Origin of the sequence: Streptomyces liliifuscus, assembly GCF_016598615.1 — a bacterium.
Taxonomy (GTDB): Bacteria; Actinomycetota; Actinomycetes; order Streptomycetales; family Streptomycetaceae; genus Streptomyces; species Streptomyces liliifuscus.
Map to the genome: position 1 here is coordinate 3,566,326 of NZ_CP066831.1, position 57,020 is coordinate 3,623,345.

Below are 57,020 nucleotides of genomic sequence, written 5' to 3' on the forward strand. Positions count from 1 at the left end.
TGGATCGGGTCCGGAACGAGGATCATGATGACGTCGGCCTCGGCGGCGGCCTCCGACGGGGTCACCACGCGCAGGCCCTGCTCCTCGGCCTTCGCCTTGGACTTGGAGCCCTCGTGCAGACCGACCCGGACGTCGACACCCGAGTCACGGAGCGACAGCGCGTGGGCGTGGCCCTGGCTGCCGTAGCCGATGACCGCGACCTTGCGGCCCTGGATGATGGACAGGTCGGCGTCGTCGTCGTAGAACAGCTCGGCCACTGGGTTCTCTCCTATGTGTGCTGGGTGTTGCGTCCCACCGTACGGCGGGAGGGGGAAGGGAAGTCTCGGGGTCTCGGAATACGGGCGCGTACGACTTCACGTACGGGTCGCACGTGAAGTCGTACGAGGCCTACGCGGACCGGTCGAGGGCGCGCAGCGAGCGGTCGGTGATCGACCGGGCGCCGCGGCCGATGGCGATCGTGCCGGACTGGACGAGCTCCTTGATGCCGAACGGCTCCAGCATCTTGAGCATGGCCTCCAGCTTCTCGCTGCCGCCGGTGGCCTCGATGGTGACGGCCTCCGGGGAGACGTCCACGGTCTTGGCGCGGAACAGCTGGACGATCTCGACGATCTGGGAGCGCGTCTCGTTGTCGGCGCGCACCTTCACCAGAACGAGTTCGCGCTGAACGGCCGCGGACGGCTCCAGCTCGACGATCTTCAGGACGTTGACGAGCTTGTTGAGCTGCTTGGTGACCTGTTCGAGCGGCAGTTCCTCGATCACGTTCACCACGATCGTGATGCGCGAGATGTCGGGGTGCTCGGTGACGCCGACGGCGAGCGAGTCGATGTTGAAGCCGCGTCGGGAGAACAGGGCGGTGATCCGGGCGAGGACACCGGGCTTGTTCTCCACCAGGACGGAGAGCGTGTGCTTGGACATGGTCTGCTTCCTTTACCTACGGCTCTCAGTCGTCTTCGTTGTCGCCGAAGTCCGGGCGGACGTCCCGGGCGGCCAGGATCTCGTCGTTCGAGGTGCCGGCGGCGACCATCGGCCACACCATGGCGTCCTCGTGGACGATGAAGTCGATCACGACGGGACGGTCGTTGATCGAGTTCGCCTCTTCGATGACCTTGTCCAGGTCGTCCGCGGACTCGCAGCGGATCGCGTAGCAGCCCATGGCCTCCGACAGCTTGACGAAGTCGGGGACGCGGGTGCCGGCGCTCGGCTGCTTTCCGTCGGCGTCGGGGCCGGAGTGCAGCACGGTGTTGGAGTACCGCTGGTTGTAGAAGAGGGTCTGCCACTGGCGGACCATCCCGAGGGCGCCGTTGTTGATGATGGCGACCTTGATCGGGATGTTGTTCAGGGCGCAGGTGGTGAGCTCCTGATTGGTCATCTGGAAGCAGCCGTCGCCGTCGATCGCCCAGACCGTGCGGTCCGGGGCGCCGGCCTTGGCTCCCATCGCGGCCGGGACCGCGTAGCCCATCGTTCCGGCGCCGCCGGAGTTCAGCCAGGTCGCGGGCTTCTCGTACTGGATGTAGTGCGCGGCCCACATCTGGTGCTGGCCGACGCCCGCCGCGAAGATCGTGCCCTCGGGGGCGAGCTGTCCGACGCGCTCGATGACCTGCTGCGGGGAGAGCGAGCCGTTGTCGGGCTGCTCGTAACCGAGCGGGTAGGTCTCGCGCCAGCGGTTGAGGTCCTTCCACCACGCGGTGTAGTCGCCGGTCTGGCCCTCGCTGTGCTCCTTCTGCACGGCCTGGACCAGGTCGGCGATGACCTCGCGGGCGTCCCCGACGATCGGGACGTCGGCGGCGCGGTTCTTGCCGATCTCCGCCGGGTCGATGTCGGCGTGGACGATCTTTGCGTACGGGGCGAAGCTGGACAGCTTGCCGGTGACGCGGTCGTCGAAGCGGGCTCCGAGGGCGACGATCAGGTCGGCCTTCTGCAGCGCGGTGACGGCGGTGACCGCACCGTGCATGCCCGGCATTCCCACGTGCAGCGGGTGGCTGTCGGGGAATGCGCCGAGCGCCATCAGTGTGGTGGTGACGGGCGCTCCGGTGAGTTCTGCGAGGACCTTCAGCTCGGCGGTGGCCCCGGCCTTGATGACGCCGCCGCCGACGTACAGGACGGGCCGCTTGGCCTGGGTGATCAGCCGGGCGGCCTCGCGGATCTGCTTGGCGTGCGGCTTGGTCACCGGGCGGTAGCCGGGCAGGTCCTGGGCGGGCGGCCACTGGAAGGTGGTGCGCGCCTGGAGGGCGTCCTTGGCGATGTCGACCAGGACCGGGCCCGGGCGGCCGGTGGAGGCGATGTGGAAGGCCTCCGCGATCGTCCGCGGGATGTCCTCGGCCTTGGTGACGAGGAAGTTGTGCTTGGTGATCGGCATCGTGATGCCGACGATGTCCGCCTCCTGGAAGGCGTCCGTGCCGATCGCCTTGGACGCGACCTGGCCGGTGATCGCCACGAGCGGCACCGAGTCCATGTGCGCGTCGGCGATCGGGGTCACCAGGTTGGTGGCGCCGGGACCGCTGGTCGCCATGCAGACGCCGACCTTGCCGGTGGCCTGCGCGTAGCCGGTGGCCGCGTGGCCCGCGCCCTGCTCGTGGCGGACGAGCACGTGGCGCACCCGCCGGGAGTCCATCAGCGGGTCGTAGGCCGGAAGGATGGCACCGCCGGGAATGCCGAATACCGTCTCGGCCCCGACCTCCTCGAGAGAACGGATGAGGGACTGCGCTCCCGTCACCTGCTCGGGGGCGGACTGCTGTCCTCCGGAACGGGGCCGCGGCTGCGGGTGGTGGGCCCCGGTGGCCTGCTCGGTCATCGGCATTCTCTTCTCGATGCTGAGGGTTTTTGCGAGGTTTGTACGGTGTTCAGTTGCTGCTCGACAGGCACCTGTGCAACAAAAAACCCCTCGTGCCGTGAGGCAAGCGAGGGGAGCGCGCCGGGTGCGGTCGCTGGGAGTTCCGGGTCATCGATCCGGTGCTTCCCAGCTCAGCCGACGCGCTTTCCAAGTACGAGAATTCGGGTGCGCATGGCACAGACCCTCCCCCCGGCACGCAGTGCGTGTCAAGTGGGTGGGACGGGAGTCTCATCATGTGAGCGGAGGGCCGTACCGGTTCCGTACGCGGCCGACGACACTCCCGCCACGTACGCACTCGTACTCCCAGCTGCGTAGACACCGCTGCTGCCGCCTCCCACGAAGATCGGTTCGACGGGGCCGTGGGGCACGGGGTAGGCGCCGGCCGCGAGGGCGCGGCGCAGTCGGTACTCGTCCAGCGGTCCGGAGAACGCGTTGCCCTGTCCATGTGTGCAGCCCATCGAGCGCAGGGCGATGACCTGCTCGGGCAGGTCCACGCCGGCGGCCACGGTCTGCAGGCCCAGGTCGTTCGCGATACGCAGCAGCCCACTGGTGATCTTGTGGAGCCGGGCGGACTCCACGACACCCTCCACCAGACCGCGATCCAGTTTCAGTACGTCGACGGGGAGGCGGCGCAGTGCGGTGATCGTGGCGTAGCCGTTGCCGAAGCCGTCCAGGGCGATCCGGACGCCCAGCCGCCGGAGTGCGTTGAGACGGCGCTCCAGCTCGTCCAGGGAGATCTTGGGATCGGTTTCGGCCAGTTCGACGACGAGGCCACCGGACGGCAGGCCGTGCCGGGTCAGCAGGGCCTCGACGGATCCGAGGGGCATGGACCGGTCGAGGAGCCGGCGGGCGGTCATCCGGACGGCGACGGGCACGGCGAGCCCCGTGGCGGCACGCTCGGCGGCCTGCTCGACGGCCTCCTCCAGCATCCAGCGGCCCAGCTCGGCGGTGCGGTCGCTGTCCTCGGCGACGCGCAGGAACTCGGCGGGGGTGAACAGCACGCCCTGGGCCGAGCGCCAGCGCGCCTGGGCCGCGACCGCCGTGATCCGGCCGGTGTCGAGGGACACCACCGGCTGGTGCAGCAGGGCGAACTCGCCGTCGTGCAGGGCGGCCCGCAGCCGGGTGGCCAGCTGGGCCTTCCGTACGACGTCCTGCTGCATCTGTGGCGCGTACAGCTCGACGCGGCCCTTGCCCGCGGCCTTCGCGCGGTACATCGCGAGGTCCGCGTTGCGCAGCAGCTCGCCCGCGCCGAGACCCGGTTCGGAGAAGGCGACACCGATGGAGGCGGCGACCCGGACATCGTTGCCGTCGATGGTGTACGGCTGCGAAAGGGTCACGCGCAGCCGGTCCGCGAGTTCGAAGATCTGGTGCTCGCGCGCGGTGCGGTCGCGGCCGCCGTCGCCGACGATCAGGGCCGCGAACTCGTCACCGCCGAGCCGGGAGGCGGTGTCGCTCTGCCGGACGGCGTCCTGCAGTCTGCGGGCGGCCTGGACGAGCAGTTCGTCGCCGGCCTGGTGCCCGATGGTGTCGTTGACGGCCTTGAAGCCGTCGAGGTCGATGAAGAGGACCGCGGTGCCGCGGTCGGAGGACCGGCGGCCGGAAAGCGCCTGTCCGACGCGCTTGGTGAACAGGGCGCGGTTGGGCAGGTCGGTGAGCGGGTCGTGCTCGGCGTTGTGCTGCAACTGCGCCTGGAGGCGGACCCGCTCGGTCACGTCACGGCTGTTGAAGATGAGGCCGCCGTGGTGGCGGTTGACGGTCGACTCGACGTTGAGCCAGCCTCCCCCACCGCCGGACTTGAAGCGGCACTCGATGCGGGTGGTGGGTTCCTCGCCGGGGCTGGCGGCGAGGAAGCGGCGCACCTCGTGCACCACACAGCCCAGGTCCTCCGGATGGATCAGCGAGGCGAGTTCGGAGCCGACGAGTTCCTCGGCGGGCCGGCCGTAGACCCCGGCCGCGGCCGGGCTGACGTACCGGAGGATGCCGTTCGGAGCGGCGATCATGATGACGTCGCTCGAACCCTGCACCAGGGAGCGGAAGTGGTTCTCCTTCTGGGCCAGTTCCTGGGTGAGGGTGATGTTGTCGAGGAGCATGATGCCCTGGCGCACGACGAGGGCGAGGACGACCGTGCCGCCGGTGACGAGCACCACGCGGTCGACGCTGCGGCCGTTGAGCACGTTGTAGAGGATGCCCAGTGTGCAGACGGCGGCGGCCAGGTAGGGAGTGAGTGCCGCCAGTGAACTGCTGATGGGCCGGCTGGCCGGATACCGACTGTGACCTCCTTCCTGGAGGGGCACGTGTGCCGGTTGTCCCTGTTGGGGCCCGGGCACGTAGCCGTACACCACGCGCGTGTGCCCCTCTTCTTCCGTGTGTCCGTGTCGTTGCCCCACCCAGGGGGCGTACGCGAGCAGTAGTGAGCCGGCGAACCAGCCCGCGTCGAGCAGTTGCCCGGAGCGGTAGTCGTTGTGCATCAGGGGCGAGGTGAACAGGGCGTCGCACATGACCGTCAGGGCCAGGGCGCCGATCGCGGTGTTCACCGCCGAGCGGTTCACCGCCGAGCGCCTGAAGTGCAGTGCGAGCACCATGCTCACCAGGGCGATGTCCAGCAGCGGATACGCGAGCGACAGCGCGGTGTGCGGGACGCTCGGACCCTCCGCCTTCGCCGCCTGGGCGAGCGCGAGGCTCCAGGAGAGCGTGAGCAGCGAGCCGCCGATCAGCCAGGCGTCCAGGCCCAGACAGACCCAGCCGGCCTTGCTCACCGGCCGTTTGGCGAGGACGAGCAGTCCCACGATGGCCGGTGGCGCGAAGCACAGGAAGAACAGGTCGGCGTAGCTCGGGCTGGGCACCGGGGCTTCCAGTACGACCTCGTACCAGCCCCAGACGAGGTTGCCCGCCGCCGCCATGGCGGAGGAGAGCGCGAAGAGCAGCCATGCGGGTCGAAAGCGGCTGCGACGGGTGCGGGCGCAGAGGAAGCAGGACACGGCCGCGGTGGCGGCCGCCGCACTCAGCCCGAAGTCGCCCATGATCAGGGCCAGTCGTGGTGAGCCCCAGCCGAGCGCGGAACCGACGGCGTATCCCGCGCACACCAGGGCCAGCACGAGTTGCGGTACGACACCCACTCCGCCCCCGGGGACCGGACGACGGGTCAGCAGCGCCGCCGGGGAGCTCACTGTGTCTCTCCGGTCCGTGCCGCCCCCGAGTCCCTCTGGTCCCGGCGTGCCGGATGTGCGTGCCTCCTGCGACCGCCGGGCCTTCGGTGGTGATGGCCGCTGTGACCGCGTCTGTGCGTCGGTAGGCGCCAGGGTCGCCGTCGGCGGCCCCGCCGCGTCGGATCGTTGGTCCATAGACCGTGCATCGCCCGTCGCCCCCCTCGCTCTTGCTGTCTCTCGCTCCCCGGCGCCGAACGGTGCACGGCGCAGCCCCTGTCGGGACGATACACCAGTCTCGTCACTCAGGGACATAGTCTCTCTACGCTCCGTGACGACCAGCGGGAATACGGACACGTCCCGCATTCGGAGGACTGCGGAGGGTGCCCGTCGGGGTCCCCGCCCGGGCGCGGCCGAGAGTGGAGGAGGACTAGGAGCCCGTCGTAAGGACCACGTTCCGCAGCGGCTCCCGGTTCACAAAACGGTTCAACTGGTCGCCCAGGAGCCGCTTGGCGCGCGGGAAGAACGCGGAGGTCGGGCCGCCCACGTGGGGGCTGATGAGGACACCCGGCGCATGCCACAAGGGGTGCCCCGGGGGCAGCGGCTCGGGATCGGTGACATCAAGGGCGGCGGTGATCCGGCCGCTCTCCAGCTCGGCGAGGAGCGCCTTGGTGTCGACGACTCCGCCGCGGGCGACGTTCACGAGCAGGGCGCCGTCCTTCATCCGGGCCAGGAAGTCGGCCCCTGCCAGGCCTTTCGTCTGCTCGGTGAGGGGCGCGATGAGCACCACGACATCGGCCTCCGGGAGGAGTTCGGGCAAGGCGGTGATCGGATGCACGGGACCGCGCGCCGTCTCGCGTGCGGAGCGCGCGACGCGCGCCACCCGCGCGAGCTCGAAGGGAACGAGCCGGTCCTCGATGGCCGAACCGACCGCTCCGTAGCCCACGATCAGTACGGACTTGTCGGCGAGCGCGGGACGGAATCCGGACCGCCACTCCTCGCTGTCCTGCCCACGGACGAAGTCGGGGATGCCTCGCAGCGAGGAGAGGATCAGGGTGAGGGTGAGTTCGGCGGTGCTCGCGTCGTGCACCCCGCGCGCGTTGCACAACTGCACGCCCTCGGGAAGCAGTTGCAGGCCCGGTTGTACGTGGTCGATACCGGCGGACAGGGTCTGCACGACCTGGACGGACGTCATTTCGGCCAGGGGGCGCACCGAGATGTCGCTGCTCTTCATGTAGGGCACGACATAGAAGGCGCAGTCGGCGGGATCGGCTGGAAAGTCCTGCTCACCGTTCCAGAAGCGGTAGTTGGGGCCGTCGGGGAGGCCGTCGAGGTCGTCTGCGTGAAAGGGAAGCCACACTTCGTACGTCATGGTCAGGAGGCTATGCGAAGCGCCTGGGGACGCAGAGGTTAGTTTGGGGTGCCAGGAAAGGGAGGGCACGGCCAGGTGGAGCGCAGGACGATCGGGGCGGCGGCGCTCGAGGTGGGGGCTGTCGGCCTCGGGTGCATGCCGATGAGCTGGGCGTACTCGGGTTCGCGGCAGCGGGGCGACGAGTCGCTGCGGACCGTGCACACGGCCCTCGACCGGGGCGCGACGCTCCTGGACACCGCCGACATGTACGGACCGTTCACCAACGAGCTGCTGGTGGGACGGGCACTGAAGGAGCGGCGTTCCGAGGCTTTCGTGTCGACCAAGGTCGGCCTCCTGGTGGGCGAACAGCACATCGTGGCCAACGGCCGCCCCGGCTATGTGAGGCGGGCCTGCGACGCCTCGCTGCGCCGTCTCCAGACGGACGTCATCGACCTGTACCAACTGCACCGCGCCGACCCGGAGGTGCCGGTCGAGGAGACGTGGGGCGCGATGGCGGACCTCGTCTCGGCCGGCAAGGTGCGGGCGCTCGGGCTGTGCGCGGTGGGTGCGCGGTCCCATCGCCGTTCGGGAGCCCGGCTGCACGACGGAACGATCCGCCAGCTGGAGCGGGTGCAGCAGGTCTTCCCGGTGAGCACGGTGGAGGCCGAGCTGTCCGTGTGGTCGCCGGAGGCGCTGGAGGGTCTGCTGCCGTGGTGCGAGGCGCGGGGCGTCGGCTTCTTGGCGGCGATGCCGCTCGGTAACGGCTTCCTGACCGGGACGCTCACCCCCGGAGAGGGCTTCGAACCCGACGACGTACGGGCCCGGCACCCCCGCTTCACCGCCGAGATGATGGCCGCGAACCAGCCGATAGTCGCCGGTCTGCGGCGCATAGCCGCCCGGCACTCGGCGCAGGGGGCGGATGTCACTCCCGCGCAGGTGGCGCTCGCGTGGGTGCTCGCGCGAGGGCGTCACGTGGTGCCGGTGCCGGGGACCAAGCGGGAGTGCTGGGCCGCGGAGAACGCGGGGGCGGCCGGACTGCGCCTGACGACGGAGGATCTGGCAGAGGTGGCGGGACTGCCTTCGGCACGGGGATCCTGGGACTGAGCCGTACGGTTCAGGGGTCCGGCCCCGGTCGCGAAGACAGCTTGATCCGTCCAAGTGGGAACCTGCGGAGCACTCGCGGTGTATGAAAAGTAGAACCTGCCGCGTCGAAGGGATCCTGATCGTGCAACGTCGAGCTGTGACGGCCATGTTGGCCGCGGCCACGCTCCTGGTGACGGCCGGGTGTTCCTCGGGGGACGGGGAGGAGTCGGGCGGCGGCGGGAGCACGTCTCCGGCCAGCTCGGAGCCCGGCGCCTCGGCCCCGGCCTCCGGGCAGACGGCCGAGGAGACCCCGCCCGCCAAGGGCTCCGTGAAGGTCGTGCGGACCGTCACCGAGGGTCTGAAGACCCCCTGGGGCCTGGCGCCACTGCCCGAGGGCGGCCTCCTGGTGTCCTCGCGGGACGAGGGGACGATCACCCGGGTCGACGAGAAGACCGGCAGGAAGACCGAGCTGGGCTCCGTGCCCGGAGTCGCCCCCGCCGGCGAGGGCGGCCTGATGGGCCTGGCCCTCTCCCCTTCGTACGCGTCGGACCACATGGTCTACGCCTACTTCACCTCGGACTCGGACAACCGCATCGTGCGCATGCTGTACGACGCGAAGAAGCCGGCCGGTGAGCAGCTGGGCGCACCCGACACGGTGTTCAGGGGCATCCCGAAGGGCACCAACCACAACGGCGGCCGGATCGCCTTCGGCCCGGACAAGATGCTGTACGTGGGCACGGGCGAGACCTACGTCACCGAACTGGCCCAGGACAAGAAGTCCACCGGCGGCAAGATCCTCCGTCTGACCCCGGAGGGCGAGCCGGCCCCGGGCAACCCGTTCAACTCGCCGGTCTACTCGTACGGCCACCGCAATGTGCAGGGCCTCGCCTGGGACTCCAAGCAGCGCCTGTTCGCCTCCGAGTTCGGCCAGGACACCTGGGACGAGCTGAACCACATCAAGCCGGGCGACAACTACGGCTGGCCGGAGGCGGAGGGCCAGTCCGACGACTCCAAATACCACAACCCGATCGACCAGTGGAGCACCGACGAGGCCTCCCCCAGCGGCATCGCCTACGCGGAGGGCTCGATCTGGATGGCGGGGCTGCGCGGCAAGCGGCTGTGGCGCATCCCGCTCAACGGCACGGAGGAGTCGGCGGACCCCCAGGCCTTCCTGGAGGGCGACTACGGCCGTCTGCGCACGGTGGTCTCGGCGGGCGGCAACAAGCTGTGGCTGGTGACGAGCGAGACGGACGGCCGGGGCACTCCGGAGTCGGGTGACGACAAGATTCTGGAGCTGGAGGTCACATAGGACACCCGAGAGCGGGGGCGTCTATTCGGGAGCTTCCTCGGGGGCCGGGGCAGGGGTCGGCGCTGGGTCCGTAACTGTGGCCGGGGCCTGCTCCGGGGTCTCGGCCCGGTCCGGCCCGGTCTCGTCGCCGGCCTGTGTCGGCAGGCGGACGGTCACCTTGCCGGAGGCGAGGTCTATCGGGCCTCGTCCGGGGTCCCCGTCGTTCAGGTCCACGCGGGTCAGTTCCAGCCGCTTGCGTTCCTCGTCGGTGTGCTTGCGGCCTGGTGCGAAAAGCTCCTCGATCATGTTGAACACGGTGCCTCCCTCGCCCCGGGGTCTATTACAGCGTAGACCTCACGGCGTGGATCCCACTGGCCGGATCCGTCTGCGTACCCCTGTCCGCGTGGATCTCACCCGGCCGTCCGGGCGCCGGCCGGGTGGGGCGGGAACAGCCGCATCCGGTGCGCGAGCGCGGCCGCCTCGCCTCGGCCGGAGACGTTGAGCTTGCCGAGGATGTTGGAGACGTGGACGCTGGCCGTCTTCGGGGAGATGAAGAGCTCCTCGGCGATCTGGCGGTTGCTGCGGCCTGCGGCGACCAGCCGGAGGACGTCGCGTTCGCGGCTCGTCAGCCCGAGCGCCTCGGCCGGGTCCGTGGGAGCGGACCGCTCGGGAGCGCGGGCGAGGGTGAGGCGGGCGCGCTGGGCGAGCAGGGTGACCGCATCGGCGAGCGGGCGCGCGCCGAGGTGGTCGGCCACGGCGCGGGCCAGTCGCAGCAGTTCCGTGGCGCGATCCCGTTCCTCCTCACCGCCTCCGGAGGCCAGCAGGGACTCCGCGAGCCGGTGCCGCACCCGGGCGAGGTCGTACGGACGCTCAAGGGGTTCGAAGGCGGTGACCGCCTCGGACCAGTCGTCCGGGGTGTCCCGGCCCTCGGCGCGCAGCAGTTCGGCGCGCACCCAGTGCTCGTGGGCCTGCCAGACGGGCACGTTCGTGGCGAGGGACTTGGCGGCCTTGCGCAGGCGTTCCAGGACGCCCGGGCGGCCCTGTTCGGCGACAGGCAGTCCGCGGGCATCGGCCTCCGCGGTCGCGGCGGCGAGCAGCAGGGGCCAGGCGTAGCGCTGGGTGCCCGGCGGGAAGCCGGTGTTCAGGGCCTCGTCCAGTTCGGTACGGGCATCGAGGAGGCGGCCCTCGTCGGCGGCCGTGCCGATCGCGAGGGCGGTCAGCGGCAGCGCGTGCTGGGGCACGGTGTCGTGGGTGCCGAAGTGCTCCCGCGCGGCGGCCAGTTGGCGGCCGGCCTCGGGCAGGTCGCCCCGGGCGCGCGCGAGATGGGCGTGGAGGGTGGTGCGGAAGCCGCGGGGCTTGGCGCTCTGGCCGACGCGGTCCGAGTTGAACCCGGCCGCACCCGCCTCGTCCCAGCGGCCCAGGGAGAAGAGGGACTCGGCAAGATTGCCCCACACCCAGGCCTCGGTGTCCAACAGCCCGAACTTGCGGGCCAGTTCGACCCCTTCCTCAAGGATCGGGACGGCGTCCTGGGAGCGGCCGATGCCCTCCAGGTGGGAGGGCAGGTTCACATGGGCGCGGCCCACCACATAGGCGGCGCCGATCTCCCCGGCCCGCTCCTTGACCTCGTGCACCTCGGCGAGCCCCGCCTCGATGTCGCCCGACTCGACGAGGAGGCCGCCCAGGGTGAGCCGCGCGTTCAGCTCGATGTCGCGGGCGCCGACCATCCGGGCGTACTCCACGGCTCGCTCGGCGGCCTGGAGGGCTTCCGGTCCCGGCCTGTGCATCATCGACCAGTTGGCGACATGCGCGAGGACGTCGGCGTGCACCTCGGACGGTGGCAGTCCTCGCACCAGCTCCTGGGCGGTGGCGAGTTCCTTCCAGCCGTCGCCGCGGGCCACCGCCTCGATGAGACGGGAGCGCTGGATCCAGAACCAGGCCGCGCGCAGCGGATCGTCCTCGTCCTCCAGGAGATGCAGGGCCCGCTTGGTGATCTTCAGTGCGCGCTCGCGCTCCCCGCAGAACCGGCCCGCGACGGCGGCCTCGGCCATCAGGTCGAGGTAGCGCAGCGGTGTGGTGGCCGGGTCGCAGCCGCACGGCGGATAGACCTCGGTGTAGTCGACGGGCCGCAGTTCGGCGCGTACGGAGTCGGGGGACGTGTCCCAGAGCTCCATCGCCCGCTCCAGGAGCCGCAGTTGCTCCGAGTAGGCGTGCCGGCGGCGGGCCGCGACGGAGGCGTCGAGGACGGCGGGCAGGGCCTTCGCCGCGTCGTGCGCGTGGTACCAGTGGCTGGCCAGGCGGGCGGCGCGCTCGTCGGCCGGGACGAGCGTGGGGTCGGCCTCCAGCGCTTCCGCGTACCGGCGGTTGAGGCGGGAGCGCTCGCCGGGCAGCAGGTCGTCGCCGACGGCCTCGCGCACCAGGGAGTGGCGGAAGCGGTAGCCGTCCCCGTCGGGCGTCGCGAGCAGGATGTTGGCGCCGACGGCGGCCCGCAGCGCCTCGATGAGGTCGTCCTCGGAGAGCCGTGCCACGGCGGCGAGCAGCCGGTACTCCACGGTGGAGCCGCCCTCGGCGACGATCCTGGCGACCCGCTGGGAGCTCTCGGGCAGGCTCTCGACGCGTACGAGGAGCAGATCGCGCAGGGAGTCGGTGAGGCCGGTGCGGCAGCCGTCGTGCACGGCCACGGCCAGTTCCTCGACGAAGAACGCGTTCCCGTCGGAGCGCGTGAAGATCTCGTCGACCTGGGTCGGATCGGGTTCGGAGGCGATGATTCCGGCGATCTGGCGGCCGACCTCCGCGCGGCTGAAACGGCCGAGTTCGATACGGCGGACGGTGCGCAGCCGGTCGAGTTCGGCGAGCAGCGGGCGCAGGGGGTGGCGGCGGTGGATGTCGTCGGCGCGGTAGGTGGCGACGACGAGGAGGCGGCCGCTGCGGAGTGTGCGGAAGAGGTAGGCGAGGAGGTGGCGGGTCGAGGCGTCGGCCCAGTGCAGGTCCTCCAGGAGTACGACGACCGGGCGGTCGGCGGCGACGCGCTCCAGCAGCCGGACGGTGAGTTCGAAGAGGCGGGCCATGCCGTCCTCGTCGTGCCGCCCGCGTGAGGTGTCGCCCAGCTCGGGCAGCAGCCGGGCCAGTTCCTCCTCCTGGCCCGCGGCCGCGACGGCCAGTTCGTCGGGCAGATGGCGGCGCAGGGCGCGCAGCGCGGTGGAGAAGGGGGCGAAGGGCAGGCCGTCGGCGCCGATCTCGACGCAGCCGCCGAGCGCCACGACGGCTCCCTCGCGGCAGGCCGCGGTGGCGAACTCCTCGATGAGCCGGGTCTTTCCGACCCCGGCCTCACCGCCGAGCAGCAACGCCCGCGGCTCGCCCGCGGCGGCACGGGCGAGCGCGTCGTTCAGCACGCCCAGTTCGTCGACCCTGCCGACGAAGACCGGACTGACGGACCTGGTCTCCACAACGCCGAGCATCGCACAGGGCTCTGACACAACGGCACTGGTTATCCCGCCCGCCCCCGGGCCTCCGGACCTGCCCAGGCCCTCAGACTCACCCGCGCCCCTGAGCCTGCCGACGCCCCCGGTCCCGCCCACGACCTCGGCCCTCCCCCTGTCCACGAGCCCACGAACGACCTCGGCCCTGCCCACGGCAGCAGGCCTGCCCGCGATCCCGGTCCCGCCCACACCCTCGGCCCTGCCCACGGCCACGAGCCTGCCGGCAGCTCCGGTCCCGCCCACAGCCTCAGGCCTGTCTACGGCCCCGGTCCCGGCCCCGGTTCCGCCCACAGCCTCGGCCTTGCCCACGTCCACGAGCCTGCTGCTCACAACCTCGGGCTCACCCACCGCTTCAAGCCTGCCCATGCCCTCGGGCTCACCCGCCGCTTCAAGCCTGCCCATGCCCTCGGGCTCACCCGCCGCTTCGAGCCCGTGTGTGGCCGCGGACCCGCCCACAACCTCTGACGTGCGCACGGCCTCGGGCCCGCCCGCCGCTCGGTACCTGCCTATGCTCCCGGGCTTGCCCACAGCCTCAAGCTCACCCCCGGCCCCGGACCTACCCGCGGCCTCGGGCCCGCCCACAGCCTCAAGCTCACCCCGGACCTCGGGCCCGCCCCCAACCTCAGCCCCTCTCTCGGCCGCCCGCCCACGCCCCCCGGCGGCCCCCTTCAAGGCCTCGGGCCCGGCCGCGGTTGCGGGCGGGCCCGGGGGGTTGGAGGGGGTGGTCGTGATCGGGTGGGCGGTCGTTGTGGGGTTGTCGTGCTGAGGGCGGCCGACCCCCGTGCGGCCGCCCTCGCCCGTCCCGGTGCTCACGCGACGCGTGCGGACCGGGGTGTGCGGTGGCGCCGGCTATGCACCCGCCCCTCGCTGTCGTCGCGGCCGGATCGCGCGGCCTCGCGCCGGGCGGCACGGCGGCTGCGGACGGCCTCGCGGACCAGTCGGTAGTTGTCGGCCTCGCGGATCATCTCCGCGGTGCGGATCTGCTGGAGCTCGTACTCGAACATCTCGTACCCCTCGTGAAGTGTTGTTTCCGGCTTCGCTCTGTTGCGATGCCTCAACCTTCGTCTCCAAGGGGGGTGCGCCACATCGGGAGAGTTCCGCATCTTGGGCGCAGGAAGGGCCTTAGTCCCGCCGTAAGTGGCCTACGGCGGGACTAAGGCCCCTCAGACGTGCGGTTTTCAGCTCGTGGACGGCATGCCGAGCAGGATGTCGGAGTACTTGAGCGCGGCCAGCAGAAGGCCGACGACACCGAGCGCGACACCCGCCCAGGCGACCGACTTGACCCACGGGGCCTGGACCGGGATCCGGTCCGGGTTGCCGAACGCGGGCCGGACCAGCACCACGACGCCGACGATCAGCGCGGTCAGCGCGAAGAACCCGGCGACCAGCGCGTTGGCGTTCCAGGAGTCGGCGTAGACCTGCTTGATCTGCTCGGCCACACCGGCGCTCTGCGCGGTCTCCAGCTGGCCGTACAGCGAGTCGCGCGCCTGCGCGATGGTGCCGACCCAGCTGCCGGTCAGCGACACGACACCGAGTCCGGCGGACACGACGGCGGCGGCACCCAGGCCCACGCCGGAACCGCGCTCGGCCGCGACCACCAGCTCGTCGTCCTCGTCCTCGCCGAGGACCTCTGAGTCGGCCTGGTCGTCAGCCGCCTCGGCGGCCCCGGCCTCCTCGACCTCCCCGATCGCGGCCGTCCCGTCGCCCTTGCTGAGCTTCACGGCCTCCTCGTCGCGCTGTACCTCGGTGCCGGTCTTGGTTCCGGCTTCGTCCTCTGTCTTGGTTCCCATGCTCCGCACCGTACGGACGCTGTCTGAGAATTTCTTAAAGATCCCAAGATCCTCACGCGCCGGGCGGCTTTTCGCCTTACTCGACGCCCGTGCGCCATCGCCCCGAGCACGGTCGGGACGTCACTTCCAGGCACGCGCGCGTGCGGCACGCCACTCGGGCGCGAGCACCGACCACACTTCCAGGTTCTGGCGTACGCCCCGGTACGGGAAGCTCTCCCTGAGCACCCCGTCACGGTTCATGCCCAGCCGCCGCGCCACGTTGATGCTCGGTTCGTTGGCGGACGACGCCTGCCACTCCACGCGGTGGACGCCCCGCTCCTCGACCGCCCAGTCGATGAGGATCCGCATGGCGCGCGTGACCAGTCCGCGCCCCACACCGGCCGGCTCCAGCCAGCAGCCGACCTCGCAGGTGCCCCGCTCGGCGTCGAAGTGGAGGAACAGCACCCCGCCGACCAGCTTCCCCTCCAGCCACAGCCCGTGCAGGCTGCCGCTGTCGGTGGCCCGCTTGTCGGCGTACGCCTGAAGGAGTTCCCTCGCGGAGTCGACGTCGACGGCCTTGGTCCCGAACGGAATGTGCTGCCCGATGAACTCGCGCCCCCGGTCGAGGTGCGCCAGGAACTCCTCCGCGTGCCACGGCTCCAGGGGCCGCAGTTCGGCGCCGTCGTCACCCAGGGATATCGCGTACATCCTGCTGCTGCTCCTTCACGAGAACCTCCACGAGCGCGTCCTCGCGCGCCCCGGGGATCCTCGCACGGCCCTCCGCGTCGACGGTACGGGTTTCCGGCGGCTCGATGCTGATGCGCGGCAGGCGCCGGTCGAGCCAGCGGGGCAGCCACCAGTTGGCGCCGCCCAGCATGTGCATCAGGGCCGGCACCAGGAGCGTACGCAGCACGAAGGCGTCGAGGGCGACGGCCGCGGCGAGCGCTATGCCGAACATCGCGATGACGCGGTCGCCGCTGAGCACGAAGGCCAGGAAGACCGAGATCATGATGACGGCGGCGGAGTTGATCACCCGGCTGGTCTCGGCGAGGCCCACGCGCACGGCCCGCCGGTTGTCGCCGGTCTCCAGCCACTCCTCGTACATCCTGCTGACCAGGAACACCTGGTAGTCCATGGAGAGCCCGAAGAGCACGGAGACCATGATCACGGGCAGGAACGGTTCGATCGGGCCCGCGCGGCCGAGGCCGAGCAGTTCGCTGCCCCAGCCCCACTGGAAGATCGCGACGACGACTCCGAAGGAGGCGGCGACGGCCGCGATGTTCATCGCGGCGGCCTTCAGCGGGATGCCGATGGAGCGGAAGGCGAGCAGCAGCAGGACGCAGCCGAGGCCGATGACGACGCCCACGAAGAGGGGCAGTTTGCCGACGATGACATCGGCGAAGTCGTCGTACCCGGCGGTCATGCCGCCGACCTGCAGGTCGAGCGTGGTCCCGGTCTCGGCCCGCGGCAGCACCTCGTCGCGCAGCCGGTCGACGAGGTCGCTGGTCCGCTCGGACTGCGGCGAGGACGTCGGTACGACGCTGAGGTAGGCGGTGTCACCGGCGTTGTTGTACGTCACCGGGGTCGCCGTCCGGACACCCTCGGTCGCCCTGAGCGTGGCGTCGAGGTTGTCGAGGGCGACCCGGTCCTGGGCCCCGCCGACGTGTGTGACGAGGGTCAGCGGCCCGTTCAGTCCGGGTCCGAAGCCGTCGGCGAGCAGGTCGTACGCCTGTCGTGTGGTGGCCGTCTCCGGGTTGTTGCCCTGGTCGGAGGTGCCCAGGTGCAGGGAGAACGTCGGGAGCGCGAGCAGGGCCATGACGGCCAGGGCGACGCCGCCGAGGAGTTTGGGGTGCTTCTCGACGAAGGCGGACCAGCGTGCGGCGAGCCCGGTGGGGATCTCCGGCTGGGGGCCGTGTTCGTCCAGGCGGCGGCGCTCACGGCGGCTGAGGGCGCGCATGCCGATGAAGGAGAGCAGCGCGGGCAGCAGGGTCACGGAGGCCGCGACGGTGAGGACCACGGTGAGGGACGCGGCGATCGCGACGCCGTTGAGGAAGCCGAGCCGCAGTATGAGCATGCCGAGCAGGGCGATACAGACGGTGGCGCCGGCGAAGACGACCGCGCGCCCGGTGGTGGCGACCGCGTTCCGTGCGGCCTCCTCGACGGAGAGTCCGCGTTTCAGGCCGCGTCGGTGTCTGGTGACTATGAACAGCGCGTAGTCGATGCCGACGCCGAGTCCGATCAGCATGCCGAGCATCGGCGCGAAGTCGGCGACGGTCATGGCGTGCCCGAGGAGCGCGATCCCGGCGTACGCGGTGCCGACGCTGACCAGGGCCGTGGCGATGGGCAGCAGCGAGGCGGCCAGGGAGCCGAAGGCGAGGAAGAGGACGACGGCGGCGACGATCACGCCGACGACCTCGGCGATGTGGCCGCCCGACGACTCGGTGAGGGCGACGGCCTGGCCGCCCAGCTCCACCTGGAGTCCGTCCGTCCCGGCGGCCTTCGCGGTGTCGACGACGGCCGTGGCCTCGCCCTGGTCGATGTCCTCGGCCGGGTCGTCGAAGGTCACGGTGGCGTAGGCCGTACGTCCGTCGCCGCTGATCTGGTCCGCGCCGTGGCCCTTGTACGGGCTGGCGACCGCGGCCACTCCGGGCAGGTCGGCGATCTCGTCGAGGGTGTGGCTCATGGTCTGCTCGACGTCCGCGGCACGGACCGTGCCGGAGGTGGTGTGCCAGACAACGGTGTCGCTGTCGCCGCCGAGGCCGGGGAATCCGTCCTGGAGGAGCTGGCTGGCGCGGCCCGATTCGGTGCCCGGCGCCTCGTAGTCGTTCGAGTACGCGGTTCCGGTGACGGCGGCGGCGGCGGTGATCCCGCCGAAGGCAAGGAGCCAGAGCAGTACGGCGACGAGGCGGTGCTGGACACACCAACGTGCTAGAGCTGCCACGGACGAGCTCCCTGGGTGTTATGTGGATCTTTATCGGGAACTGCCCGCAAAGAACGCATGACCAATTCGTTATCACTCTTGCAGCCGAAAGTGATCGTTGGCCTCATTCGTGGGTTTACTCACAAGAGTGCGAGGCAGTTCACACGACAATCCAATGAACTCTGTAGCCCCGCACGACGTCCGCAGACACGCCAATGGGGGGTGCATCGGTCCCGATGCACCCCCCGATCGACCTACACGCGGTAGGAGTGAGCGGCCTCAAGGACTTGTACGCATGAGACCGCCACGGCGTTCAGGGCTCAGCCCTCGACGCCCAGCTTCTCCAGGATGAGCTCCTTCACGCGGGCCGCGTCGGCCTGCCCGCGCGTGGCCTTCATGACCGCGCCCACGAGGGCGCCCACGGCGGCGACCTTGCCTCCGCGGATCTTGTCCGCGATGGCCGCGTTGCCGGCGATGGCCTCCTCGACGGCCGTCGTCAGGGCGCCCTCGTCGGAGACGACCTTCAGACCGCGCTTCTCGACGACCTCGTCCGGGGTGCCCTCGCCCTTGAGGACGCCCTCGATGACCTGGCGGGCCAGCTTGTCGTTGAGGGAACCCTCGTTGACCAGGGCGGTCACCCGGGCGACCTGCTCGGGCGTGATGGCCAGCGCGTCCAGGGACACACCCGACTCGTTCGCCGTACGCGCCAGTTCGCCCATCCACCACTTGCGGGCGGAGGCCGCGTCGGCGCCCGCCGCGATGGTGGCGACGATGGAGTCGATGGCACCGGCGTTGAGGATCGACTGCATGTCGTGGGCGGTGATGCCCCACTCCTCGCGCAGCCGGTTGCGCCGGGCCAGCGGCTGCTCGGGCAGGCCCGCGCGCAGCTCCTCGACCCACTCGCGCGACGGGGCGATCGGCACGAGGTCCGGCTCGGGGAAGTAGCGGTAGTCCTCCGCCTCCTCCTTCACCCGGCCCGATGTCGTGGAGCCCGTGTCCTCGTGGAAGTGGCGGGTCTCCTGGACGATCGTTCCGCCGCTGTCGAGAACCGCGGCGTGCCGCTGGATCTCGAAACGGGCCGCGCGCTCGACGGACCGCAGCGAGTTGACGTTCTTCGTCTCGCTCCGGGTGCCGAACTTCTCGCGGCCGTGCGGGCGCAGCGAAAGGTTCACGTCGCAGCGCATCTGGCCCTGCTCCATGCGGGCCTCCGAGACGCCGAGCGCCTTGATGAGTTCGCGCAGCTCGGCGACGTACGCCTTGGCGACCTCGGGAGCGCGCTCGCCGGCGCCCTCGATCGGCTTGGTGACGATCTCGATGAGCGGGATGCCGGCGCGGTTGTAGTCGAGCAGCGAGTGCGAGGCGCCGTGGATACGGCCGGTCGCGCCGCCGACGTGCAGCGACTTGCCGGTGTCCTCCTCCATGTGGGCGCGCTCGATCTCCACGCGGAAGACCTCGCCGTCCTCCAGCTGGACGTCCAGATAGCCGTTGAAGGCGATCGGCTCGTCGTACTGGGAGGTCTGGAAGTTCTTCGGCATGTCCGGATAGAAGTAGTTCTTCCGGGCGAAGCGGCACCACTCGGCGATCTCGCAGTGCAGCGCGAGGCCGATCTTGATCGCGGACTCGACGCCGATCGCGTTGACGACCGGCAGCGCGCCGGGCATGCCGAGGCACGTCGGGCAGGCCTGCGAGTTGGGCTCGGCGCCCAGCTCGGTGGAGCAGCCGCAGAACATCTTGGTCTTGGTGCCGAGTTCGACATGGACTTCGAGGCCCATGACGGGGTCGTACGACGCCAGCGCGTCCTCGTACGACACCAGGTCAGTCGTGACAGTCACGGTGAAACTTTCCCTCTCAGCCCAGCAGGACGTCGTCGTCACCGAGGCGCTTGAGCTCCCGGTAGATGATCGCAAGGCCGGTGACGATGGCGGCGGCGGAAACGGCGGCGTCGATGAGCCTCAGGGTGTCCCCGTCGCTGCGGGCCAGCTTGGCCTGCTTGGCGACGCTGATCGCGCCGAACGCCGTACTGCCGAGCGACAGGTACAGCCCCTTCTTCGACTTCTTGAAGTTCTTTGCCTTGTTGGCCGTGGCACTCACAACGACGGAGCCTCCTCGATCAGCGGGTGCCCCCAGCGTTCCACGAACGCGGCCTCGACGGCGGCTCCCACCTTGTAAAGGCGGTCGTCCTGCATCGCGGGGGCGATGATCTGCAGGCCCACGGGCAGGTTGTCCTCCGGCGCGAGACCGCAGGGCAGCGACATCGCGGCGTTGCCCGCGAGGTTCGTCGGAATGGTGCACAGGTCCGCGAGGTACATCGCCATCGGGTCGTCGGCGCGCTCGCCGATCGGGAAGGCGGTGGTCGGCGTCGTGGGCGAGACGATCACGTCCACCTGCTCGAACGCCTTCTCGAAGTCGCGCGTGATGAGCGTACGGACCTTCTGGGCGCTGCCGTAGTACGCGTCGTAGTAGCCGGAGCTGAGCGCGTACGTGCCGAGCATGATGCGGCGCTTGACCTCGTCACCGAAGCCCGCCTCACGGGTGAGGGCGGTGACCTCCTCGGCGGAGTGCGTGCCGTCGTCGCCGGTGCGCAGGCCGTAGCGCAGGCCGTCGAAGCGGGCGAGGTTGCTCGAACACTCGGACGGGGCGATGAGGTAGTACGCCGAAAGGGCGAGGTCGAAGGACGGGCAGTCCAGCTCGACGATCTCGGCGCCCAGCTCCTTGAGGAGCGAGACGGACTCGTCGAAGCGCTGCACGACACCGGCCTGGTAGCCCTCGCCGCGGAACTGCTTGACGACACCGACGCGCATCCCGTCGACGCTGCCGTTGCGGGCGGCCTCGACCACGGCCGGGACGGGCGCGTCGATCGAGGTGGAGTCGAGGGGGTCGTGCCCGGCGATGACCTCGTGGAGGAGGGCGGCGTCGAGGACCGTACGGGCGCAGGGCCCGCCCTGGTCGAGGGAGGACGAGAACGCGACCATGCCGTACCGCGAGACGGCGCCGTACGTCGGCTTCACGCCGACCGTGCCGGTGACGGAGGCGGGCTGGCGGATGGAGCCGCCGGTGTCCGTGCCGATGGCGAGGGGCGCCTGGTAGGAGGCGAGCGCGGCGGACGAACCGCCGCCGGATCCGCCGGGGATGCGGGTGAGGTCCCACGGGTTCCCGGTCGGCCCGTACGCGCTGTTCTCGGTGCTGGACCCCATGGCGAACTCGTCCATGTTGGTCTTGCCGAGAATGACGACGTCGGCGGCCTTCAGCCGCTTGGTGAGCGTCGCGTCGTACGGCGGGATCCAGCCTTCGAGGATCTTCGAGCCGACGGTCGTCGGGATGCCCTCGGTGGTGAAGATGTCCTTGAGCGCGAGAGGCACACCGGCGAGCGGCCCGAGCTTCTCGCCGTTGGCGCGCTTCTCGTCGACGGCACGGGCCTGGGCGAGCGCCCCGTCCCGGTCGACGTGCAGGAAGGCGTGCACCTTCTCGTCGACGGCCTCGATGCGCGCGAGATGCGCCTCGGTGACCTCGACGGCGGTGAGCTCGCCCGCGGCGATCTTGGAGGCGATCTCCGCGGCGGTGAGCTTGATGATGTTGACGTTGCTGTCCGTCATGGTGGTTAGTCCTCCCCCAGGATCTGCGGCACCTTGAAACGCTGCTGCTCCTGGGCCGGGGCGCCGGAGAGCGCCTGCGCGGGGGTGAGCGACGGACGGACCTCGTCCGCGCGCATGACGTTCGTCAGCGGCAGCGGGTGGGAGGTCGGCGGTACGTCTTGGTCGGCGACCTCGCTGACGCGGGCGACCGCGCCGATGATGTCGTCGAGCTGGCCGGCGAAGTGGTCGAGCTCTTCGCCCTTCAGCTCCAGACGCGCCAGCCGGGCGAGGTGGGCGACCTCCTCGCGCGTGATGCCAGGCATGCAGCGATCCTCAGGGGTGAGTGTGTGTGGTTTGGCCCAATCCTATGGGTCACACGGAGATCCCCGTACATCGGTTTCCCGGGCGCCACCGCGGAGGCGGGGCGGAGGCTGGGCGGACGGCCGCCGACGGCGAGGAGCCCCACCGGAATCCTTGACCGGTCAGGTGCCCGTCACAGGTGGTGCGGGCGGGAAAGCAACAACCCACCGGCCCGCACCCGGGGAACTACTCCTCAGCCGCCGCGGGCAACGCCGCGGGCAGGGCGGCCTTCGGGCGCTGCCACCCCCGGGACCCCCGCGCGAGCAGCCACGCCGTGGCCTCCTCCGGAGGCATCGCCGCCGCCACGAGCCACCCCTGAACCGCGTCGCACCCGAGATCCCGGAGCCGCTCCCACGTCTCGTCGTCCTCCACGCCCTCGGCGACGACGAGCAGCCCGAGCGAGTGAGCGAGATCGATGGTGCACCGCACGATCTCGGCGTCCTCGGTGTCCACGGCGAGCCGCGCCACGAAGGACCGGTCGATCTTCAGCTCGCTCACGGGCAGCCGCCGCAGATGCACCAGCGACGAATACCCGGTCCCGAAGTCGTCGAGCGACATCTTCACGCCGTGCCCCGTCAGCCCCGCCAGGGTGTCCGCGGCCCGCTGCGGGTCCTCCAGCAGCACGTGTTCCGTTATCTCCAGCTGGAGCGCGCCCGCGGGAACCCCGTGCCGTGCGAGCCGGGCGGCGACCGCTCCGGCGAACCCGGGCGTGTGCACGTCCCGCGGTGACACATTGACGGCGACCGGCACCCGCAGCCCGCGGGCCCGCCACCGTGCCACCTGGGCGAGCGCCGTCTCCAGCACGTACTCGGTGAGATGCGGCATCAGCCCGGACGACTCGGCGATGGCTATGAACTCGTCCGGCGGTACCTTCCCGCGCTCGGGATGCACCCACCGCACGAGTGCTTCGAGTCCCGCCACCTGTCCGTCGAAGCGGACCTTGGGCTGGTAGTGCAGCTCGACGTCTCCCGCGTCGAGCGCCCGCCGCAGGTCCCCCAGCAGTCCGAGCCGGTCGGGGGTGTTGGAGTCCCGCTTGGACTCGTACACCTCCACGCCCGTGCGGTCGCGCTTCGCCTGGTACATCGCGACGTCCGCCCGCCGCAGCAGCCCCTCCGCGTCCAGCGCGTGATCGGGGAAGACGGCGAGCCCGGCGCTGGCCTCCAGGACGAGGGTGAGCCCGTCGAGGTCGAGCGGTGACCCGAGCGCGGCGACGAGATTGCGGGCGACCCGCGACGCGGACGTCGTCGAGTCGACGATGGGCAGTAACACGGCGAACTCGTCCCCGCCGAGCCGCGCGGCCTCCGCCCCGCGCGGCAGCGCCACCCGCAGCCGGTCCGCTATCTGCAACAGCAGCCGGTCTCCGGCGAGGTGGCCGAGGGTGTCATTCACGGCCCTGAAGCGGTCGAGATCGATCAGCATCAGAGCGGAACGTGCGCCGATTCGTTCGGCGTCGTCCAGCGCCCGCCAGGTCCGTTCGAGCAGCCACTGGCGGTTGGGCAGTCCGGTGAGGGGGTCACGCAGTTGCTCCTCGGCCCGCGCCCGCGCTATCCAGAGCGTCGAGTCGAGAGCGATGAGGGGAACCGAGAAGAGCGGCAGGAGCACGGGGAGGGCGATCGCGACGACGCAGATCAGCGGGGCGATGCCGAGCAGCGCGACGGCGACCAGCCCCTGTCTGACCAGGGCCGTACGGGCCACGGTCGGCAGTCCGGCCGTACGCGGCGCGTGGAGGTACCAGAGCAGCGCGCGGGAGACGACGAGATACGCCCCGGCCACCAACACCACCGAAGGAGCCGTGTAAACAGTCCAAGTCTCCGGTTTCCAGGGCGTCTCGACGGACGGCACCCGGCCGAACACGGCGAGCACCAGCGCCCCGGCACCGATGCCGAGGATGTCCACCGCGCCGTGCAGCACGCCCTGCCGCCAGCGATGACGACGGGCTATGCCGACGAGGACGACGACCGTGAGGCTGACCATCCCGGCGGGCACCCAGCCGTACAGCAGCAGGACGGCGAGGGTGAGGGCCGCGCCGGAGCCCGTACCGCCCCACCAGCGGGAGCGGCCGAGCGCGACCAGGTGGCCGACGATGATGCCGACCAGGACCGCGAGCGCCCAGCCGGTGGACCCGGACGGAAAGAGCGCGTGGTTCCCGGTGAACGCCCGGTAGAAGCCCGCGCCCAGGACGAAGGCCGCCGACGTGACGACCGCCGCGGGCAGCGCGGGCCAGGACGGCTGCTTCTCGGGCTCGTGACCCGGCATGTGGGACGGGGATCCGGGGACGGAGGTGAGGCGGCCCGTGCCGTGCCCGGCCGCCGCGCTGTACTGTCCGGCGGCGCGCACCTGCCCGCCCGGACGCCCCGTCGGCCGCGCGACCCTGAGGCCCGCTCCGAACTCCCGGCTTCGCTCCAGCAAGGGGTGCCCCCATCGCCGCACGCCGGTCACCCAGCGTGGGCGCAGCCGTGAGTCCGGGGCGGCGCTCTCGGTCGGTTCCATTCCCGTCCCTCTCACAGCCGGCGGTGCCCACGCCACGCGGCCCGATGCCCGACTAACCCTCAACGGCACCGCGTCTGATAACCCTTCCCCAGAGCTCCCGAAGAGCAGGGGATGCCCCAACCGCAGCTGGGCACGGCAGGCGCACACCTCAACAGTAGGCCGCAGAAGGCTTCCACGGGCAGCGGTCGTCGACGGTTGCCCGAATGCGACCCGGCCACCCGTATGCATCTGGTATGCGCCGAACGGGTGGTCTTCAACCGCTACTCCTCGATCGGAAGCGCGACTTCGGCCGCCGCCTCCGGTCCTTGTTCGAGCAGGACGGCGAAGCCCTCCTCGTTCAGAACCGGAACTTTGAGCTGCATTGCCTTGTCATACTTCGATCCAGGATTGTCACCCACGACAACAAAAGCTGTCTTCTTCGAAACAGAACCGGTCACTTTCGCTCCCCGGCTCTGGAGTGCCTCTTTCGCTCCGTCGCGGGTGTGATGTTCCAGGGTGCCGGTGACGACGACCGTGAGCCCTTCGAGCGGACGGGGCCCCTCGTCCTCGCCGGAGCTCTCCTCCTCCATGCGGACGCCCGCGGCCTTCCACTTGCGGAGGATCTCCTGGTGCCAGTCCACCGTGAACCACTGCTTCAGGGAGGCGGCGATGGTGGGCCCGACGCCCTCCACGGCGGCCAGCTCCTCCTCCGTGGCCTGCTGGATGCGCTCGATCGAGCGGAACTCACGGGCCAGGGCCTCGGCCGCGACCGGCCCCACGTGCCGGATGGACAGGCCGGTGATGATCCGGGCCAGCGGACGCTCCTTGGCGGCCGCGATGAAGTCCAGCATCGCGAGCGCGTTCTTCTTCGGAGCGCCCTCCTGGTTGGCGAAGACCGTGGCGATCTTCTCCTCGCCGGTCTTCGGATCCCGCTTGGGCAGACCGCTGTCCTGGTCGAGAACGTACGCCTTGATGGGCAGCAACTGCTCGATGGTGAGGTCGAAGAGGTCGCCCTCGTCCCTCAGGGGCGGCTCGGCGGGCTCAAGGGGCTTGGTGAGCGCGGCGGCGGCCACGTAACCGAAGTTCTCGATGTCCAGGGACTTGCGGCCGCCGAGGTAGAAGAGGCGCTCGCGCAACTGGGCTGGGCAGGTCCGGCCGTTCGGGCAGCGGAGGTCGATGTCGCCCTCCTTGGCGGGCGCCAGCGGTGTGCCGCACTCGGGGCACTCGGCGGGCATCACGAACTCCCGCTCGCTGCCGTCCCGCAGGTCGACGACCGGGCCGAGGATCTCCGGGATGACGTCTCCGGCCTTGCGGAGCACCACGGTGTCGCCGATGAGGACGCCCTTGGCCTTCACCACGTCCTGGTTGTGCAGCGTGGCGAACTCGACCTCGGAGCCGGCCACCGTGACGGGCTCCACCTGCGCGTACGGAGTGACGCGGCCCGTGCGGCCCACGCCCACGCGGATGTTGACCAGCTTGGTGTTGACCTCCTCCGGCGCGTACTTCCAGGCGATGGCCCAGCGGGGCGCTCGGGAGGTCGAGCCGAGGCGGCCCTGGAGGGGGATCTCGTCGAGCTTGACGACCACGCCGTCGATCTCGTGCTCCACGGAGTGGCGGTTCTCTCCGTAGTAGGCGATGAACTCCCGTACGCCGTCGAGGTCGTCGACCACCTTGCCGTAGCGGGTCGTCGGCAGGCCCCACGCGTGCAGCAGTTCGTACGCCTGTGAGAGGCGGCTCATGCCGTCGAAGCCCTCAAGGGCGCCGATGCCGTGGACGACCATGTGCAGCGGCCTGGTCGCGGTGATCCGGGGGTCCTTCTGGCGGAGTGAACCCGCCGCCGCGTTGCGCGGATTGGCGAAGGGCTTGTCACCCGCCTCCACCAGACGGGCGTTGAGCTCCTCGAACTTCTCCATCGGGAAGTAGACCTCGCCGCGGATCTCCACGAGGTCCGGAATGCGGTCGCCGTGCAGACGGTCGGGGATCTCCGTGATCGTACGGACGTTGGGCGTGATGTCCTCGCCCGTGCGGCCGTCACCCCGGGTCGCCGCGCGGGTGAGACGGCCGTGCTCGTACGTGAGGTTGACCGCGAGGCCGTCGACCTTCAGCTCGCACAGGAAGTGGTGGTCGGAGGTGCCGACCTCCTTGGCGACGCGGTCCGCCCAGCCGGCCAGCTCCTCGTCGTCGAAGGCGTTGTCCAGGGAGAGCATGCGCGAGCGGTGCTGGACTGCCGTGAACTCCGTCTCGTACGCCCCCGCGACCTTCTGGGTCGGTGAGTCGGGGGTGCGCAGCTCGGGATGCTCGTCCTCCAACGCCTCAAGGGCGCGCAGGAGTTTGTCGAAGTCGGCGTCGCTGACGACCGGCGCGTCCTTCACGTAGTACCGGAAGCGGTGCTCCTCGATCTGCTCAGCGAGCTGCGCGTGCTTCTCCCGAGCCTCGGCGGGCACGGGCCCCGCAGCCGAGGCCATCTGTGCGTCCTTGTCGCCGGCCACCGTGTCGTCCTCCCGTTACTCTGGGTTGTCCGCGAGGGATCTCGCCGCCCGGGCGCAGTGGGCGAGTGCCTGGCGCGCGTACTCGGGGGAAGCGCCCGCGAGTCCGCACGACGGGGTGAGTGTGACCGCGTCCGTGAGAAGCCCCGGATTCAGCCCCAACCTGCGCCACAGCGTCCTGACACCCATGACGCTACCGGCAGGGTCTGACAATGCGGCATCCGTCCCCGGGACGACACCGGCGAAGAGCTTGGCCCCCCCTTCCACCGCTTCCCCGATCGTGTCGTCGTCACGCTCGGTGAGGAGAGCGAAGTCGAAGGAGACGGCGGTCGCTCCTGCTCTGCGCAGCAGCGCGAACGGGACGTCGGGGGCGCACGAGTGCACGACGACCGGGCCGCCGGCCTGTACTCCGACGACGTCCCGCAGCGTGGCCTCGACGAGCTGCCGGTCGACGGCCCGGTGGGTGCGGTAGCCGCTCGCGGACCTCACCCGGCCGCTCAGTACGGCGAAGAGGGACGGTTCGTCGAGCTGCAGCACGACGTCGGCGCCGGGCACGCGACGGCGGACCTCGGCGAGGTGTTCGCGCAGTCCCTCGGCGAGCGATCCGGCGAGGTCCCGGCAGGCGCCGGGGTCGGAGAGCGCGACCTCGCCGTGGCGCAGTTCCAGGGCGGCGGCGAGCGTCCAGGGACCCACCGCCTGGACCTTCAGCGGGCCCTGGTAGCCCTGGGTGAACTCCTCCAGGGCGTCGAGGTCCTCGCCGAGCCAGGACCTGGCCCGCTTGGTGTCCCGCCCCGGGCGGTCCCCGAGCCGCCAGCCGCTGGGCTCCACGCGCGCGTACAGCTCGGCGAGCATCCCGGCGGTCCGCCCGATCATGTCGGCGCCGGGCCCGCGCGCGGGCAGTTCCGCCAGGAACGGCATGCCCGTCTCGGGGCCCTCGAAGGTCCCGGCCACGGTCTTGGCGGCCTCCCGGGCGTCCCCGCCCGGCATCGACCCGACACCGGTCGCGGGGCCGGGCCTGAACTCGCTGTTTTCGCTCACCCGGGCAGCCTACGGAATGCCCGCGGAACGGGACGCCACGGTCCGGATCCGGGTCCCGGCCCGAGGCCGGATGCGAGGCCGGGTCCGGGTCGGATGCGGGGCCGGGTCCGGTGCTGTGTCCGCGCCCGGATTCGGTGCCGTGTCCGTGCCCCGCGTCGGATCCCGGTCAGCGGCCGGGGCGTACCGTCAGGTCGTTGATCTCCGCGTCGCGGGGCAGGTCGAGGGCCATGAGGATGCTCGTCGCGACGGACTCGGGGTCGATCCACTTCGAGGCGTCGTACTCCTTGCCCTCCTGCTGGTGGACCTTGGCCTGCATGGGGCTCGCCGTGCGGCCGGGATAGACGGTCGTGACGCGGACGCCGTTCGCGTGCTCCTCGTTGCGCAGGGCGTCGGCAAGGGCCTTCAGGCCGTGCTTGGAGGCCGCGTACGCGGACCAGCCGGCGGAGGCGCTGAGGCCGGCGCCGGAGTTGACGAAGATCACATGCCCCTGGGTGACGCGGAGTTGGGGCAGGAAGTGGCGGGTCAGCTCGGCGGGCGCGATCAGGTTCACATCGAGCTGGTGACGCCATGTCCTGGGGGTCAGCTCGCCGACCGGGCCGAGGTCGACGACACCCGCGATGTGCATCAGCGAGTCGATCCGGTCGGGCAGCGTCTGGTGCGAGAACGCCCAGGAGAGCCGGTCCGGGTCCGCGAGGTCACCGACGAGGGTCCGGGCCCCGGGGAACTCCGCGGCCAGCTCCTTCGCGCGGCCCGCGTCGCGCGCGTGCAGGACGAGTTCGTCCCCGCGCGCGTGGAGGCGGCGGGCGACGGCCGCGCCGATGCCGGAACCGGCCCCGGTGATCAGATGAGTAGGCATGCCCGCCATGCTCGCACGCGCGTGTCCCTCCCCCGCCGGGCCCTACAACCGGTGCCCCCGGGCCCGCTGTGTGCCCCGGCGGCTCACTGCGTGCCCTGGCTCTCCTCCAGGTAGGCCAGCGCCCCGACGGGCTCCTCGGCGAAGAACACGAGCTCCGTGAGGGGCAGCGGCAGGAAGCCCTCGTCCTCCATACGGCGGAACTGCTCCTTCAGGCCGTCGTAGAAGCCCGCGGTGTTGAGCAGGACGACCGGCTTGTCGGTGTGCCCGTGCTTCTTCAGCTCCAGGATCTCCGTGGCCTCGTCGAGCGTGCCCGTGCCGCCGACCATGATCACGACGGCGTCGGCCTTCTCCAGGAGCAGCGCCTTGCGCTCCGCGAGGTCGCCCGCGATGACCATCTCGTCGGCGCCCGCGCGCGCCTTGGCCGCCAGGAACTCCACGGAGACGCCCAGCAGCCGCCCTCCGGCCTCCTGCACACCGTCGGCGACCACCTTCATGAGCCCGACGTCCGAACCGCCCCACACCAGCGTGTGCCCGCCCTTGCCGAGCAGTTCGGCGAACTCGCGGGCGGGGCGGGTGTAGCGCTCGTCGAGGTCGGCGGCCGAGAGGAAGACGCAGATATTCATGGCTCCACGCTACGACCCGGCACCGACATCACCAGCCGGATCCGGAATCACGGGCCCGGCTCCGACATCGCCGTCACCCTCATCCTCGACTGGCGGTGCGGCAGGGCCTCCCAGTCGTCCATGAAGCGGGCCGACAGGCCATGGGTCGCGGCGAGTGCGACGAGGGTCTCGGTGCGGTAGTAGAAGTCCTCGCGGAGGACCTGGTGTTCCCTGCCCTCGGTCCGGTCGAAGGTGAAGTCGAAGAAGCCGCCGGGCGCCAGAATCCGGCCGATGTGCGCGAAGCACTCCTCGATGACGTGCGGCGGCGAGTGCGAGAACACGCTGTGCGCGTGCACCACGTCGAAATACGCGTCCGGCAGGAACGCGAACGTCAGATCGTCGGTGAGCGTCAGATGCGGCAGCCGGTCCTGCAGACCCTCCCGTACGAGGGTGTCCTGGGCCGCGATGAGGATGTCCGGCGAGATGTCGATCCCGTAGTAGTGGCCGCTCTCCAGGTAGTCGATGAACAGCCTCCCGGCGCGCAGGTTCCCGCAGCCGATCTCCAGCATCCGGTGCCCCGGCTTCAGCCCGTGCCCCGTCAGGTAGTCGAACTGCATCCGGCCGATCTGGGTCCACCGGTCGCGTGACGGGTTGTGCCCCACCGCCGACTCGGCGCCGCGCGCGGTGTCCGAGGCCATCACGGCCCGGTAGTACGCGATGTGGTCATGGCCGTACCGCAGCCGCAGCCAGGCGTCACGCGTGGCCCTGCGCGCGTGCGCGGGGACCCTCTCGGGATACCTCAGGGCGTATCGGACCTGGTGGGCCAGGGTCTTGCGGTTGCGGGTCAGGCGCGTGGCTCCCATGAGGACCTCCGCCGGAGAGCAGCCAGGAAAGGAACGGAAAGAAACGGACGGAACAGGACAGCAGAGAGTAAGAAAAGTGGCCGGAAAGCCGGGGAAGAACACGACAGCAGCCTGCGCTGTAGAGGACGAGACCGCTACCCGAGGAGGCCGAAAAGCCGTGACCCAAGGCCACCGCATCACCATCGAGCAGGGCACCGATCACGTCCGTGTCGTGCACGGCGGACAGGTGCTCGCCGAGAGCACACGCCCGCTGCTGCTGCGCGAGACGGGCCTGCCCGTGCGCTACTACCTACCCGCGGAGGACGTACGCCTGGATCTGCTGACCCGGTCGGAGACCAGCACTCACTGCCCCTTCAAGGGCGACGCGTCCTACTGGTCGCTGCCGGACGCCCCCGACCTTGTCTGGACATACCCCGACCCGAAGCCGGAGGTCGCCGAGATCAAGGACCACCTGTGCTTCTACGAAGTGGAAGTCGTCTGACCCCGAGCAGATCCGTGTCCCACCGATGAGTTCCGGACCGCCCGGCAGTCCTCACAGGCATGGAGAAGAAGACGATCTCGCGCGACGGCACGCCTATCGCGTACGAAGTCAGTGGTGAGGGCCCGGCGGTCATCTTCGTGACCGGGGCCATGGCCACGGGCGCCTCGGACGCGCCCCTGGCCTCGCTCCTGTCGGACCGGTTCAGTGCGGTCGTGTACGACCGCAGGGGCCGCGGCGAGAGCGGTGACACGGAGCCCTTCGCGGTGGCCCGGGAAGTCGAGGACATCGCGGCTCTCATCGAGGCCACGGGCGACGGCAACGCGGCCCTGTACGGCATGTCGTCGGGCGCCGCGCTGGCCCTGGAGGCGGCGGCGAGCGGGCTGCCGATCGGCAAAGTGGCCGTCTACGAACCGCCGTTCGCCGTCTACGAAGGGGGCGAAAAACAGCGCGCGGAGTACACCGAGCGCCTCACCCAGCTGCTGGCGCAGGGCAGGCGCGGAGACGCGGTGGAGCTGTTCATCGCCCTGACCGGGGCGCCCCCCGAGGTCATCAGGGGCATGCGGCACTCCGCCGTGTGGCCGGCCCTGGAGGCGGTCGCCCCGACCCTCGCGTACGACAACGCCGTGATGGGCGACGGACTGGTGCCCCGCAAGCGCCTCGCCTCCGTCCCCGTGCCCGTGCTGGCCCTGGCGGGCGGCGCGAGCCCCGAGTGGATGCGCGAGTCCGCCCGGGCCACCGCGGAGGCGGCACCGGACGGGACGTACCGCGTGCTGGACGGTCAGACCCACATGGTGGATCCCGGGGTCCTGGCACCGGCGCTGGCGGAGTTCTTCGCCGGGTAGCCGTACAACCGCTGTACAGCCCCCGTGCAGCGGTAGTAGCCGTGGAGGCCGGTGCCGGGCCGTGTCTCAGGCCAGTGCGGTCGCCGCGCGTGTGGTCGTCGCGATCGTCGCCGAGCCGACCACGCGGGTGTCGTCGTAGAGGACGATCGCCTGGCCGGGGGCGACGCCGCGGACGGGCTCGGTGAAGCGCACCCGGAGCTCGCCGTCGACGAGCTCGGCGGTGACTGTCGTCTCGCCGCCGTGGGCGCGGAGCTGGGCGGTGTACGTGCCCGGGCCGGCCGGAGCGGCGCCGCACCAGCGGGGCTTGACGGCCGTGAGGGCCAAGACGTCCAGGGCGGCCGCCGGGCCGACCGTCACGGTGTTGTCCACGGGCGAGATGTCCAGGACGTACCGCGGCTTGCCGTCTGGGGCCGGGGTGCCGATGCGCAGGCCCTTGCGCTGGCCGATCGTGAAGCCGAACGCGCCCTCGTGGCTGCCGAGGACCGTGCCGGACTCGTCGACGATGTCGCCCTCCGCCTTGCCGAGGCGGTTCGCGAGGAAGCCCTGGGTGTCGCCGTCGGCGATGAAGCAGATGTCGTGCGAGTCCGGCTTCTTGGCGACGGCGAGGCCCCGGTGCTCGGCCTCCGCGCGGATCTCGTCCTTCGTGGTGAGCGTGTCGCCGAGCGGGAAGAGCGCGTGCGCGAGCTGACGGTCGTCCAGCACACCGAGGACGTACGACTGGTCCTTGGCCATGTCCGAGGCGCGGTGCAGTTCGCGCGTGCCGTCGTCGTTCACGATCACCTTGGCGTAGTGGCCCGTGCAGACCGCGTCGAAGCCGAGGGCGAGGGCCTTGTCGAGCAGGGCGGCGAACTTGATCTTCTCGTTGCAGCGCAGACAGGGGTTCGGCGTGCGGCCGGCCTCGTACTCCGCGACGAAGTCCTCGACCACGTCCTCGCGGAAGCGCTCGGCGAGGTCCCATACGTAGAACGGGATGCCGATGACGTCCGCGGCGCGGCGGGCGTCGCGCGAATCCTCGATGGTGCAACAGCCACGCGCACCCGTGCGGAACGATTGCGGGTTCGCCGAGAGGGCGAGGTGGACACCGGTCACGTCATGCCCTGCTTCCGCGGCACGGGCGGCGGCGACGGCGGAGTCCACACCACCGGACATGGCGGCCAGTACGCGAAGGGGGCGCTGCGAGGTCTCAGTCATAACCCTTCCAGGGTACGGGTCCGTGGGAACCGGAGCCCACGAGTATCCGTTCGACTAGACATGCACGATCAGGGTGGGGACACGGCCAAGGACACGGACCGGCACATCGGGCGCCGTGCGCTGCTCATCGGCGGGGCCGTGGCCGCCGTTGGCACGGCCGTGCTGGCCCAGGACGATCTCAGACGTATGTGGTGGCGGCTGCCGAGCGTGGAGAAGCCGCGCAAGGAGGGTGAGGTCGACTTCCGGGGCGCGCGCTGGGTGGCGGCGTCCTCGTCGAACTGGCGTATGGCCGACCGGCCGGACGACTTCGGCATAGACCGCGTGATCATCCATGTCACACAGGGCAGTTACGCGAGCGCGGTGAAGGTCTTCCAGAACCCGGCGCACGGCGCCGCCACGCACTACATCGTCCGGCAGGACGGCCGTGTCACTCAGATGATCCGCGAGCTGGACGTGGCCTTCCACGCGGGCAACCGCGATTTCAACGAGCGGAGCGTCGGAATCGAGCACGAGGGCTTCGTGGACCGCCCGAAGGACTTCACGGACGCGATGTACGAGGCCTCGGCCCGTCTGACGGCCCGTATCTGCGCCCGGTACGACATCCCGGTCGACCGGGAGCACATCATCGGCCATGTCGAGGTCCCGGGCACGGACCACACGGACCCGGGCCCGCACTGGGACTGGAAGCGGTACATACCCCTGGTGCGCGAGGCGGCCGAGCGGTCGGCCTCCCCGTCGGCAGAGCCGTCCACGCGCAGCGCGTAGGCGGACGCGGGCCCCGTCAGGGGCGCGGGGAACTGCGCGACCAGCCACGACCGGGCCCGCAGCCGAAGCACCACCCCTGCGGCGGAGCGTCTAGCTGAGCCCCGCCGTCCGGGCCCTCTCCACCGCCGGTCCGATCGCCTTCGCGACCGCCTCGACGTCCGTCTCCGTCGAGGTGTGGCCGAGGGAGAAGCGGAGCGTGCCACGGGCGAGGTCGGGGTCGGTGCCCGTGGCGAGGAGGACATGGCTCGGCTGGGCCACGCCCGCCGTGCACGCGGAGCCCGTGGAGCACTCGATGCCCTGCGCGTCGAGCAGCAGGAGCAGCGAGTCGCCCTCGCAGCCGGGGAACGTGAAGTGGGCGTTGGCCGGCAGGCGGCCCCCGCTCGACGGGTCCCCGCCGAGGATCGCGTCCGGCACGGCCTGGCGGACGGCGTCGACCAGGTCGTCGCGCAGCCCGCCGATCTCGCGCACGAACCACTCGCGCTGCTCGGCGGCGGTCCGCCCCGCCACGGCGAACGCGGCGACGGCGGGCACGTCCAGGGTGCCGGAGCGTACGTGCCGCTCCTGGCCCCCGCCGTGCAGGACCGGTACGGGGCTGTATTCACGGCCCAGCAGCAGCGCCCCGATGCCGTACGGGCCGCCGATCTTGTGGCCCGAGACGGTCATCGCGGCGAGGCCCGAGGCGCCGAAGTCGACGGGGACCTGACCGAAGGCCTGGACGGCGTCGGCGTGCAGCGGGATGTCGAACTCCCCTGCCACATCGGCCAGTTCGCGGACCGGCATGACCGTGCCGATCTCGTTGTTCGCCCACATGACGGTCGCGAGGGCGACGTCGTCGGGGTTGCGCGCGATGGCCTCGCGGAGGGCGTCGGGGTCGACGCGGCCGTATCGGTCGACCGGGAGGTACTCGACCGTGGCGCCCTCGTGCTCGCCGAGCCAGTGGACCGCGTCGAGGACCGCGTGGTGCTCCACCGGGCTCGCGAGGATCCGGGTGCGGGCCGGGTCTGCGTCGCGGCGGGACCAGTACAGGCCCTTCACGGCGAGGTTGTCGGCCTCGGTGCCGCCGGAGGTGAAGACCACCTCACTCGGGCGGGCGCCCAGGGCGTCCGCGAGGGTTTCGCGGCCTTCCTCGACCGTGCGGCGGGCGCGGCGGCCGGCGGCGTGCAGGGAGGATGCGTTGCCGGTGACGGAGAACTGCGCGGTCATTGCCTCGACCGCCTCCGGGAGCATCGGGGTGGTCGCGGCGTGGTCGAGGTATGCCATGGTAGGCCCGATTCTAGGGCCCGCTGTCTGGTGGGCCTGTCGGGCGGGGGCCGTTTGCGGGGCCTGAGCCGGGGTGCCCCACCGGGGCTCTTGCTCAGTCCCTCTTGACCAGGCACCCGGAGCTCAGCGCTCCGCTGGAAGTCCGGTACGTCGCCTGCGGGTGCGTTGTGGCTGGTCGCGCAGTTCCCCGCGCCCCTTTGGGGCGCGGTGGCCTCAGAAGCTCCACGACAGTGTGCTGTCCGCTGACATGAAGGCCAGCAGGACCAGGAGGTCGGCTATTCCCAGGGTGAGGCCGAGGAAGGCGCGGCCGCGGCGGGTGGTGCCGCGGTAGAGGGCCGCCGAGGCGAGGGCGATGGCGACGGGGCCCAGGAAGATGTTCAGGGCCAGCAGGCCGACGAGGCCGAGGATGAACGACGCGACGGCCATGCCGTCGGCGTCACGGACCGTGCTCCGGCGCCGCGGGGCGGCGGTGGTGAGTTCCATGTGTCTGCTCCCAACAGGCGGTCGAACAGGCAGGTGGGCGTGGGTGGTTGAGCGTGGGTGACTGTGGAGTTCGGGCGGTTCAGTTCGACGTCTCGCGGCGCCGGCCGTGGCGCTCGCGGACCGCGAAGACGGCCAGCCACACGCCGATGACGGCGGCGGCGACAAGGGTGAAGGACAGCGGGGCGTGGGCCACGGTGCCGAGCATGAGGCCCAGCAGCAGGAGCGCTGCGACGAGGAACAGCATGGGATGCCTCTCGTGGAAGTCCGGCGAGCCGCCGTGTCCGCTCCGCACAGCTCCGTACGGTCCGGATGCCCCCGGATGTTTCCGGGACCCGACAACTCGGTGAACGCTTGTGGTTACAGTTGTTCACTGACTCCACAGTCTAGCGCGCTGTACGACTTTCCCATTACAGAGAACAGTTGTTAACTACATGGCATGAGTCACACCCTCGGCATCCGGCAGGCCCAGAAGCAGAAGACCCGACAGGCGTTCCTGGACGCCGCGTTGGGCCTGCTGGAGGAGCAGAGCCTCAGCAGTCTGGGTCTGCGCGAGGTCACCCGTGCCGTCGGAGTCGCCCCGACCGCCTTCTACCGGCACTTCCACTCGACCGCGGATCTCGGAGTCGCCCTGGTCGAGGAGGCGTTGGGCAGCCTGCACCCGATGATCGCCGGCACGGTGTCGGCGTCCGGCGACAGCGACGCACGCATAGACGGTGCGGTCGCCCTGATCGCCCGTCACGTGCGCGAGCACCCCGCGCACATCCGGTTCATCGCCCGCGAGCGCAACGGCGGTGTACAGAAGGTCCGTTCCGCGATCGCGGAGCAGATGGCCCGGTTCACCGACGAGGTGAAGGCCGAACTGGCCAAGCAGCCCGAGTCCGCCGGCTGGAGCGACGACGACCTGCTGATGCTCGCCGGTCTGTACGTCGACCAGATGCTGATGACCGCCAGTACGTTCCTGGAGGCGGCCCCCGAGGAGCTGGACCAGGTGGCCCGGGTGGCCACCCGCCGGATGCGGCTGATCAGCATCGGCCGCCGCCACTGGCTGGGCTGACACCCCGCGCCACGACTCGGCCCGCACGCGCGAAGGGCGCGTACGACGCTGTCGTACGCGCCCTTCGCGCCCTGCACCACCGGACGCGAGCGGATCAGCCCTGGGCCTGCTGCCCCTGACCCTGCCCCTGCTGGCCACCGGTCCCGCAGCCTCCGCCCGGGCCGCCACCCTGCCCGCCACCGGGACCGCCACTGGGCGCTCCCGACGGCATCCCCGAGGGCGCGCCCGACGGGGCCTTCCCCGTGGCGGCACCGGACGGCGCCCCCGAGGGTGCTCCTGAAGGCGCCCCGGACGGTGCCCCGCCGGGCATTCCCGACGGAGCCCCGCTCGGCGCACCCGACGGCGCCTGGCAACTCCGCTGCCCCGAGGTGCCGTTGCCGTTGCCGTTGCCCGAGGACGAGGAGTCGTCCGAGCCGGATCCACAGGCCGTCAGGAGCAGCGGGGACAGCACCAACAGGGCGACGGCGGGGACATGGCGTACACGCTTCATGAGGACAACTCCCGGATTCTGAGCGGTTTCTGAGAGCTGCATGCAACCAACCGCCCATGTGCCTCGATTGGGTTCACGCTGTGCCCAGCCTGTGGCTCCGGCACAGCCCGGCTCAATCACCCCTACGAAGGCGCTCCGCCGGGTGCGTTGTTTCGTCTGCGGGTGCGTTGCGGCTGGGCGCGCGGTTCCCCGCGCCCCTTCGGGGCGCCGCCCGAACCGCATCTAACCGAGGCGCACCCTTGCCAGTTGCCGTGACTGGGCGACCAGGCGGTCCGTGCTGTCCCATACCTCCGCGTCCTCCTCCAGGAAGCCGCCGGCGAGGTTGCGGGTGGTGATGGAGACGCGGAGAGGGCCCGGGGCCGGGCGGCAGCGGACGTGCACGGTCAGCTCGACGGTCGGTACCCAGCCGGACAGGCCGAGTTCGAAGGCGGTCGGCGGCAGCGCGTCCACCGCGAGGAGCAGCGAGAGGGGGTCCGGGTCGCGGCCGTCGGCGAGGCCGAACCAGGCCCGCATCTCGCCCTTGCCCGACGGCGATCCGAGCGCCCAGCCCAGGGTGGCGGGGTCCAGCTTGAGCATCAGCCGGTCGGCGATGGCGGAGCTGCCGGAGACGGGGGCGGGTCCGTCCTCGGGTCCGAAGCACTGGTCCATGGGCGGAATCGCGGGCGGCCGGGCCGTCGTACGGACGTCGTCGGGCAGGCCGTCGAGGTCTCCGTACGAGGCGAGCACGCGGATCCGCTCGACCTCGCGGCCCTGGTCGTCGTACTGGTACAGGGACGCCTGGCCGGTGGAGAGGGTGCGACCGGTGCGTACGACGTCGGTGCGGACGACCGCCGGGCCCGGCTGGGACGCGGTGAGGTAGTGCGCGGAGATCGTGAACGGGTCGGCGTGCGGCAGGGCGTCCGCGAGCGCGCGGCCGAGGACCGCGAGCAGGTAGCCGCCGTTGACGGCACTGATGATCGTCCAACCGGCGGACAGGTCGATGTCGTAGACGCCGGGCGCGCGACGGGTGACCGCGGTGTCGCGGTCGAACTCGCTGTCGCCGATCCTGGCCCGTACCGCGTGCACGGAAGCTGCTTCTGACATGCCTGAACGGTACAACAGGTAATTACTAAGCAGTAGCTTTTTCTGTTTCGATCACGTGAAACGGCCCGTGGTCCGCCTCACTCCGGCTCGCTCCGGCACCTCGAATCACTCCGCCACCTCGACCGCCGTCGAGCGGCGGTGCCACGCGCGGGGCGCGCGCCAGTGGTACCGCATCGCGAGCAGCCGCAGTGTGAAGGCCGTGACTACGGCAAGCGCCGAGGTGAGGGTGTTCAGGGCGTCGTAGCGGATGCACAGGGCGACCATCGCGCTGCCGACGATGGCGGGCACGGCGTAGAGGTCGCGGTCCCAGCGCAGCAGCGAGGGAACCTCGTTGGCGAGGACGTCCCGCAGCACACCGCCGCCGACCGCGGTCGCGAGTCCGAGGGTCGCCGAGGCAGTGAGGCCGAGCCCGTACTCGTATGCCTTCGTCGTGCCCGCGACGCAGAAGAGGCCGAGTCCGGCCGCGTCGAAGATGTTCACCCCGAGCTGGATCCGCTCCACCTCGGGGTGGAGGAAGAAGACCAGCAGGGCGGCGAGCAGCGGGGTGAGGAAGTAGCCCAGATCCGTGAAGGCCGCGGGCGGCACGGCTCCGATGATCAGGTCCCGGAACAGCCCGCCGCCCAGCGCGGTGACCTCGGCGAGGACGGCGATGCCGAAGACGTCGAAGTTCTTGCGGACGGCCAGCAGGGCACCGGAGATCGCGAAGACGAAGATGCCGACCAGGTCGAGTGTGTGCTGGACGGACGGGGTGAAGAGTTCCTGAATCACCCGAACATTCTCGCCCAGCACTGAGCCCCTGCCTTCCATTGCAAGGCAGGGGCTCGGTGTTACTTACTTCTCCTTGGCGGGAGCGTCACCCTCGGAGGCTTCGGCGGCCTCGGGGGCGGCCTCTGCGGGAGCGTCCTTCACCGGAACTTCCTCGGAAGCCGGTGCCTCCTCGGAAGCCGGAGCATCCTTGGCAACCGCCGGGGACTCCTTGGCGACCGGCGTCTCCGTGGCTGCCGCCACCTCGGCCGCGACCGCCGCCGACGTCGCCGCGGACTCCGCGAGCACCTCGTCGGCCACCAGCTCAGCCGCCTCCTTCGCGGCGGTCAGCAGCACGGTGTCCTGCGGTGCCTGGTCCTCGAAGTTCTCCGGGTGGTGGCAGGCCACCTGCTGACCGGGCTTCAGCTCCAGGAGCGGCGGCTCGGTGGTCGTGCAGATCTGCGTGGCCTTCCAGCACCGCGTGTGGAAGCGGCACCCGCTCGGCGGCGAGATCGGCGAGGGCACATCGCCCTTGAGCAGGATGCGCTCGCTCTTGGCCGACTTGCGCCGGGGGTCCGGGATCGGCACGGCCGACATCAGCGCCTTGGTGTACGGGTGCATCGGCGCCTTGTAGAGCGACTCGCGGTCGGCCAGCTCGACGATCTTGCCGAGGTACATCACGGCGATACGGTCCGAGACATGGCGTACGACGGAGAGGTCGTGCGCGATGATCACGTACGTGAGGCCCAGCTCCTGCTGGAGGTCGTCCAGCAGGTTCACCACCTGTGCCTGGATCGACACGTCGAGCGCGGAGACCGGCTCGTCCGCCACGACCATCTTCGGGTTGAGCGCGAGCGCGCGGGCGATGCCGATGCGCTGGCGCTGGCCGCCGGAGAACTCGTGCGGGTAGCGGTTGTAGTGCTCGGGGTTGAGACCGACCACCGACAGCAGCCGCTGGACCTCCTTCTTGATGCCGCCCTCGGGCGAGACGCCCTGGAGCTTGAAGGGGGCGCTGATGATCGTGCCGATCGTGTGGCGCGGGTTCAGCGACGAGTACGGGTCCTGGAAGATCATCTGGACGTCACGGCGCATCGGGCGCATGCCCGCGACGCTGAGGTGCGTGATGTCCTTGCCCTCGAACTCGACCTTGCCCGCGGTCGGTTCGAGCAGCCGCGTGATCAGCCGGCCCATCGTCGACTTGCCGCAGCCCGACTCGCCCACGACACCGAGCGTCTCGCCGGACCTGACCTCGAAGTCGATGCCGTCGACCGCCCGTACCGCGCCGACCTGCCGCTGGAGCAGGCCCTTGCGGATCGGGAAGTGCTTCTGCAGGCCGGTCACCTTCAGGAGCGTCTCGCCGGGGGCGGCGTCCTTGGTGAGAGTCGCCGTGCCGTCGCTCTGCGCGGGGATGGCCACGGGTTTGTCCTCTGCTTTGTCACTCACAGCTTCGGCGCAATCTCTTCGGTCCAGATCCGTTCCCGCTGCTCGTGCGTCATGTGGCAGGCGGCCCAGTGCTGGCTGCCGACCTCGGTCAGCTCGGGGCGGACCGTGCGGGTGACGTTGTCCTTGGGGACGTCCGCGTACGAGCAGCGCGGGTTGAAGGCGCAGCCCGAGGGGATGTTGATCAGCGAGGGCGGGGAGCCCTTGACCGGGATCAGCCGCTCGGTCTGCTCACGGTCCAGGCGCGGCATGGAGCCGAGCAGGCCCCAGGTGTAGGGGTGCCTGGGCTCGTAGAAGACCTTCTCGGCCGGGCCCCGCTCGATGCAACGGCCGCCGTACATCACCAGGATGTCGTCGGAGAGCTCGGCGACGACGCCCAGGTCGTGGGTGATGATGATGACCGCGGAGCCGAACTCCTGCTGCAGGTCCCGGATCAGGTCGAGGATCTGCGCCTGGACGGTCACGTCCAGGGCGGTCGTCGGCTCGTCCGCGATCAGCAGCTCGGGGTTGTTGACCAGCGACATCGCGATCATCGCGCGCTGGCGCATACCGCCGGAGAACTCGTGCGGATAGCTGTCGACCCGCTTGTCCGGCTGGGGGATGCCGACCCGGTCGAGCATCTCGACGGCACGCCTGCGCGCCACCTTCTTGTCGACCTTGTGGTGGATCCGGTACGCCTCCACGATCTGCTGACCGATCGTGTAGTACGGGTGCAGCGCCGACAGCGGGTCCTGGAAGATCATCGCCATCTCGCGGCCACGCAGCTTGCGCACGTAGTCCGGGTCGGCGGAGAGCAGTTCCGTGCCGTCGAGCCAGATCTCGCCGGAGATCTGCGCCTTGCGCTTGCCGTACTGGCCCGCGGTGTGCAGGCCCATGATGCCGAGCGAGGTGACCGACTTGCCGGAGCCCGACTCGCCGACGATGCCGAGGGTCTTGCCCTTCTCCAGCGTGAAGCTGAGCCCGTCGACGGACTTGACCAGGCCGTCGTCGGTCGGGAAGTGCACCTTCAGGTCGCGGACTTCGAGGAAGGCGGAGGGGGCGGGCGAGTCCTTGACGGGCTCGCTCACCGCGGCTCCACTCTTGCTGAGTTCGGTCATGAGAGCCTCACTCGGGGGTCGATCACGGCGTACAGCAGGTCCACCAGGAGGTTCGCGATGATCACCGCGAGCGAGGTGATCAGCGTGACGCCCAGGATGACGGGCAGGTCCTTGTCGCTGATCGCCTTGAGAACCGCCTGCCCGAGGCCGGGAAGGCTGAACGTGGTCTCGGTGAGGATCGCGCCGCCGATCAGGGCGCCGAGGTCCATGCCGAGCATGGTGAGGATCGGCGTCATGGTGGAACGCATCGCGTGCTTGCCGATGACGACGGGTTCGCGCAGGCCCTTGGCTCGGGCCGTGCGGATGTAGTCCTCGCCCAGGACCTCCAGCATGGTGGCTCTGGTGATCCGGGCGTACATCGCCGCGTAGAGGAAGGCCAGCGTGACCCAGGGCAGGATCATGCCGCCGAACCAGCCGGTGAAGCTCTCCTCGATGGGCACGTACTGGGCGTCGATCCAGCCCAGTCCGTAGCTGAAGATCGCGAGCGACAGCAGGCCGGTGAAGTAGATGGGGAGCGAGACGCCGCCGAGGGCGACGATCATCGCGCCACGGTCCCAGAGGGAACCGCGCTTGAGCGCGGAGAGCACGCCCGCCGCGACACCGAAGATCAGCCACAGGATGGCGGCACCGAGCGCGAGAGCCAGGGTCACTGGGAAGCGGTCGGTGAGAACCGGCCAGATGGCCTGCTCGTTGCGGAAGGAGTAGCCGAAGCAGGGGGCTGCGCAGTTCGTGACGTCGCCGCCGGCCGCGTAGGTGCGCCCGACGAAGAGGCCTTTGAAGAACTCCCAGACCTGGGCGAAGATCGGGTCTGCCAGACCGAGCTTCTGCCGCACGGCCTCGATCGCCGCGGGGTCGGCCTGCTTGCCCACGAACATCGTGGCCGGGTCCACGCCCGCCCAGCGGGGGACGAGGAAGAAGATGCCGAAGACCACCAGAATGATGACCACCAGCATCACTGCGGCGGCGAAGAGCCGCCTGATGAGGTATGCGAGCACTGCTCTCGGCCCGGCGGCGGTGCCGCGGGCCACCGGAGGTCATCCGGTGGCCCGCGGGTCACGCCGCGCCGGCCTTCACCTGCCTTTCGTGCCGTATGGCGGGTGCGCCGGTCGGTGTTACTTCTTCAGGCCGAGGTTCACGAAGTCGTACTGACCGCTGTAGTTGTCGGTCGTGTAGACGTTCGCGAGACGGCTGGAGCGCCAGTTGATGAACTTCTCGAAGACGAAGGGCAGGTAGTACGCGCCCTCCGAGACCTTGTGGTTGATCTCCGTGGAGATCTCGACCTTCTTCGCCTCGTCGAGCTCCTTGACGTAGTCGTCGAAGAGACCGTCGATCGACTTGTCCTTGATCAGGGCGAAGTTGTTGTTGCCGCTCTCGAGGATGTACTTGCTGTCCCACAGCGGCATGCCGTAGCCCTGGACGGTCGGGAAGTCCGGACCCCAGCCCATGATGATGATGCCGTAGCCCTTCTTCTTCACGTTCTCGGGGCTACCGATGATGCCGGTGGTCTGGGCACCGTCGAACTGGTCGATGTCGACGGTGATGCCGACCTTCTTCAGCGAGGCCTGGAGGGACTCGGCCGTGGCGACCTCGACCGGCTTGTTGTTACGGACCGCGATGGTGGTCTTGAAGCCGTTCGGCTGACCGCAGGCCTTGAGCTCTTCCTTGGCCTTGGCGACGTTGCCGTTCTTGTTCGTCGTGGCCGACTCGTACGGGTCGTACTTCTGGCCCTCGGAACCGGGGACGGACGGCGGCAGCATGTTGGTGCCGATGTCGCCACCGGCGACCGGGCCACCGCGAGCGGTCTGCAGCGACTCGTGGTCGGCGCCGTAGATCACGGCCTTGCGGCAGTGGACGTTGTCGAACGGCTTGACGCTCTGCGGGAAGACCGCGTAGCGGATGTAGCCGGAGACCGGGTTGTCCAGGTTGGCCTTGTGCTGCTTCAGGGCGGTGGTGCGGCCCTGCGGGGACAGACCGGTCTGGCCGATGTCCAGGTCGTAGTCGCCGTTGATCAGACGCTGGTCCATGTCATTGGCGTTGGTGAACAGCGTCAGCGAGATCTTGTCCGGGTACGCCTTGCGGACCGGGTCCGAGGACTGCTTCCAGTTCTCGTTGCGGACCAGGACCAGCTTCTTGTTCGGCGTGTACGACTGGAACTTGTACGGGCCGGAGGAGAAGGGCTTCAGGCCGTACTTCGACTTGGTGTCCTTGTCCTGGCGGACCGGGGACGCCGAGGTCAGGCCGAGGATGTCCTCGAAGTCCGAGTTCGCCTCGGGAAGCTTGAAGATGATGGTCTTGTCGTCCGGCGTCTCGATCGCCTTCAGACCGAGCTTGTCCTTGGACTTGTCCTTGTACGGGCCCGGGTACTCACCCTTGGGGTCGAGCACGTCCTTCAGGTAGACCGGACCGCCGGACAGGACGTCCTGCGCCCAGACGCGCTCGATGCCGTACTTGACGTCCTTGGAGGTGATGGGCTTGCCATCCTCCCAGGTGACCCCGTCACGCAGCGTGTACGTGTAGGTCTTGCCGTCGTCGGAGATCTTCGCCGTGCTGGTGGCGAGGTCCGGGGTGACCTCGGCGCCCTTGGCTCCGGGCTCCGCCTTGCCGGTCACCAGCGTGCGGCTGTAGTACCGCATGAAGTTCCATGCGAAGCCGTAGTAGCCGCGCGTGGTGTCCCACGAGTCGGCGTCCTGGGCGCCCGCGAACTTCAGCTCGCCGCCCTTCTTGACGAGGGAGGCCTGCGCGACCTTGTTGTTGGCTGCGTTGAAGCCGGCCGCGCCGTTCTTCGAGCCGCCGTCGTCGTCGCTGCCGCCGCCGCCGCACGCCGCCGTGGACAGCAGCGCAGCGACCACGGCTGCGGCGGCCGCGGCCTGCTTGCGCCGCCCTGTGGTGCGTTGGGTACTCACTCGGATCCTCCGATATGTAGCGGCCCGTCGACAGATGACGGGGCCCTGGGGGTACGGCAGTTCAGCGGGAACCCTTCGGGTCGAGCGCATCGCGTACGCCGTCGCCGAAGAGGTTGAAGGAGAGCACGGTGATGAAGATCGCTACACCCGGGATCACCATGTACATGGGGTCCGAGTCGTAGTAGTCGATCGCGGAGGAGAGCATCTGTCCCCAGGAGGCGGTGGGCGGCTTGACGCCCACGCCCAGGAAGCTGAGCGCCGCCTCGGTGAGGATGTTGGTCGGGATCATCATCGTCGTGTACACGATGATCGGCGCGACGAGGTTGGGCAGCAGCTCCTTGAACAGGATGTAGAACCGCCCGGCCCCGAGGCTGCGCGCGGCCTCCACGTACTCGCGCTCACGCAGGGACAGCGTCTGACCGCGCACCACGCGTCCCACATAGGGCCAGCCGAAGAAGCCGATCACCAGGATCATGACGAACAGGCGCACGCCCGTACCCGTCAGACCCAGCATCTCGTTCGGCATGACCGAGACCAGCGCGATGATGAAGAGCAGCTGCGGGAAGGCCAGCAGGCCGTCCATCACGCGGCTGACGAGGGCGTCGACCCAGCCGCCGAAGTAGCCGGCGAGGACGCCGAGCACGGTGCCGAGCACCACTGCCACCAGGGCCGACAGGAAGCCGACGAGCAGCGAGATGCGGGCGCCGTAGACGATCCGGGCGAAGATGTCGCGGCCGCTGACCGGTTCGACGCCGAGAAGGTGGTCTCCGCTGATTCCACCGAAGGACCCGGTGGGGGTCGAGAAGAGCGGATCGATCAGGTCCTCGTGGTGGGACTCGGGGTCCTGCCCGACCAGGTTCGTGATCACGGGAGCGAGCAGCGCGATCGCGATCAGCACGAGGACGATGACGCCGCCCGTCAGGGCGAGCTTGTCCCGCTTCAGGCGCTCCCAGGCGATGCGGCCGAGGGAACGACCCTGTACCGCCTTCGCCTCGGCGGAGCCGGCTACGAGCGCCGCCTCCTCGGCCGCGCTCGGGGCGGCTTCGGCCGTCGGCTCGTGCAATGGTGCCGTCATCGTGGCAGGGACCCCTCTCAACCGGCGGTAGCCGGCCCACACTTGCCGCTGTAGCGGCGTGATCAGTCCGTCGTACACGGGGGCGAAACCCCCTGGACCGGGAGTCTTCAACGCCTCGGCGATCTGTTGCCAGACCTGACGGTGAATGGATGCGCAAACGTGATGCTGTCAGGAGGGTTCCGTTATCCGAACGCCGGGTAACGGGGGTCGGACGCGGGAGTTTTGGTACGAAAGGGGCCTCGCAGCCCATTTACCCGCGTAGATCGGGACATACCGCCCACGGGTGATGCGGGAGTGGGAGGCGGTGCTCCACGGGTTGGACTCAACAGGACCCGGATCGTCTCAGGTGCTTCGACCGGATCGTCTCAGACCCGGTGAATCATCTCAGCAGGCGCCCACGTCATCTCAGTAGGTGCCCGGGAATCCGTATCCGCCGGCCGCCGGCGCCTGGGCGGGCGCCGCGTGGGCCTCACGATCGTAGAACGGCCGCGCGTTGATCCGCAGCCACAGGGCCACCGGGTCGTACTCGTCGGACATCGCGACCGTCGACACCGGCAGTCCGTCCGGCACCGCGCCGATGGACTGCTGCATCATCGCCCGCACCGAGTCCACGGCGGGCGGGCTGGTGTCGTACACATCGAGGCCGATGGCCAGATAAGGCGCCCCGAGCGCGGGCTGCACCCAGGCTCGGCGCAGCGATCTGACGGCGGTGGTCCGGTGCGCGTTCTGCGTGAGCAGGGCGTAGAACTGCGGGATCTCGATGCCCGGTTCGGACAGCCTGAGCGGGCCCGCGGGCTGCCGCTCCAGGCCGGTCGAGATACGGCGCAGATCCAGCCAGGGGATGCCGACACCACCGCCCGGCGCGTGCGGGTTCAACCACAGGCCGTAGTGGTCGGGGTAGAGGGTGCGGGCGACGTCGAGTCCGTCGACCACCTCGTACGAACGGTTCCAGCCGCTCGCCGAGAGCTCCTGGGCGGAGGTCACACAGGGCGCGTAGCCGAAGCCCTCGACCTCCATGTTCCCGTACTGGGCGTCGGGCGAGCCCGCCTGGCCGTGCCAGAGCAGCATCCAGACCTGGCCGGACGACGGGGTCGCGAGGGCGCGCAGGAGCGCCTCGTAGGCGTCGTAACGCCCGGGCGTCACTTGGCGCAGCATGTGCTCGACCTGCCCGGCCGCGGCCGTGCCCGACGCGCTCACCTTCTACCGCCCCTTCGTGACATCCCTGACATACAGGTCCATTCGACGGGGCACCGTGCTCGCTTGAACATGGCACCACCCCGACCGAGCCATGAAACCAGCTTAAGTGGCGATCCCGACAGCACCGTTGCGCTCCGCCGGGTTTGGTGTTGAGAGCTCGGGACTTTCTGTTGTTCGCCGCCCGCGGGATGGGGGTGGCTGGGCGCGCCGTTCCCCGCGCCCCTTCGGGACGCGCCCCTGCCGGGCTACGAAAACTAGTGGGCCCAGGTGTAGAACGGGCGCACCTGTGTCCGTAGCCAGTCGCCCACCGGGTCCTGGGCCACGTCCAGGAAGACGAGGTTCACGGGGTGCCGCACGGGGACCCGGCCGAGGGCGCGGCCCACGGCGTCCAGGGGGAGGGTGCGGGCGTCGTCGTGCCAGTGGGCCAGCTCCACGCCGATGAACATCACGGGGTCGCCGCCCTCGATGCTCGCCAGACAGCGGCGGGCGCTCAGGACGACACCGGTCGCGGCGAACTCGGCGGAGGCGGCGGTCAGGAAGTCCACCGGGTCGTGCTGCCAGTCCGGCTGGAAGAGCCGCACCCGGCCGCCGCTGGCCGACCCGTCCAGTTCCGTACGCCCGGCCCGGCACAGCTCGGCCACGGCGGGCGGCGGCAGCGGCACCCCGACCGTGCCGTCCGGGTTCACCACGATGCCCACCTGGGGCGGCAGACCGCGCGCGAACTCGACGGCGGGCGCCACCGTGTACGACATGTGGTCGCCGACGACCTGGCGGAACTGCTGCTCCGAGGAGAAGACCGGCACGTACGCCTGTCCGCCGAACTCCAACGTGGGCAGGTCGAGCGGGCCGCTGTGCGGGCCGCCGCCCTCGGGCAGCGGCACCCACAGGAAGCTGCGGCCCATGACCTCCACGATCCGGGCGCCCGCGGAAGGCGACGCCGCACCGAGGGAGGCGGCCAGTACCGCCTCCAACTCGTTGCCGGGCCAGCCGACATGGGGGTGTGGGTGCGCTTGCACCGGAATGTCCTGTGCCGGGAAGTCCATCTCTCTACCGCCTGCTCGAACCGCCGTCTGCGGCTGTCGAGATTACGCGTACGCGCCCTCCCCCGCCGCAGTCCGTCCGGCGCACCGGGACCTCGGTCCGTCCGGTCACCGGGCCCTCAGTCGCCGAAGTCGACCCGCCGCAGCACGTCCGCCGCGGCACGGTCGATCAGCACCGCCGAACCGCAGCCGTCCGGCAGGTCGCCCTTCTCCACGGAACGCAGCAGCCGGCCGAACGCGCCGCGGTGCCGCGCGAACGCGTACCGCGAGACGCCGCGGCCCCTCTCGCGCTGGCCGTCCAGGGCCGTGCCGGGGTCCACGTCGAGCAGCAGCAGGTGCAGGGCGCCGCCGCGCCGCCGGGCGTCCCGGGCCAGCCAGCTGCGCACCCAGGCCTGTGTCCCGCAGTCGTGCACCACGACCCCCTCGCCGGACCGCAGGGCCCGGCGCAGGCCCGCGTAGTGCGCGGCGCGGACCAGGGGCCGGTAGACCGCGTACGGCAGGAAGCGGGCCAGCCTGCCGTCCCAGCGGTCGCGGGTGTCCTGGGAGTCGATGCGGCGGCCCGTCACCGCCCGGCGCATCAGGGTCGACTTGCCGCTGCCGGGCAGGCCCGTGACCACCACCAGATCGGACGTGCCGAAGCGGAGGCCGTGCGGGCTGTGTCCCGCGCGCTCCCGCAGATCGCGGACGACGGGCGCCGGAAGCGGGCCGCACGCCTCCCCGGCCGGGGCAGTGGGCTGCTTGGGCAGCGCGATGGCCGCGCTCGTGGCGTACGCCGTGGTCCTGTTCACCCTGATCGTCCTCCCCATGGGGTCGGGAGACCCATCCCCGTCGAGTGTAAAGAGAAGGTAATGCGCTGGTCCCCTCATTTCTGTTCTCGTCCTGCCACAGCCCCGTCACAGATCACTGTGGATGCCTGTGGACCCTGTGCGGACGCCGTGCGGCCGGGCCCGGCCGCCGCTCACCCGCCCCCTCGCGAAGAGTCCCCTGCCGCGCCGCTCCGATGCGTGCAATGATGTGCCCGCCAACTGCATACCGGCCGCTTGAATCCGCGCGGGAGAGTTCCGGACACGTCTTGTACGTGGTCCGGGCGCCGAAGGAGCAAGTCCCTCCCTTGAATCTCTCAGGCACCGTTACCGCGCGGGCGAGGCACATCTGAAAAGCGGGCCGTTCCCTGTCACCAGGGCTTCGGCTCCACCCAAGGTGCAAGTCAGTGACCCTCCGGTCGACCGGTGGTCACGGCGAACCTCTCAGGTTCCGATGACAGATGGGGAGGAACGACCTCGCCGTCATGCCTTGGGAGCCCCACCGTGAGCAGTAACGCCCCCGTTGACCCGCGCCATACCGCGCTCGACGCCCTGCATCGTTCGCTCGGCGCGACGATGACCGATTTCGCCGGCTGGGACATGCCCCTGCGCTATGGGTCCGAGCGCGACGAGCACCTCGCCGTACGGACGAAGGCCGGACTCTTCGACCTCTCCCACATGGGCGAGATCACCGTGACCGGACCCCAGGCGGCCGCGCTGCTCGACTTCGCGCTGGTCGGCAACATCGGGGGCGTGAAGGCCGGCCGGGCCCGCTACACCATGATCTGCCGGGCCGACGGCGGCATCCTCGACGACCTGATCGTCTACCGGCTCGCGGAGACCACGTACATGGTCGTCGCCAACGCCTCCAACGCCCAGACCGTTCTCGACGCGCTCGTGGAGAGGGCCGAGGGCTTCGACGCCGAGGTCCGCGACGACCGGGACGCCTACGCCCTGCTCGCGATCCAGGGACCCGAGTCCCCCGGCATCCTCAAGTCCCTCACCGACGCCGACCTGGACGGCCTGAAGTACTACGCCGGCCTGCCCGGCACGGTCGCGGGCGTCCCCGCGCTGATCGCGCGCACCGGCTACACCGGCGAGGACGGCTTCGAGCTGTTCGTGGCCCCGGCCGACGCCGAGAAGCTGTGGCAGGCGCTGACCGACGCGGGCACCCCGGTCGGGCTCGTGCCCTGCGGCCTCTCCTGCCGGGACACCCTGCGCCTGGAGGCGGGCATGCCGCTGTACGGGCATGAGCTGAGCACCGCGCTCACCCCCTTCGACGCCGGGCTCGGCCGGGTCGTGAAGTTCGAGAAGGACGGCGACTTCGTGGGGCGCGAGGCGCTGACCGAGGCCGCCGCCCGTGCCGAGTCGCAGCCCCCGCGCGTCCTCGTCGGCCTGATCGCCGAGGGCCGCCGTGTGCCGCGCGCCGGTTACCCGGTCGTCGCCGACGGCAAGGTCGTCGGCGAGGTCACCTCCGGCGCGCCCTCACCGACCCTGGGCAAGCCGATCGCGATGGCGTACGTGGACGCCGCGCACTCAGCACCCGGCGCGCCGGGTGTCGGCGTGGACATCCGGGGCAGCCACGAGCCGTACGAGGTCGTGGCGCTGCCGTTCTACAAGCGCCAGAAGTAGACCCTGGTACAGCGAGCGCCGGACAGTGAACCCTGGTCCGCGAGCGTCACGAAGTGACCCAGAGCACATCAGCCCAGGTCACCCCCAGTCCCCCTGCATCAGCACTCCCCCGCGTACAGGAGAATTCAGGCCATGAGCAACCCCCAGCAGCTGCGCTACAGCAAGGAGCACGAGTGGCTGTCGGGCGCCGAGGACGGCGTCTCGACGGTCGGCATCACCGAGCACGCGGCCAACGCGCTCGGCGATGTCGTGTACGTCCAGCTCCCGGAGGTGGGTTCCGCGGTGACCGCGGGCGAGACCTGCGGCGAGCTGGAGTCGACCAAGTCGGTGAGCGATCTGTACTCGCCCGTCTCCGGTGAGATCACCGAGATCAACCAGGACGTCGTGGACGACCCCGCGCTGGTGAACACCGCCCCGTTCGAGGGCGGCTGGCTGTTCAAGGTACGGGTCGCGGAGGAGCCGAAGGACCTGCTCTCCGCGGACGAGTACACCGAATTCTCCGGCAGCTAAGGACTCCTGACCGATGTCGCTTCTGAACCAGTCCCTCCACGAGCTCGACCCGGACGTCGCCGCCGCCGTCGACGCCGAGCTGAACCGCCAGCAGTCCACCCTCGAAATGATCGCCTCGGAGAACTTCGCCCCGGTCGCCGTCATGGAGGCCCAGGGCTCGGTCCTCACCAACAAGTACGCCGAGGGCTACCCTGGCCGCCGCTACTACGGCGGCTGCGAGCACGTCGACGTCGCCGAGCAGATCGCCATCGACCGGGTCAAGGAGCTGTTCGGCGCCGAGTACGCCAACGTCCAGCCGCACTCGGGCGCCTCCGCCAACCAGGCCGCGCTGTTCGCGCTGGCCCAGCCCGGCGACACCATCCTCGGCCTGGACCTGGCCCACGGCGGCCACCTGACCCACGGGATGCGGCTCAACTTCTCCGGCAAGCAGTTCAACGTGGTCGCGTACCACGTGGACGAGGCCGGCCTCGTCGACATGGCCGAGGTCGAGCGGCTCGCCAAGGAGCACCGCCCGAAGGTCATCATCGCCGGCTGGTCGGCGTACCCGCGGCAGCTGGACTTCGCCGAGTTCCGCCGCATCGCGGACGAGGTCGAGGCCTTCCTGTGGGTCGACATGGCGCACTTCGCGGGTCTGGTCGCGGCCGGCCTCCACCCGAACCCGGTGGAGCACGCGGACGTCGTCACCTCCACCACCCACAAGACGCTGGGCGGCCCCCGCGGCGGGATCATCCTCGCCAAGAAGGCCTTCGCGAAGAAGCTCAACTCGTCCGTCTTCCCGGGCTTCCAGGGCGGCCCCCTGGAGCACGTGATCGCCGCCAAGGCCGTCTCCTTCAAGGTCGCCGCCTCGGAGGACTTCAAGGAGCGCCAGCGCCGCACGGTCGAGGGCGCCCGGATCCTCGCCGAGCGGCTCACCGCGCCCGACACCCGCGCGGCCGGCGTGAACGTCCTCTCCGGCGGTACGGACGTCCATCTGATCCTGGTCGACCTGCGCGACTCCGAGCTGGACGGCCAGCAGGCCGAGGACCGTCTCCACGAGGTCGGCATCACGGTCAACCGCAACGCCGTCCCGAACGACCCTCGCCCGCCGATGGTCACCTCGGGCCTGCGGATCGGCACGCCCGCCCTCGCCACCCGCGGCTTCACCGCCGAGGACTTCGCCGAGGTCGCGGACGTCATCGCCGAGGCGCTGAAGGCCCCCGCGTCCTTCGGGGAGGCCGACGCGCAGGCGCTCAAGGCCCGGGTGACCGCACTGGCGGAGAAGCACCCGCTGTACCCCGGTCTGGGCCACTAGTCCCGTTTCACCGGGGCACCGCGCACACTGGAAGGTGTGCGCGGTGCCCCGCCCGCCCGACACCCACCACCGCCCTGGTCGCAGCGCTTCGCGCCTTTCGTTCTTCTGCACCACCCCCGCTTTGAGGAGTCCCCGTGGCCATCTCGGTCTTCGACCTGTTCTCGATCGGCATCGGCCCGTCCAGCTCCCACACGGTCGGCCCGATGCGTGCCGCGCGGATGTTCGCCCGCCGGCTGCGCACCGAGGACGTCCTGTCCTCGGTGACCTCGGTACGCGCCGAGCTGTACGGCTCACTGGGCGCGACCGGCCACGGCCACGGCACCCCCAAGGCGGTGCTGCTCGGCCTGGAGGGCGCCTCTCCGCGCACGGTGGACGTGGAGGGGGCCGACGACCGGGTCGAGGGCATCAAGTCCTCGGGGCGGATCAACCTGCTCGACGAGCACGAGATCGGCTTCTCCTTCGACAACGATCTGATCCTGCACCGCCGCAAGACGCTGCCGTACCACGCGAACGGCATGACGCTGTGGGCGTACGACGCCTCGGGTGCCGAGCTGCTGTCGAAGACGTACTACTCCGTGGGCGGCGGGTTCGTCGTCGACGAGGACGCGGTGGGCGCGGACCGCATCAAGCTGGACGACACGGTCCTCAAGTACCCCTTCCGCACGGGCGACGAACTGCTGCGCCTGACGAAGGAGACGGGCCTGTCGATCTCCGCCCTGATGCTGGAGAACGAGCGGGCCTGGCGCACCGAGGACGAGATCCGCGAGGGTCTGCTGGCCATCTGGCGGGTGATGCAGGCGTGCGTCTCGCGCGGCATGTCCCGCGAGGGCATCCTGCCGGGCGGCCTCAAGGTCCGCCGTCGCGCGGCCATGTCGGCCCGCCAACTGCGCGCCGAGGGCGACCCGTTGGCCCACGCGATGGAGTGGATCACGCTGTACGCGATGGCCGTGAACGAGGAGAACGCGGCGGGCGGCCGCGTCGTCACCGCGCCGACGAACGGCGCGGCCGGCATCATCCCGGCGGTCCTGCACTACTACATCAACTTCGTGCCCGGCGCGGACGAGGAGGGCGTCGTCCGCTTCATGCTCGCGGCCGGCGCGATCGGCATGCTCTTCAAGGAGAACGCCTCCATCTCCGGCGCCGAGGTCGGCTGCCAGGGCGAGGTCGGCTCGGCCTGCTCGATGGCGGCGGGCGCACTGGCCGAGGTGCTCGGCGGCTCTCCCGAACAGGTCGAGAACGCCGCGGAGATCGGCATGGAACACAACCTCGGCCTCACCTGCGACCCGGTCGGCGGCCTCGTCCAGATCCCCTGCATCGAACGCAACGGCATGGCCGCGGTCAAGGCCGTCACGGCGGCCAGGATGGCCATGCGTGGCGACGGCTCCCACAAGGTGTCCCTCGACAAGGTCATCAAGACGATGAAGGAAACGGGCGCGGACATGAGCGTCAAGTACAAGGAGACGGCGCGGGGCGGGCTGGCGGTGAACATCATCGAGTGCTGAGGGTGGGACGGGCGAAGTGGGGGAAGAGCAAAGGAAGTTGCCCCCCACAGGCACCACCAGCACCCGTCCCCCCACCGCACGGAGGAACCACCATGCTGCGCGGCATCGACGTAAGCGCCTACCAGTCGTCCTCGTACAGCACCGAAGGCGTTTCCTTCGTCTTCGTCAAGGCCACCGAAGGCCGCACATACGTCAACCCGAAGCTGAGCGCGCAGACGAAGCGGGCGCGTGACGCCGGCTGCGTGGTCGGCTTCTACCACTTCCTCTGGCCGGGCAACCTCACGGCCCAGGCCGAGTACTTCGTCGGCAAGGCCCCCGAAAAGGCCGGCGACATCCTCGCCGTCGACTGGGAGACAACAGGCGACGGCACCCACGCCTCGAACGCCGAAAAAGACCGCTTCATCCGCAAGGTGAAGGAACTCCGACCGAATCACCGGGTCGTGCTCTATTGCAATCGGAATTACTGGCTGAATGTCGACGACACCTCATATGCCGGTGACGGCCTCTGGATCGCCGACTACGTCACCGCGGGCAAACCACGGATCCAGGCCAAGTGGCGCTTCCACCAGTACACCGACGACCCGCTGGACAAGAACGTGGCGCGGTTCGACACCCTCGCCGACCTGCGGGAATGGGCGACCCCGTAGGCTGCCGCGCATGGGCGGGACAGTGGCTGCGGTCAGCAGCAGCGGTGAGTATTCGTTCTCCAAGCCGAATCGGGACGGCATCACGTTGCTTGCCGGGCTCGGGGTGGAGGGGGATGTGCATGCCGGGGTGACGGTGAAGCACCGGTTCCGGATGGAGAAGGATCCTTCTCAGGTGAATCTGCGGCAGGTGCACCTCATTCACGAGGAGTTGTTCGACGAGGTGCGGGAGGCCGGGTTCGAGGTCGCGGCCGGGCAGCTCGGGGAGAACGTCACCACCCGGGGTATCGATCTGCTGGGGCTGCCGACCGGGACGCTGCTGCGGGTCGGGGACGAGGCCGTGGTCGAGGTCACCGGGCTGCGGAATCCGTGTGCGCAGATCGACGGCTTCCAAAAAGGGCTGATGAAGCAGGTCGTCGGGCGGGACCAGGACGGGACCGTCCGGTTCCGGGCCGGGGTCATGAGTGTCGTCGTCACGGGTGGTGTGGTGCGGCCCGGTGACCCGGTCGAGGTCGAGTTGCCGGACGGGCCGCACCTGCCCCTGCAGATCGTCTGAGCGGGGCGCCGGAGCGCTGCCGCCGGAGCCCTACGCCCGGAAGTCCGCCGAGCGCTCCCGTGGGGCCTCCGCGAGGGCCTTTGTCACTGCGGTGACGCCTTCCTGGAGGCCGTAGACCGGGGTGCCGGGCTGTTGGCGCCAGGAGTCGTCGAGGGTGCCCGCGTCGACCGTGTCGAAGCCGAGTTCGTCGATGAGGTCGCGGACGACCTGCTTGGCGGACGCGTCGTCGGCGGCGACCGGGAGGGCGATGCGGTCCGGGGCTCCGGCCGGGCGGTGGCGGTCGAGGAGGTCCTGGGCGTACGTGCCGTTGAAGGCCTTGACGACCGTGTGGCCGAGCTGCCGGGCCGTCCAGCGGCTCTCCGTCAGGCCCTCGTCCTCGATCCCGGCGATCTTGCCGTCCCGCTGCCGCGGGTAGTAGTTGCCGGTGTCGACGACGACGGCTCCGTCGGCGGCCTCGTCGAAGAGCCCCGACGGCAGGCCCGGGACCGCCTTCAGGGGCACCGTGACAACGACGAGTTCGGCGCCGTGTGCCGCCTCCGCGACCGGGACGGGCGTCGCGCCGGTCTCCTCGGCCAGTGCGGTGAGGGTCTCCGGACCCCGGGAGTTGGCGACGGACACCTCGTGGCCGAGGGCGGTGAGCCGCCGGGTGAGGTTGCCGCCGATGTTGCCCGCTCCGATGATGCCGATCTTCATGGCTCGCGCGCCCTTCCGGGGGTCGATGACTCCGATGTGGAGCACCAACCTCCGGGGCAAGCGGGCTATTCCGGGCCATCACCCGAAAGGCCGCACAGCGTTTCCAGCGTCCGGAAACCGCCGTCCCGGCCGTCGGGTGGCCGGTCGCAGACCGCATGACGGGCGCGCACCGCATGCCAAAGGGCGCCCCCGCCCGTCCGGCGGGAGCGCCCCTCGCGTCGGGCTACTTGTTCAGGTGGGACCAGAACTCGTCGAACGACAGCAGCTTGTCGCCGTTGAGGTCCTGGGAGGCGATCACGGCCTCGGCCACCGACTCGGTGACGTTCCAGTCGCCGCCCTGGGCCAGGGCCTTCTTGAACTCGGCGGCGGTGACGTAGCCGTCCCCGTCCACGTCGATGCGCTCGAACGCCTTGCGTGCTTCCTCGATGTCCGCCACCGGACCCGCCCCTTCTGATGTGCCGTACTTGCCGAGGTCAGATTAACTGGCCGGTCGGGCACTCAGCGCGGCGACCACCCACGCGAACTCCTCCCGGTGAGTCGGCAGCGGCTCGGTCCCCCGTACGAGCGCGAGCAGTTCCCGGAAGCGGGCGAGTTCGGCCTGGCTCGCCGACACCATGCGTTCCAGTACGGCGGCCCTGTCGGCGTCGCCGAGCAGTTCGGCCAGGACCGTGTCGGCCTCCGGGGCGTCCGGCGCGAGGCCCCGCTCCCGTGCCTCGCCGGCCAGCTGCACCAGGCGGCTCATGAACCACAGGGACGTACCGGCCGGCACGTCCGGCCCCCGGTCCGCGGCGTTGAATTCGACCATCCTCCGCATCTGCGCGCGAAAACCCGTGTCCTGCATCAGTTCGGCGAGCTCCACCCAGGCGTCCACCTGCTCGGTCGTGGGATCGTCGGGCAGGTCGGGCACGCCGAAGCGCAGCCGGGTGCGGATGTCGGGGTCCGCGGTGTCGAGGCCGTCGAAGGTCTCCGCCATGAAGTCGTCGACGATGTGCTTGCGCTCGGCGGCCGACAGCCGCGCCAGTCTGTTCATCAGGGTCGTCTCCTCCGCGGTCGAACCGCGTCGCGCCACGGTCGACAGCACCGCCCGGGTCACCCTCAGCGACCTGATCTGCGCGTCCAGGGCCGCCACATGCGTGGCCGCCACCTCCGCGACCGTCGTCTCGCCGGCCACCACCCGGCGTACGTCGTCCAGGCCGAGGCCCAGCTCCCGCAGCGTACGGATGAGTTCGAGGCGGGCCACGGCCCCGGCGTCGTACAGCCGGTAGCCGCCCTCGGAGCGGGTCACGGGCGGCAGGGCGCCCGCGTCCGACCAGTAGCGGATGGTGCGCACCGGCAGTCCGGTGCTCCGGGAGAGCTGCCCGATGGTGAGCAGCCCGGTGCCGTCGTCGATCATGGGGTGGAGTCTGGGCCTTCCAGTGGGTGGAGACTCAAGTGACGGGCGAGGGAAGGGGCGGCGTGGTGGCCGGCACTCTGCGGGACATTCTCGACGCGGCGGCGCGCGGAGTCTTTCCGCCGCCCGACGGTGGTACGACGGTCGTGCCGCAGCACGCCCACCGGGACGCCGGGGTCATCGCCTTCACCGCGCACTCCGTCGTCTTCACCGACGAGGGGGAGGGCTGGGTTCGCGAAACGCTGGCCGGGGCCGACTGCGATCCGCTCGCAGCGACCATGAACCCGCGCTTCCTGGCGGCGTTCATGGAGCGTACGGGGCGTACGACGGACACCATCGACCTGCTGACGGTCGCCGCGCCGCTGTCCGGCCCGCCGCCGCTGAGGCTGACGGAACTCGACGATCCCGGCCATCCCCGGGTCGCCCGGGCCCGCAAGCGGCGGGACGACGTGCGGGTGTGGGCCGCCGACGGAGGCGTACTCGTCCTGGGGCGTGGGGTCGCGGGACGGCTGGAGGCCGCGATCGAGGTCGCCGAGGAGGTACGGCACCGGGGGCTGGGGCGCGCGCTCGCGGTGGCGGCGCGACATCTGGGCGGGGGCGAGCCGGTCTGGGCGCAGCAGGCCGCCGGGAACGCCCGCAGCGTACGGGCCTTCCAGGCGGCCGGGTTCCGCCCGGTCGGGGCGGAGGCACTGCTCGTCGCCCGCTAGGGCCTGTCTGACAATTCCCGTCGTCGCCCGGAGGGCGGCCT

General features: G+C 70.4%; 52 protein-coding genes and 2 riboswitches (1 of these 54 running past the window's edge). Of the genes, 13 read left to right on the top strand and 39 right to left on the bottom strand.

The window, feature by feature from the left end:
* The 5 genes from ilvC to JEQ17_RS14980 form a co-directional block, all read right to left on the bottom strand.
* Window positions 1-257 carry the 5' portion of a ketol-acid reductoisomerase gene (ilvC, locus tag JEQ17_RS14960; RefSeq protein WP_143640586.1) on the bottom strand. The gene continues 742 nt to the left of window position 1, outside the view, so the window shows 257 of its 999 coding nt (coding positions 1-257); its start codon is at window positions 255-257; its stop codon lies beyond the left edge, outside the window.
* A 130-nt stretch (window positions 258-387) separates the two neighbouring features.
* Entirely contained in the window at window positions 388-915 is a 528-nt protein-coding gene (ilvN, locus tag JEQ17_RS14965; protein ID WP_200395719.1) for an acetolactate synthase small subunit, read from the bottom strand.
* 25 nt (window positions 916-940) lie between these two features.
* On the bottom strand, window positions 941-2,797 hold the full coding sequence (locus tag JEQ17_RS14970) for an acetolactate synthase large subunit (protein ID WP_200395720.1): 1,857 nt from the start codon (window positions 2,795-2,797) through the stop codon (window positions 941-943).
* Window positions 2,798-3,036: 239 nt separating this feature from the next.
* A complete protein-coding gene (locus tag JEQ17_RS14975; protein WP_200395721.1) occupies window positions 3,037-5,997 on the bottom strand; it encodes a putative bifunctional diguanylate cyclase/phosphodiesterase in 2,961 nt (986 codons plus the stop codon).
* Between the two features lie 406 nt (window positions 5,998-6,403).
* Window positions 6,404-7,345 carry a 2-hydroxyacid dehydrogenase gene (locus tag JEQ17_RS14980; RefSeq protein WP_200395722.1) on the bottom strand — a complete coding sequence of 314 codons (942 nt, stop codon included), beginning with the start codon at window positions 7,343-7,345 and terminating at the stop codon, window positions 6,404-6,406.
* 75 nt (window positions 7,346-7,420) lie between these two features.
* Here JEQ17_RS14980 and JEQ17_RS14985 point away from each other — a divergent pair, with 75 nt between their 5' ends.
* Together JEQ17_RS14985 and JEQ17_RS14990 are read left to right on the top strand one after the other, a co-directional pair.
* The gene (locus JEQ17_RS14985) at window positions 7,421-8,428 is read left to right on the top strand and encodes an aldo/keto reductase (RefSeq protein WP_200395723.1); all 1,008 of its coding nucleotides are present in this window, start codon (window positions 7,421-7,423) and stop codon (window positions 8,426-8,428) included.
* Between the two features lie 145 nt (window positions 8,429-8,573).
* A complete protein-coding gene (locus tag JEQ17_RS14990) occupies window positions 8,574-9,716 on the top strand; it encodes a PQQ-dependent sugar dehydrogenase (RefSeq protein ID WP_407700150.1) in 1,143 nt (380 codons plus the stop codon).
* A gap of 21 nt (window positions 9,717-9,737) precedes the next feature.
* On the opposite strand, the gene JEQ17_RS14995 is transcribed toward JEQ17_RS14990, so the two are convergent.
* The 16 genes from JEQ17_RS14995 to JEQ17_RS15070 form a co-directional block, all read right to left on the bottom strand.
* Window positions 9,738-10,001, bottom strand: coding sequence for a DUF6191 domain-containing protein (locus JEQ17_RS14995; protein WP_200402112.1), 264 nt, complete (start codon window positions 9,999-10,001; stop codon window positions 9,738-9,740).
* 104 nt (window positions 10,002-10,105) lie between these two features.
* Window positions 10,106-13,150 carry a helix-turn-helix transcriptional regulator gene (locus tag JEQ17_RS15000; RefSeq protein ID WP_200395725.1) on the bottom strand — a complete coding sequence of 1,015 codons (3,045 nt, stop codon included), beginning with the start codon at window positions 13,148-13,150 and terminating at the stop codon, window positions 10,106-10,108.
* An 830-nt stretch (window positions 13,151-13,980) separates the two neighbouring features.
* Window positions 13,981-14,175: a hypothetical protein gene (locus JEQ17_RS15005; protein ID WP_200395726.1), complete on the bottom strand. Its 195-nt coding sequence runs from the start codon at window positions 14,173-14,175 to the stop codon at window positions 13,981-13,983.
* A 174-nt stretch (window positions 14,176-14,349) separates the two neighbouring features.
* A complete protein-coding gene (locus JEQ17_RS15010) occupies window positions 14,350-14,961 on the bottom strand; it encodes a hypothetical protein (RefSeq protein WP_200395727.1) in 612 nt (203 codons plus the stop codon).
* A 120-nt stretch (window positions 14,962-15,081) separates the two neighbouring features.
* Entirely contained in the window at window positions 15,082-15,648 is a 567-nt protein-coding gene (locus tag JEQ17_RS15015; RefSeq protein WP_200395728.1) for a GNAT family N-acetyltransferase, read from the bottom strand.
* Entirely contained in the window at window positions 15,626-17,881 is a 2,256-nt protein-coding gene (locus JEQ17_RS15020; protein ID WP_200395729.1) for an MMPL family transporter, read from the bottom strand. The genes JEQ17_RS15015 and JEQ17_RS15020 overlap by 23 nt, the downstream gene beginning before the upstream one ends.
* A 299-nt stretch (window positions 17,882-18,180) precedes the next feature.
* Window positions 18,181-19,692 (bottom strand): Asp-tRNA(Asn)/Glu-tRNA(Gln) amidotransferase subunit GatB, encoded by a 1,512-nt coding sequence (gatB, locus tag JEQ17_RS15025; RefSeq protein WP_200395730.1) that lies wholly within the window; start codon window positions 19,690-19,692, stop codon window positions 18,181-18,183.
* Window positions 19,693-19,708: 16 nt separating this feature from the next.
* On the bottom strand, window positions 19,709-19,951 hold the full coding sequence (locus JEQ17_RS15030) for a hypothetical protein (protein ID WP_055614821.1): 243 nt from the start codon (window positions 19,949-19,951) through the stop codon (window positions 19,709-19,711).
* Window positions 19,948-21,453 carry an Asp-tRNA(Asn)/Glu-tRNA(Gln) amidotransferase subunit GatA gene (gene gatA / locus JEQ17_RS15035; protein WP_200395731.1) on the bottom strand — a complete coding sequence of 502 codons (1,506 nt, stop codon included), beginning with the start codon at window positions 21,451-21,453 and terminating at the stop codon, window positions 19,948-19,950. Before gatA ends, JEQ17_RS15030 begins: the two co-directional genes overlap by 4 nt.
* Before the next feature lie 5 nt (window positions 21,454-21,458).
* Window positions 21,459-21,755 (bottom strand): Asp-tRNA(Asn)/Glu-tRNA(Gln) amidotransferase subunit GatC, encoded by a 297-nt coding sequence (gatC, locus tag JEQ17_RS15040; protein WP_003966094.1) that lies wholly within the window; start codon window positions 21,753-21,755, stop codon window positions 21,459-21,461.
* Window positions 21,756-21,978: 223 nt separating this feature from the next.
* Complete coding sequence (locus JEQ17_RS15045) at window positions 21,979-24,282, bottom strand: putative bifunctional diguanylate cyclase/phosphodiesterase (RefSeq protein WP_200395732.1); 2,304 nt, start codon at window positions 24,280-24,282, stop codon at window positions 21,979-21,981.
* A gap of 260 nt (window positions 24,283-24,542) precedes the next feature.
* Window positions 24,543-26,750 carry an NAD-dependent DNA ligase LigA gene (gene ligA, locus JEQ17_RS15050; RefSeq protein ID WP_200395733.1) on the bottom strand — a complete coding sequence of 736 codons (2,208 nt, stop codon included), beginning with the start codon at window positions 26,748-26,750 and terminating at the stop codon, window positions 24,543-24,545.
* 15 nt (window positions 26,751-26,765) lie between these two features.
* Complete coding sequence (locus JEQ17_RS15055) at window positions 26,766-27,734, bottom strand: methionine synthase (RefSeq protein WP_407700151.1); 969 nt, start codon at window positions 27,732-27,734, stop codon at window positions 26,766-26,768.
* A gap of 217 nt (window positions 27,735-27,951) precedes the next feature.
* Window positions 27,952-28,650 carry an SDR family oxidoreductase gene (locus JEQ17_RS15060; protein WP_200395735.1) on the bottom strand — a complete coding sequence of 233 codons (699 nt, stop codon included), beginning with the start codon at window positions 28,648-28,650 and terminating at the stop codon, window positions 27,952-27,954.
* Between the two features lie 74 nt (window positions 28,651-28,724).
* Window positions 28,725-29,264, bottom strand: coding sequence for an LOG family protein (locus JEQ17_RS15065; RefSeq protein ID WP_200395736.1), 540 nt, complete (start codon window positions 29,262-29,264; stop codon window positions 28,725-28,727).
* A 47-nt stretch (window positions 29,265-29,311) separates the two neighbouring features.
* Window positions 29,312-30,106: a class I SAM-dependent DNA methyltransferase gene (locus tag JEQ17_RS15070; protein ID WP_200395737.1), complete on the bottom strand. Its 795-nt coding sequence runs from the start codon at window positions 30,104-30,106 to the stop codon at window positions 29,312-29,314.
* A 157-nt stretch (window positions 30,107-30,263) separates the two neighbouring features.
* On the opposite strand from JEQ17_RS15070, the gene JEQ17_RS15075 reads away from it, so the two are divergent.
* On the top strand, window positions 30,264-30,587 hold the full coding sequence (locus JEQ17_RS15075) for a DUF427 domain-containing protein (RefSeq protein WP_234048206.1): 324 nt from the start codon (window positions 30,264-30,266) through the stop codon (window positions 30,585-30,587).
* 59 nt (window positions 30,588-30,646) lie between these two features.
* Entirely contained in the window at window positions 30,647-31,429 is a 783-nt protein-coding gene (locus JEQ17_RS15080; protein ID WP_200395739.1) for an alpha/beta fold hydrolase, read from the top strand.
* A gap of 66 nt (window positions 31,430-31,495) precedes the next feature.
* Here JEQ17_RS15080 and mnmA read toward each other — a convergent pair whose 3' ends face one another.
* Window positions 31,496-32,620: a tRNA 2-thiouridine(34) synthase MnmA gene (gene mnmA, locus JEQ17_RS15085; RefSeq protein ID WP_200395740.1), complete on the bottom strand. Its 1,125-nt coding sequence runs from the start codon at window positions 32,618-32,620 to the stop codon at window positions 31,496-31,498.
* Window positions 32,621-32,680: 60 nt separating this feature from the next.
* Here mnmA and JEQ17_RS15090 point away from each other — a divergent pair, with 60 nt between their 5' ends.
* A complete protein-coding gene (locus JEQ17_RS15090) occupies window positions 32,681-33,385 on the top strand; it encodes an N-acetylmuramoyl-L-alanine amidase (RefSeq protein ID WP_200395741.1) in 705 nt (234 codons plus the stop codon).
* A gap of 90 nt (window positions 33,386-33,475) precedes the next feature.
* Here JEQ17_RS15090 and JEQ17_RS15095 read toward each other — a convergent pair whose 3' ends face one another.
* From JEQ17_RS15095 to JEQ17_RS15105, 3 genes are all read right to left on the bottom strand, one after another.
* Window positions 33,476-34,645, bottom strand: a complete 1,170-nt coding sequence (locus tag JEQ17_RS15095; RefSeq protein WP_200395742.1) for a cysteine desulfurase family protein — start codon at window positions 34,643-34,645, stop codon at window positions 33,476-33,478.
* Window positions 34,646-34,858: 213 nt separating this feature from the next.
* A complete protein-coding gene (locus tag JEQ17_RS15100; RefSeq protein WP_200395743.1) occupies window positions 34,859-35,128 on the bottom strand; it encodes a DUF4190 domain-containing protein in 270 nt (89 codons plus the stop codon).
* A gap of 79 nt (window positions 35,129-35,207) precedes the next feature.
* On the bottom strand, window positions 35,208-35,420 hold the full coding sequence (locus JEQ17_RS15105) for a hypothetical protein (protein WP_200402113.1): 213 nt from the start codon (window positions 35,418-35,420) through the stop codon (window positions 35,208-35,210).
* 144 nt (window positions 35,421-35,564) lie between these two features.
* Between JEQ17_RS15105 and JEQ17_RS15110 the strand changes: the two genes are divergently transcribed.
* A complete protein-coding gene (locus JEQ17_RS15110; protein WP_200395744.1) occupies window positions 35,565-36,182 on the top strand; it encodes a TetR family transcriptional regulator in 618 nt (205 codons plus the stop codon).
* A 94-nt stretch (window positions 36,183-36,276) separates the two neighbouring features.
* On the opposite strand, the gene JEQ17_RS15115 is transcribed toward JEQ17_RS15110, so the two are convergent.
* The 11 genes from JEQ17_RS15115 to JEQ17_RS15165 form a co-directional block, all read right to left on the bottom strand.
* Complete coding sequence (locus JEQ17_RS15115; RefSeq protein WP_200395745.1) at window positions 36,277-36,672, bottom strand: hypothetical protein; 396 nt, start codon at window positions 36,670-36,672, stop codon at window positions 36,277-36,279.
* A 222-nt stretch (window positions 36,673-36,894) separates the two neighbouring features.
* Complete coding sequence (locus tag JEQ17_RS15120) at window positions 36,895-37,755, bottom strand: thioesterase family protein (protein WP_200395746.1); 861 nt, start codon at window positions 37,753-37,755, stop codon at window positions 36,895-36,897.
* Between the two features lie 105 nt (window positions 37,756-37,860).
* The gene (locus JEQ17_RS15125) at window positions 37,861-38,562 is read right to left on the bottom strand and encodes a trimeric intracellular cation channel family protein (RefSeq protein WP_383397667.1); all 702 of its coding nucleotides are present in this window, start codon (window positions 38,560-38,562) and stop codon (window positions 37,861-37,863) included.
* A gap of 24 nt (window positions 38,563-38,586) precedes the next feature.
* Window positions 38,587-39,915: an ABC transporter ATP-binding protein gene (locus JEQ17_RS15130; RefSeq protein WP_234048207.1), complete on the bottom strand. Its 1,329-nt coding sequence runs from the start codon at window positions 39,913-39,915 to the stop codon at window positions 38,587-38,589.
* Window positions 39,916-39,938: 23 nt separating this feature from the next.
* Window positions 39,939-41,036, bottom strand: a complete 1,098-nt coding sequence (locus JEQ17_RS15135; protein ID WP_200395749.1) for an ABC transporter ATP-binding protein — start codon at window positions 41,034-41,036, stop codon at window positions 39,939-39,941.
* Window positions 41,033-42,031 (bottom strand): ABC transporter permease, encoded by a 999-nt coding sequence (locus JEQ17_RS15140; protein ID WP_200401494.1) that lies wholly within the window; start codon window positions 42,029-42,031, stop codon window positions 41,033-41,035. The genes JEQ17_RS15135 and JEQ17_RS15140 overlap by 4 nt, the downstream gene beginning before the upstream one ends.
* Window positions 42,032-42,148: 117 nt before the next feature.
* On the bottom strand, window positions 42,149-43,939 hold the full coding sequence (locus JEQ17_RS15145) for an ABC transporter substrate-binding protein (protein WP_200395750.1): 1,791 nt from the start codon (window positions 43,937-43,939) through the stop codon (window positions 42,149-42,151).
* Window positions 43,940-44,000: 61 nt separating this feature from the next.
* Window positions 44,001-45,014, bottom strand: a complete 1,014-nt coding sequence (locus JEQ17_RS15150) for an ABC transporter permease (RefSeq protein WP_200395751.1) — start codon at window positions 45,012-45,014, stop codon at window positions 44,001-44,003.
* A 405-nt stretch (window positions 45,015-45,419) separates the two neighbouring features.
* On the bottom strand, window positions 45,420-46,211 hold the full coding sequence (locus tag JEQ17_RS15155; RefSeq protein WP_200395752.1) for an enhanced serine sensitivity protein SseB C-terminal domain-containing protein: 792 nt from the start codon (window positions 46,209-46,211) through the stop codon (window positions 45,420-45,422).
* A gap of 254 nt (window positions 46,212-46,465) precedes the next feature.
* Window positions 46,466-47,254 (bottom strand): enhanced serine sensitivity protein SseB, encoded by a 789-nt coding sequence (locus tag JEQ17_RS15160; protein ID WP_200395753.1) that lies wholly within the window; start codon window positions 47,252-47,254, stop codon window positions 46,466-46,468.
* Window positions 47,255-47,370: 116 nt separating this feature from the next.
* Complete coding sequence (locus JEQ17_RS15165) at window positions 47,371-48,057, bottom strand: AAA family ATPase (RefSeq protein ID WP_200395754.1); 687 nt, start codon at window positions 48,055-48,057, stop codon at window positions 47,371-47,373.
* A 235-nt stretch (window positions 48,058-48,292) separates the two neighbouring features.
* A riboswitch (glycine riboswitch) is annotated at window positions 48,293-48,397 on the top strand.
* A riboswitch (glycine riboswitch) is annotated at window positions 48,398-48,525 on the top strand.
* A 33-nt stretch (window positions 48,526-48,558) separates the two neighbouring features.
* Here JEQ17_RS15165 and gcvT point away from each other — a divergent pair.
* From gcvT to JEQ17_RS15195, 6 genes are all read left to right on the top strand, one after another.
* Entirely contained in the window at window positions 48,559-49,686 is a 1,128-nt protein-coding gene (gcvT, locus tag JEQ17_RS15170; protein ID WP_200395755.1) for a glycine cleavage system aminomethyltransferase GcvT, read from the top strand.
* Between the two features lie 132 nt (window positions 49,687-49,818).
* Complete coding sequence (gene gcvH, locus JEQ17_RS15175; protein ID WP_200395756.1) at window positions 49,819-50,196, top strand: glycine cleavage system protein GcvH; 378 nt, start codon at window positions 49,819-49,821, stop codon at window positions 50,194-50,196.
* 13 nt (window positions 50,197-50,209) lie between these two features.
* Window positions 50,210-51,487, top strand: coding sequence for a serine hydroxymethyltransferase (gene glyA / locus JEQ17_RS15180; protein ID WP_234048208.1), 1,278 nt, complete (start codon window positions 50,210-50,212; stop codon window positions 51,485-51,487).
* A gap of 134 nt (window positions 51,488-51,621) precedes the next feature.
* Window positions 51,622-52,989, top strand: a complete 1,368-nt coding sequence (locus tag JEQ17_RS15185) for an L-serine ammonia-lyase (protein ID WP_200395757.1) — start codon at window positions 51,622-51,624, stop codon at window positions 52,987-52,989.
* A 92-nt stretch (window positions 52,990-53,081) separates the two neighbouring features.
* A complete protein-coding gene (locus JEQ17_RS15190; protein WP_200395758.1) occupies window positions 53,082-53,636 on the top strand; it encodes a glycoside hydrolase family 25 protein in 555 nt (184 codons plus the stop codon).
* 10 nt (window positions 53,637-53,646) lie between these two features.
* Complete coding sequence (locus JEQ17_RS15195) at window positions 53,647-54,189, top strand: MOSC domain-containing protein (RefSeq protein ID WP_200395759.1); 543 nt, start codon at window positions 53,647-53,649, stop codon at window positions 54,187-54,189.
* A 30-nt stretch (window positions 54,190-54,219) separates the two neighbouring features.
* Here JEQ17_RS15195 and JEQ17_RS15200 read toward each other — a convergent pair whose 3' ends face one another.
* From JEQ17_RS15200 to JEQ17_RS15210, 3 genes are all read right to left on the bottom strand, one after another.
* On the bottom strand, window positions 54,220-54,882 hold the full coding sequence (locus tag JEQ17_RS15200) for an NADPH-dependent F420 reductase (protein ID WP_200395760.1): 663 nt from the start codon (window positions 54,880-54,882) through the stop codon (window positions 54,220-54,222).
* A 223-nt stretch (window positions 54,883-55,105) separates the two neighbouring features.
* The gene (locus tag JEQ17_RS15205) at window positions 55,106-55,318 is read right to left on the bottom strand and encodes an EF-hand domain-containing protein (protein ID WP_189843688.1); all 213 of its coding nucleotides are present in this window, start codon (window positions 55,316-55,318) and stop codon (window positions 55,106-55,108) included.
* A 42-nt stretch (window positions 55,319-55,360) separates the two neighbouring features.
* Window positions 55,361-56,275 carry a helix-turn-helix domain-containing protein gene (locus JEQ17_RS15210; protein ID WP_200395761.1) on the bottom strand — a complete coding sequence of 305 codons (915 nt, stop codon included), beginning with the start codon at window positions 56,273-56,275 and terminating at the stop codon, window positions 55,361-55,363.
* A 65-nt stretch (window positions 56,276-56,340) separates the two neighbouring features.
* Here JEQ17_RS15210 and JEQ17_RS15215 point away from each other — a divergent pair, with 65 nt between their 5' ends.
* Window positions 56,341-56,979, top strand: coding sequence for a GNAT family N-acetyltransferase (locus tag JEQ17_RS15215; RefSeq protein WP_200401496.1), 639 nt, complete (start codon window positions 56,341-56,343; stop codon window positions 56,977-56,979).
* Window positions 56,980-57,020 lie beyond the last annotated feature (41 nt).

Coding starts and splice junctions, on each gene's coding strand:
- ilvN (WP_200395719.1), bottom strand. CDS start 915: ATGTCCAAGCACACGCTCTCCGTCCTGGTGGAGAACAAGCCCGGTGTC.
- JEQ17_RS14970 (WP_200395720.1), bottom strand. CDS start 2,797: ATGCCGATGACCGAGCAGGCCACCGGGGCCCACCACCCGCAGCCGCGG.
- JEQ17_RS14980 (WP_200395722.1), bottom strand. CDS start 7,345: ATGACGTACGAAGTGTGGCTTCCCTTTCACGCAGACGACCTCGACGGC.
- JEQ17_RS14990 (WP_407700150.1), top strand. CDS start 8,574: ATGTTGGCCGCGGCCACGCTCCTGGTGACGGCCGGGTGTTCCTCGGGG.
- JEQ17_RS14995 (WP_200402112.1), bottom strand. CDS start 10,001: ATGATCGAGGAGCTTTTCGCACCAGGCCGCAAGCACACCGACGAGGAA.
- JEQ17_RS15000 (WP_200395725.1), bottom strand. CDS start 13,150: ATGCTCGGCGTTGTGGAGACCAGGTCCGTCAGTCCGGTCTTCGTCGGC.
- JEQ17_RS15005 (WP_200395726.1), bottom strand. CDS start 14,175: ATGTTCGAGTACGAGCTCCAGCAGATCCGCACCGCGGAGATGATCCGC.
- JEQ17_RS15010 (WP_200395727.1), bottom strand. CDS start 14,961: ATGGGAACCAAGACAGAGGACGAAGCCGGAACCAAGACCGGCACCGAG.
- JEQ17_RS15015 (WP_200395728.1), bottom strand. CDS start 15,648: ATGTACGCGATATCCCTGGGTGACGACGGCGCCGAACTGCGGCCCCTG.
- gatA (WP_200395731.1), bottom strand. CDS start 21,453: ATGACGGACAGCAACGTCAACATCATCAAGCTCACCGCCGCGGAGATC.
- gatC (WP_003966094.1), bottom strand. CDS start 21,755: ATGCCTGGCATCACGCGCGAGGAGGTCGCCCACCTCGCCCGGCTGGCG.
- JEQ17_RS15045 (WP_200395732.1), bottom strand. CDS start 24,282: ATGGAACCGACCGAGAGCGCCGCCCCGGACTCACGGCTGCGCCCACGC.
- JEQ17_RS15055 (WP_407700151.1), bottom strand. CDS start 27,734: ATGCCGGGCGGGGACGCCCGGGAGGCCGCCAAGACCGTGGCCGGGACC.
- JEQ17_RS15060 (WP_200395735.1), bottom strand. CDS start 28,650: ATGGCGGGCATGCCTACTCATCTGATCACCGGGGCCGGTTCCGGCATC.
- JEQ17_RS15065 (WP_200395736.1), bottom strand. CDS start 29,264: ATGAATATCTGCGTCTTCCTCTCGGCCGCCGACCTCGACGAGCGCTAC.
- JEQ17_RS15070 (WP_200395737.1), bottom strand. CDS start 30,106: ATGGGAGCCACGCGCCTGACCCGCAACCGCAAGACCCTGGCCCACCAG.
- JEQ17_RS15080 (WP_200395739.1), top strand. CDS start 30,647: ATGGAGAAGAAGACGATCTCGCGCGACGGCACGCCTATCGCGTACGAA.
- mnmA (WP_200395740.1), bottom strand. CDS start 32,620: ATGACTGAGACCTCGCAGCGCCCCCTTCGCGTACTGGCCGCCATGTCC.
- JEQ17_RS15090 (WP_200395741.1), top strand. CDS start 32,681: ATGCACGATCAGGGTGGGGACACGGCCAAGGACACGGACCGGCACATC.
- JEQ17_RS15095 (WP_200395742.1), bottom strand. CDS start 34,645: ATGGCATACCTCGACCACGCCGCGACCACCCCGATGCTCCCGGAGGCG.
- JEQ17_RS15100 (WP_200395743.1), bottom strand. CDS start 35,128: ATGGAACTCACCACCGCCGCCCCGCGGCGCCGGAGCACGGTCCGTGAC.
- JEQ17_RS15110 (WP_200395744.1), top strand. CDS start 35,565: ATGAGTCACACCCTCGGCATCCGGCAGGCCCAGAAGCAGAAGACCCGA.
- JEQ17_RS15115 (WP_200395745.1), bottom strand. CDS start 36,672: ATGAAGCGTGTACGCCATGTCCCCGCCGTCGCCCTGTTGGTGCTGTCC.
- JEQ17_RS15120 (WP_200395746.1), bottom strand. CDS start 37,755: ATGTCAGAAGCAGCTTCCGTGCACGCGGTACGGGCCAGGATCGGCGAC.
- JEQ17_RS15125 (WP_383397667.1), bottom strand. CDS start 38,562: ATGGAAGGCAGGGGCTCAGTGCTGGGCGAGAATGTTCGGGTGATTCAG.
- JEQ17_RS15135 (WP_200395749.1), bottom strand. CDS start 41,036: ATGACCGAACTCAGCAAGAGTGGAGCCGCGGTGAGCGAGCCCGTCAAG.
- JEQ17_RS15150 (WP_200395751.1), bottom strand. CDS start 45,014: ATGACGGCACCATTGCACGAGCCGACGGCCGAAGCCGCCCCGAGCGCG.
- JEQ17_RS15160 (WP_200395753.1), bottom strand. CDS start 47,254: ATGGACTTCCCGGCACAGGACATTCCGGTGCAAGCGCACCCACACCCC.
- JEQ17_RS15165 (WP_200395754.1), bottom strand. CDS start 48,057: ATGGGGAGGACGATCAGGGTGAACAGGACCACGGCGTACGCCACGAGC.
- gcvH (WP_200395756.1), top strand. CDS start 49,819: ATGAGCAACCCCCAGCAGCTGCGCTACAGCAAGGAGCACGAGTGGCTG.
- glyA (WP_234048208.1), top strand. CDS start 50,210: ATGTCGCTTCTGAACCAGTCCCTCCACGAGCTCGACCCGGACGTCGCC.
- JEQ17_RS15190 (WP_200395758.1), top strand. CDS start 53,082: ATGCTGCGCGGCATCGACGTAAGCGCCTACCAGTCGTCCTCGTACAGC.
- JEQ17_RS15195 (WP_200395759.1), top strand. CDS start 53,647: ATGGGCGGGACAGTGGCTGCGGTCAGCAGCAGCGGTGAGTATTCGTTC.
- JEQ17_RS15200 (WP_200395760.1), bottom strand. CDS start 54,882: ATGAAGATCGGCATCATCGGAGCGGGCAACATCGGCGGCAACCTCACC.
- JEQ17_RS15210 (WP_200395761.1), bottom strand. CDS start 56,275: ATGATCGACGACGGCACCGGGCTGCTCACCATCGGGCAGCTCTCCCGG.